Here is a 55,573-nt window from a genome sequence, read left to right on the forward strand (position 1 = left end):
CAGACCCGACCCGAGGTGACCGCCCGTCACCGACACCGCGTCGATCATCTCCTGACGCACAGCGTCCGCCACCGCCTGAAGCTGGCTCTCGGGAAGCGCGCGAAGAGCAGACGTCTCGTCAAGCCCGTCGAGGATCGAGGTTTCTATCCGTGACACAGAATCAACCTCACGTCCGGAGGGAAGATAAGCGCGCAACTTGTTGCGGCAGATGAATAATTTTCATGAAACCATGGATCATCGCGACCCCGTGGCTTCAGCCGACATCGAGGGGAGCGACACCCGCCGCGCCCCCGTCGGGCCCGAGCGTGATCGTCTGGATCCGCGCCTCGGCCTTGCGCAACAGACCTTCGCAATGCCGCTTCAAGATCTCGCCGCGCTCGTAGATCGCTACCGATTCGTCGAGGGGCACATCCCCCTTCTCCAGGCGTCGCACGATCTCCTCGAGCTGTTCGAGCGCCTTCTCGAACGGCAGGTCGAGTCCCTCGTCGGACACCTTCGAATCGGTTGTCGCCGCCACGGCGGATCGCGCTGCGGTCATCCCAGGGTACCCCTCATTGTGCCGGTCTAAGCCTGCGGCTGCCTGCCCGACAAGCCCAGGGGGGCGTTGGCTGCTCCATCGGCAAGCACTTCGTCAAGGGTGGCGTCGTTTCGGCCACACTCGATTCATCACAATTATAAGCTGATCGCGGCCTTGGCCCTTACCCCAGCGCGAGCGCGAAGGGATTTCCCTCGAACGCGTCGGCGCCCCGCCCGATCCCCGCAATGGCGGCGGACATCCGTCCTCCGCGCCCAAGCAGACGGTCGGCGATCTCCACGAACAGGGCATTGGGCGTCGCCGAAGGCGATGCGGCGCGCAGGGCGCGGGCGATCTCGGCCTCGTCCCGTTCCGGCGCAAGGGCGCAGGCGGCGATGTAGGCCGCCGCCGTGGAGCGGCTGATCCCGGCATAGCAGTGGATCAGCAGCGGCCGGTCCCGGTCCCAGAAGGCAGCGAAATCGAGGATGCGGCGCACATGAACCTCGCCCGGCAGGACATGCCCGTCGAGGGGGGCGACGATGTCGCTGACCTCGACCACGCAATGGCGCCCGTCGGCGATGCCCTCCGGGCGTGCGATGGCGGTGCCGATCTTCATCAGCGTCATCAAGTGGCTCGCCCCGGTGCGCTCCAGAATCCGGGGCAATTGCGACAGGGGGCAGACGTGGATATCCGACATCAGGAAACGCTCTTAAGAACCTGAAAACGTGAGAGGAACCTCGATTGAGCCTCGGCGGTCGGCCAGGGCTCGATCAGCGCCTGCGCCTCCGGGGCCGCCGGGTGCAGATGCCCGAAGACCGCGCTGGCCTCGTCGGCCGAAAAGCCGGCGAGGCGGGTGGCTTCGAGATGGGCCGCCATCGCATCGGCGCGCTTGACCAGGCGAACCTCGTCCTCGTCGGGCTCCGGCAGGCCGAAGCGTTGGCGGATCGCCGCCATCAGGCGCAGTTCCACACCCTTGTAGGACGGTCCGATCGCCGCCTTGAACGGCGAGATGATGTCGCCGATCACGTATTCCGGGGCATCGTGCAGCAGGAGTTCGAGGCGCTGCATCCGGGTCCGGCCGGGGGCCAGATCCGCGCCGATGGCCTCCACCAGAAGTGCGTGCTGGGCCACGGAAAAGACGTGCGGCCCGGCGGTCTGGCCGTTCCAGCGAGCGACGCGGGCGAGACCGTGGGCGATGTCGGCGATCTCGATGTCCTGCGGCGAGGGATCGAGGAGGTCGAGACGCCGGCCCGACAGCATCCGCTGCCAGGCGCGGGGGGCGGTGGCGCTCATCGGCCCGCCCCCATGGCGGCGCAGGGGGCGTGTCGATGGCACCCGACGAGGTGGTCGTTCACCATGCCCACCGCCTGCATGAAGGCATGGACGATGGTGGGGCCGCAGAAGCTGAACCCTTCGCTCTTGAGGGCGCGCGAGATGGCCCGCGAGATCTCCGTCTCGGTGGCGATGCCGGCCCGGTCCGTCGCCCGGCCCTGGATCGGCTGGCCCTCGACGAAGTCCCACAGGAAGCGCGAGAAGCCGGGGCCGCGCTCCTCGATGGCGAGGAAGGCGCGGGCGCCCGCGATGGTCCCGACGATCTTGGCGCGGTTCCGGATGATGCCGGTATCCTGCATCAGCCGCTCGACATCGGCCTGCGTGAACCGCGCGATGGCCTCCGGGTCGAACCCGGCGAACGCCCGGCGGAATCCCTCGCGCCGCCGCAGGATGGTGATCCAGGACAGGCCGGCCTGGAACCCGTCGAGGATCAGTTTTTCGTACAACGCCCGGCCGTCATGCTCGGGCACGCCCCATTCGGTGTCGTGATAGGCGACGTAGACCGGATCGAGCCCGGCCCACCAGCAGCGCGGGCAGCCGTCGGGATGTTGGATCAGGCCTGTGGAATCGTGCGGCATGGGATCGAGAATAATCGGAACGGATCAAGAACGCCAGATGGGCCGAGAAAGCCGGGAGGCCGGGTCGTCGCCAGGAGCGATCAGGTGCGCATCCCCTCTCCCCGCACGCGGGGAGAGGGCCGCGACGACCCCGTCGTCGGCGCGGCGAGGCGGCAGCCGAAGGTGAGGGGGCTCGGCCCAAGGAGCCTCGTCCGGAATCGCCCCCTCACCGTCGCTCCGGCTTCGCCTCCACTCACCGAGTGTCATTGTCGCCCCCGATCACCCGGCCGGCGTCACCTCCGGAAAGGCGAAGGTGGCGAAGGAGGGTTTCTCGACACCGAGGATCGTCGCGCCGGCGCGCACAGGCTCGCCGGCGGCGACCGCATCGGCGAGGCGGTCGAGGCGGAGCATGGCGAGGCCGCGCGCGCCCGACACGCTACCGATCGTGCCGAGCCCGCGCGGTCCGGCGGTCACCTCGGCGCCGGAGGTCACGGCCTCCCCGTCGCGGGAGATCACCGGAACGATGCGGGTGCGCGCGGTGCCGCGATGCTGCATGCGCGACACGACCTCCTGGCCGACATAGCAGCCCTTCCTGAAATCGACGCCGGCGAGCTGATCCATCAGCGCCTCGTGCGGGAAGGCATCGCCATAGGCGAAGTCGCGTCCGCCCTCGGGGATGCCGAGGGCGATGCGGTGGGCGTGGTAATCCGCCTCGGTGGCATCGGCCGAGAACGCGCCCTCGGCGAAGACGAGGCGCTCGCCCAACGCCGGGAGGCGCCCGTCGCGGAGGCGCTCGGTGGCGGCGGCGGTTTCGGCCCCGCCCCAGGCGGCGGCGAGCCCCAGGGTCTGGTCGACGGCGATCGTCACCTTGGCGCGCAGGCGGTAGAGCGTGAGGCGCTTGGCGAGCGCCGGGGCCTGATCGGCCGGGCAATCCAGGCGGAAGCCGTCGCCGGAGCGCCAGATCAGGAAATCGAACAGGATCTTGCCCTGCGGGGTCAGCAGCCCGCCGAGCCGCGCCTCACCCGGTTCGAGGGTCTCGATATTGCAGGTCACCACGCCCTGGAGAAAACTCGCGGCCTCCTCGCCCGCGATGACGATGACGGCGCGGTCCGGCAGCAGGGCGATCGGCATGGCAACTCCTCGAAGGTCATCCTGCAAAGGCCCCTCCGGCGCGCATCGTGGCGATGCGCCGGCGGGCCTGTCGGCAGGGCACGGCGTTGCACGCCGCGCGAGGCTGACATAAGCCGCCGCCACCCGCGTCTCAACGCCGTTCAGGAGCGACCCCGATGGACCAGCCCTTCGATCTCCTCCTCACCGGCGGCAGGATCGTCAATCACGACGGCGAGCGCACCGCCGATCTCGGCATTCGAAACGGCCGTATCGCCGCCATCGGCGACCTGTCCCGGGCCGAGGGCGAGCGCCAGGATTGCACCGGCCTGCACCTGCTGCCGGGTGTCATCGACACCCAGGTCCATTTCCGCGAGCCGGGTCTCGACCACAAGGAAGACCTCGAATCGGGCTCCCGCGCGGCGGTGATGGGCGGCGTGACCGCCGTGTTCGAGATGCCCAACACCAACCCGCTGACCACCAGCGCCGAGACCCTGGCCGACAAGGTGGCGCGTGGGCACCACCGCATGCATTGCGACTTCGCCTTCTGGGTCGGCGGCACCCACGAGAACGCCCAAGAGGTCGCCACCCTCGAGCGCCTGCCGGGTGCTGCGGGGATCAAGGTGTTCGTCGGATCCTCCACCGGCGCGCTCCTGGTCGAGGACGATGCCGGCGTGACGGAGATCCTGAAGCGCACCCGGCGCCGGGCCGCCTTCCATGCCGAGGACGAGCCCATGCTGCGCGAGCGCAAGGGCCTGCGGGTGCCGGGCGATCCGTCCTCGCACCCGGTCTGGCGCTCTCCCGAGGCCGCGCTGAAGGCGACGCAGCGCCTCGTGCGGATCGCGCAGGAGACGGGTGCCCGCATCCACATCCTGCACATCTCCACGGCGGAGGAGATGGTGTATCTCGCCGACCATAAGGACGTGGCCAGCGTCGAGGTGACGCCGCACCATCTCACCCTCGACGGGACAGAGGCCTATGCCCGCCTCGGCACCCTGGTGCAGATGAACCCGCCGGTGCGCGACGCGGCGCACCGCGACGGGATCTGGCACGGGCTGACGCAGGGCGTCGCCGACATCCTCGGCTCGGACCACGCGCCGCACCTGCTGGAGGAGAAGGCCAAGCCCTATCCGGATTCCCCCTCCGGCATGACCGGCGTCCAGACGCTGGTGCCGATCATGCTCGATCACGTCGCCAACGGACGGCTGTCTCTCGCCCGCTTCGTCGACATGACCAGCGCCGGGCCGAAGCGCCTGTTCGGCATCAGCCGCAAGGGCCGGCTCTCGGTGGGCTACGACGCCGATGTGACGGTGGTGGACCTGACGCGCCGCGAGACCATCCGCAACGAGTGGATCGCGTCGAAATGCGGCTGGACCCCGTATGACGGCGTCACCGTCACCGGCTGGCCGGTGGGCACCATCGTGCGCGGCAGGCGCGTGATGTGGCAGGGCGACCTCGTCGGCCCGTCCAGCGGCGAGGCGGTGGTGTTCGACGAGGCGCTGTCGCCGGGTTAACGGATTTACCGGCAGAGCTCGATCCCGGCCCCGAAACGCATCGAGCCGCCCGGTCCTGTCCGGGCGGCTCGATCGATCACACGCAAAACGTCAACGGGTCGGGTGCGGCCCGGTCCCGCGCCTCAATGCTGGGGGGCGGTGGTGAAGGCGCCCCCGCGGATGCGGTCGGGAAAACCCTCGGCGTAACGCGCGGTGGCGTCCTCGCCATAGGTCATCACCAGTTCCTGGAAGGCGGCGAACAGGGCGGCCTGCGCCATGCAATCGCCGTCGAGCCCGTCGAGACAGCCTTCCGCGAACGCTTCCGAGACGTAGCCGAGGGCTACGCGCTTGTCGTCGAGATCGGCCTCGAAGGGCGCGGGGGCGGTGTCGATCTGCATGGCGATAACATCGGTTGCGCCGAAGAATGGCTCGGCGGATGGCCGAAACATAGGCTGAGCTTCGCGCATCGGGAAGCCAAGAATTGCGAAGCGGTTAACGCCGGGGGTCGAATGCGACGAATTTCCTTCAGCCTTATGCCCTGTCTCCCGAAAGACACATCGCCGCCTCAGCCCCCGAAACGGCTGGCCAGGGCGTGGGACAGCCGTTCTCCCTCCGCGACATAGCGGGACGCCGCCTCCGTCGCCGATGGCGTGCAGGCCCGGTAGGTGAGGGAATATCCGCGATAGCCGCGGTTATACGCCCCGGCGAGGCGGTCCCGCCGCCCCGGCGTCACCCCTTCGGCCTCCATCAACGCCTTCATCCGGGTCGGCCATTCGGCGGCGTCCGGCGCCGCGCAGAGGCTGCGCAGGAAGGAGAGGGAGCCGATGATCTCGGAGAGCCGCATCAGGTCCCGGTCGTAGGGAGCGGGCGGCGGCTCGGCGGGGGCAGGGGGCTCCTTGTCCTTCTCCGGGGCCTTCTGCGCGGGCCGCGCCGGGTTGGCGCGCTGCTGAGCCGAAGCGAGATCGGGCATGCCCACCGCGAGGGTGGCGAACATCAGCACGGGCGACAGGCATCGCCTCACCCACGTCACAGACACGCCCCGTCCTCCGCCGCGAACCTCATCGGGCAGGTTTACACCGTTTCCCGGTCGAGACGAGGAGCCCGTCGGTCTCATCGGGATTGCGTATCGCCATCCAGGCCAGCGACCTGCGCGAAGGCCTCGTCCACCGTCTCCCGCAATCCGGGCGTCGTGGCGAGATCGGCGAGCTCGTCGGGAAGAGCCCAGCGCACGTCCAGGGCCTCGGGGCCGGGGGCCGGCTCGCCGGCGGTCCAGAGGGCGGCGTGGGGATGGACGACGTAATGGTGGCGCACCCGGCCATCCTCGGCCCGCAGGATGATCTCCGTCGGGGTCAGGGAGCGGACGACCACGGCCGAGACGCCGACCTCCTCGCCGAGCTCCCGCAGCGCCGCCTGCGCCAGGGTCTCGCCGGGCTCCACCAGCCCGCCGGGAAGCGTCCAGACCCCGCGCAGGGGCTCGTTGGCCCTGGCGGCCAGCAGCACCCGCCCGTCGCGGATGACGGCGATGGACGCGCCTAAGAAGGGGCGCGCCGGGAAGAGCCGGACGTCGGAACCGTCCTCGCTCGCTGCTTCGCTCATGGGGCTCGACGTTTCTCGGTTACGGAGAGATGAGCGCCACCCGCCCGTCGGCGAGGCCGACGAGAAGGCGCGTGCGAGGGCCGTGGCCGATTGCCGCGACGCCGAAGGCGGCAAGGCCGGGCAAGGGGATGCGCTTCACCTCGCGGATGCCGTCCTTCAGGGACAGGATGGCCAGGGCGCTCCGATCCGCCACCGGCAAGGCGAGTTCGGCCACACCGTCCCCATCGGCATCGAGAACGGCCGACAGGTCGGCCCCGCCCTCGCCCGGAGACAGGGTGGTGTAGCCGGTGGCCTCGCCGACCAGTCGCAGGGCTCCGGCCTCGTAGGCCCAGAGCTGGAGGATGCCGGCCCCGTCGGGCGCCGCCACCGCGGCGATCCGGGGTTGACCGGCTTTCGAGACATCGCCGATCGCCGCGAGTGTCAGCGACTGTCCACCCGGCCCCACCGCCTGAACCGGGCTCCGGGCGAGAATGGCCCATGCCTTGTCCGGCTCCGCCGGGGATTTGGTGGACTCCGCCGAGGGCTTGCCGGGCTCCGCCGAAGGCTTGCCCAACCCTGCCGAAGGCTTGCCGACCACGACCAGAGCCGATCCGCCCTCTTGCGCCGTCACCGCCACGATGACCGGCCGGCCGTCGATGAGGATCGCTATGGGGCGGCGCAGGGCGAAGGCAGCGCCGTGACCGGCGGTGACCGCGGTGGTCACGATGGGGACGGGCTTCGGATCGGCGCTCATCCCCACCGGCTGGCGCTCGCGGATGGTGAGCGTCCCGGCACGCTCGAACTCGCTGGCATTGGGGCGGACGGGGTCGGACAGGTGGGCACTGAGCGGACCGAGAGTCGCGCGCCGGGTGCCGGCAACGGCACCGCGCGGGGTCTCGGAGACCGCGAACCCGTCGATGGCCTCCACACCGAGAAGGGTGGTGGCGACCTTGCCGTCGGCGAGGGTCAGGGCGGCACCGCCCTCGTCGCCCCACAGGACGGCCAGGGACACATCCTCCACCACCTCGCCCTTCAACCCTTTGGGACGGGCGAGCGGAAGGAGGCCCGAGGTCGCCACAGCCAGGGAGACCTCGCTGCCGGGGCCGCGCATGGCGCGCGCCCTGAACGGCAGGTCGAGGATCGTCACGACCGGATCGGCCCGGACGGGCTGCGCGCCCAGGAGCGAGGCGACGAGAATGGAGACCGCGAGGAACGCCGAGAGCGCACCTCGTTCAGACATGCTGGCCGCCGTTGATGTGCAACTCGGCGCCGTTCACGTAGGAGGAGGCCTCGGTGCAGAGGAAGTAGATCGCCTTGGCCACCTCGTCGGGCGTGCCGAGGCGCCGCTGCGGGATGCCGGCCACGATCTTGTCGGTGCCGGGCGAGAGGATCGCCGTATCGATCTCGCCCGGCGAGATCGCGTTCACCCGCACCCCGAGGGGGCCGAAATCGCTGGCCATCTCGCGGGTGAGGCCGGCGAGCGCCGCCTTCGACGTGCCGTAGGCGGCCCCCGCGAAGGGATGCACGCGGGACCCCGCGATCGAGGTGACGTTGACGATGGAGCCCTTGGCGCGGGTCAGTTCCTCGCACAGGCCGCGTGCCAGGAGCAGGGGCGCGAAGACGTTGACCTGGAACACCTTGCGCCAGTCGCCGAATTCCGTGGCGATGGCGCCGAGGCGCTCGCCGTTCGAGCCCTTGGGCGAAATGCCGGCATTGTTGACCAGCGCATGGAGCAGGCCGCCCTCGTCGGCGAGACGGCCGGCGACTTCAGCCACACCGCGCATCGTATCCTCGGGGTCCGAGAGATCGACCTGGAGGTGATCCTCCGGCCCCATCTCCCAGGGGCAATTCTCGGGGAAGGCATGGCGGGAACAGGTGATGACCCGCCACCCGGCCGCGGAGAAGCGCTTGACCGTGGCGTGACCGATTCCGCGGCTTGCGCCCGTCAGCAGCATGACGCGGCGGCGTTCATTGCTCGATATGGCCAAGGCCGTTCCTTCAGGGTCCGGGGGCGGTGGACAGCCCAGGTCTAAGCTGCGCCAGCCGGGAAATCCAGGGTCGATCCCGCGGCGCAGCAAGGCTGGAAGCGGTCGAGACAACGCCCATTCCCGGCCGATGGCGGTTCACGGATAGAGTCTCGCCCCCTGCCAGCCGCCGCCGTCCCTCGTGAAGCGGACGCGGTCGTGGAGCCGGAACGGCCCATCCTGCCAGAACTCGATGGAGACCGGGGCGATGCGGAACCCCGTCCAGTTCTCCGGGCGCGGCACCGGCTGGTCCTCGTAGCGGGCCGACAGGGCGGCGACCTCCGCTTCCAGGGTGGCGCGGTCGGCCAGCGGCCGGGACTGGCGGCTGGCATGGGCACCGATCCGGCTCTCGCGGCGGCGGCTCGCGAAATAGGCATCCGCCTCCTCGAGCGACACGTGGCTCACGGGTCCGCGCGCGCGGACCTGCCGGCGCAGGCTCTTCCAATGCAGGACCAGGGCGGCCTGCGGGTTCTGCGCCAGTTCCTCGCCCTTGGCGGAATCGACATTGGTATAGAACACGAAGCCCCGCTCATCGGCTCCCTTGAGCAGCACCATGCGCACGTCCGGCAGGCCGTCGGAGCCGGCCGTGGCGAGCGCCATGGCGTTGGGATCCTCGGGCTCCGCACGCTCGGCCTCGCCCATCCAGGCGGAAAACAGTCCCCAGGGGTCTGTGGACAGCGTGAAGTCTCCACCGGCCCCGAGGGGGGAGGCGGCGGGTGAGACACTGCCGGGCGTGGCCGGCTCATCGATCCTTAACCGATCCAAGGCGTAATCCTGTGAGTGAGATCCGGGTCGGGGGCACCGACGTGGGACACGATTTGTCGTCGTTCGGGTCACGTCGTGAGAACAGGTGTAATGCGTCGGAGCGAGAGTAAAGCCCAACCCGTCTCCATCCGTGCCGTCGTCGCACCCCGTCTGGCCCGCGCCCGGTGCGCGGCGGTGCTGACGTCGGGCAGCGTGGCCCTGGCCTTGTCGCTCGCCGGCTGCGGCATTCCGATCCTCACCTTCCAGAGCGAGAGCAAGTCGGAACCGGACGTGACGGTCCCCGAGCCCCTGGTCACGGGGAGCATCGACAAGCGCCCCAAGAGCTTCGGCAGCGAGATGTCCGACGAGGATTGGCGCCGGGCGCACGCGGCCCTGGCGGTGGCCCTCGATCCTCAGGGCAACGGCCGTCCGGTCAAATGGGACAACCCGGATTCGTCCCTGCGCGGCTCCGTCAACCCGACGGGCCTTCCCTACGTCGCCAACGACCTGATCTGCCGGGATTTCCTTGCCTCGGTCATCGCGCCATCGCGCAGTCGTTTCGTGCGCGGTACCGGCTGCAAGCCCTCGGGGGGCGAATGGGAATTGACCCGTATCCGCACGGCCAAAGCCAAGGCCTGACGCCGACAACGGCTCGGCTGTTGGCAAGATCGTGCCGCCTTTGGGATCGTCCGGCGTGGCGGCGGGTTGACGCGTGGATCGAACCGTCGAATCCTGCCGGATGACCGTTGCATAGAAGCAACATCCATTCCACATAGCGGAAGACTTCGACAGGGGCGGGCATGAGCCCGGCCCCGTGCGGCACCGAGACCGATAACAGACGATGCGCAATCCCTACGACGTGCTGGGTGTGGCCAAGGGCGCCAGCGAGGCCGACATCAAGAAGGCCTATCGCAAGCTCGCCAAGGCCTACCACCCCGACACCAACAAGAACGACGCCAAGGCCAAGGACCGTTTCTCGGAGGCCAACAGCGCCTACGAGATCCTCGGCGATGCCACCAAGCGCGGCCAGTTCGACCGTGGCGAGATCGATGCCGACGGCAAGCCCCGCGCGCCGGCCGGCTTCGACGGGTTCGGTGGCTTCGGCGGCGGTCCGGGTGGCGCCCGCTCGGCGGGCTTCGACTTCGAGAGCGCGGCACGCAACCGGGCGGGCGGCGGCGGGATCGGCGAGGACATCTTCTCGCACCTGTTCGGCGACACGTTCCGGGGCGGTGCCGGTGGCGGTCCCGGCGCCAGGGGACCGATGAAGGGCGAGGATCTCGCGGCCGAACTCTCCGTGAGCCTGGAGCAGGTGGCGAGCGAGGAGAAGCTGCGGATCTCGCTGGGCTCACGCGACGTGGACGTGGTGATCCCCAAGGGCGTCGTGGACGGGCAGACCATCCGCCTGCGCGGCCTCGGAAACCCGGGCGGTCCCCGCTCCTCGCCGGGCGACGCCCTGCTGACCATCCGCATCCTGCCGCATCCGCGCTTCACCGTGGAGGGGGCGGATCTGCGCACCTCCGTGGATTTGGCCCTCGAAGATGCGATCCTCGGCGGCCCGATCCGCGTGCCCACCCTCACCGGCGCGGTAGAGATGCGCGTTCCGGCCATGACGAGTTCGGGCCGGACTTTCCGCCTCAAGGGCAAGGGCCTGCCGAAGAAGGACGGCACCCGCGGCGACCTGTTCGCTACCACGGCGATCTCGCTGCCGGCGAGCGAGGACGAGACCCTCCTCGCCTATGCCAACGGGCGCCGGGCGGCGCGCACCGCCTCTGGACAGGCATAGGCGCGGACTTCCGTCCCCGGCGCACCTCCGCTAAGGATGCCTCGGCGCGAGCGCTTCCCCCCAGGTCCGGACGGGTGCGCTCCGGCGCGCGACGGCCTCTGGCTCAGGTGACTCATGGCGGACACGAACCCGGTACACGATCACGTCGGCGGCTTGCTCGCCGGGAAATGCGGTCTGGTGCTCGGTGTCGCCAACAACCGGTCCATCGCCTGGGGCATTGCCAAGAGCGCCCATGCCCACGGCGCCAAGCTCGCCTTCAGCTACCAGGGCGATGCCCTGAAGAAGCGGGTCGAGCCCCTGGCGCGCGAGCTCGATGCCCATGTGGTTGGCCATTGCGACGTCACCGACGGCGCCTCCATCGACGCCGTCTTCGCGGAAGCCGGCCGCGTCTTTCCGCAGGGGATCGACTTCGTCGTCCATTGCATCGCCTTCTCCGACAAGGACGAGCTGACGGGACGCTACGTCGAGACCTCGGAGGCGAACTTCACCAAGTCGCTGATGATCTCGTGCTACTCGTTCACGGCGGTGGCCCAGCGCGCCGAGAAGCTGATGCCCAATGGCGGCTCGCTCCTCACCCTGACCTATTACGGCGCCGAGAAATGGATGCCGCATTACAACGTCATGGGCGTCGCCAAGGCGGCGCTCGAAGCCTCTGTGCGCTATCTAGCCGCCGATCTCGGCCCCTCGAAGATCCGCGTCAACGCGATCTCGGCCGGCCCGATCAAGACCCTGGCCGCCTCCGGCATCGGCGACTTCCGCTACATCCTCAAGTGGAACGAGTACAACGCGCCCCTGCGGCGGACGGTGACCATCGAGGAGGTCGGCGAGACCGCCTCCTACCTGATATCGGACATGTCGCGCGGCATGACCGGCGAGATCCTCCATGTGGATGCCGGTTACCACGTGGTCGGCATGAAGAACCCGGACGCGCCGGATCTGAGGCTCGACAGCAAGGAGTGAGGCGGGCCGCGTGCGGGAGCGCGCCGCGCCGGCCTGCCCCGGCGGATAAGGCGAGGGACCGACCCGCTCCGGGGCCGCGTCCCGCCGAGGCTCTCTCGCCATGAAGACCCGTCCCGCTTTCGATGATGCGGCGTCCGCCGGGATCATCACCGCCGAACAGGCACGCGCGCTTTCCGCCTTCTATGCCACACGGCCGGGAGGGGCCGTCTCCTTCGATCTCGCCCACGTGCTCTGGTATGCCGGCGCCCTGGTGGTCATCGGCGCCATGGGCCTGTTCTCGACCCTCGCCTTCGGGATGATGGGCGGACCGGCTCTCACCGCCACCGCCCTGATCTACGCGGCGGCCTTCGTCGCCGCCGGGCGGCACCTCCGCATCGCGCACGACCTGCCGGTCCCCGGCGGTCTCCTCATCGCCTGCGCCGTGGCCATGACGCCGCTCGCCGTCTACGGCCTGCAGGAGAGCTGGGGCTGGGGCGAGCAGGGCCGGCCGGGCGCCTATCGCGACGTCTTCACCTGGATCAAGGGCGGCTGGGTGCCCATGGAAGCGGCGACCCTCGTGGCCTCGGCCATCGCCCTGCGCGCCACACGCTTCGGCTTCATCACCCTGATCGCGGCGGTGGCCCTGTGGTTCCTGTCCATGGATATCGGCCTCAGGGCCACGGGGCCGGATCTCGACTGGGAAACCCGCCGGACGATCTCGCTCTGGTTCGGACTCGGCCTCATCGCCTTCGCCTGGGCGGTGGACCTGCGCCAGAAGCGGACGGATTACGCGTTCTGGCTCCATCTTTCCGGCATCCTCACCTTCTGGGGCGCCCTGACGTGGCAATCCTCCGACAGCGAGGTGGCGAAGGCGCTCTATGCCCTGTTGAACGTCGCGCTCATCGGCCTCGCCATCTTCCTGTCTCGGCGGATCTACGCGGTGTTCGGCGCCATTGGCGTGGCACTCTATCTCGGCGACCTGGCGAACCGCGTCTTCAAGGACTCGCTGCTCTTCCCCTTCGCCCTGTCGCTCATCGGTCTCGGCCTGATCGGCCTCGGCATCCTCTACCAGCGCCATGCCGACAGGATCGGCGGGACAATGATGCGGTCGCTGCCGGGATCTCTCCGGCGCTGGCGGCCCGACCACGGCGACAGGGCATGACCGGCTGAGCATGAGAGCCCCCGTCAAGCGTCGTCGGCTTCCGCGAACTCTCCCGACAGCTTGAGCCCGTCGATCCAGGTCGCCCCGTCCCGCTTGAACACCCGGCGGGGCGACACGCCGCCCTGCTCCTCGATCGCGTCGGCCAGCCGCTCCGAATGGGTCACCAGCCAGACCTGTGTGCGACGCGACGCGGTCACGATCATCCGTGCCAGGGGATCGAGCAGATCCGGGTGGAGGCTCGTCTCCGGCTCGTTGAGGGCGATGAAGGGCGGGAGCCGGTAGGCGAGGAGGGCCCCGGCGAGGGCGAGATAGCGAAGCGTCCCGTCCGACAGTTCGGCGGCCTCGAACACGCGCTTGGGGTAATCGGGGAAGACCATTCCGAAGCTCGCCTCACGGCCGGGCGACGGGATAACGAGGCGCGCCCCGGGGAAGGCATCGCCCACGGCCCCGTCGAGATCGACGGTGTCCTCGCGGATGTGCCGGAGGGTGGCGAACACGGCGGCGAGGTCGGATCCGTCCGACGAAAGGGTCGGCGTGGTGACGGCGAGGCAGGGCCGGCGCAGGGCCGAGGCCGCGTCGGTGCGGAAATCGTGGTGGAAGCGCCAATCCAGCAGCGCATGCCGGACGAGATGCAGTTCGGGAAACGCGACCGCGTCCTGAAGTGCCGCGAGCGCGGTTTCCGTGGCGAGGAGACTCGTGCCGAGAGAGCGCTTGCGGCCGTCATCGCCGCGCACGAAGCCGGAAGGCCCGTCACGCTCGAGCATGACCGCCGGCCGCCGGCCCGACAGGACGGTGAGCCGCTCCCGCTTGATCTGCGGTTCGAGCCGGAAGGCGGCCCCCCTGGGGCCGTCCTCCGACTGGGGCACCAGACCGACCTCGATCTCGTATCGGTGGGCGACGGACGCAGCCTCGTCGCCGAGCTCGACGGACCACCCCACCCGCACCGGCCCCTTGCCGCTGCGTGGTCCGGCCCAGACGACCGAGTCCATCCCGCCCTCCGCCGCGAGATCACGCACCAGCGTGCCGGCGGCGGCGGCCTGCAGGCGTTCGAGCGCCCGGTAGAGGTTGGTCTTGCCGACGGCATTGGCCCCGATGAAGACCGAGAGGGCCTCCACCGGAAACCGGATGGACCGCAGGGAGCGGTATCCCGAGGCCGCCACGTCGCGGACGGTCAGCATGCGCGCATTCTCAAGCACCGGCTCCCGACGCACGAACCATCGTCGCGCGGTCAGATCAGGTCAATCCGGCACCGTCAGCTCGGCGATGCCCGGCTGAGCGTCCGGATAGCGCGGGTCCATCGCTTCCAGGGTGTTGGCGATGGTGCGGGCGACGAGGAGGTTGCGGTACCATTTGCGGTTGGCCGGCACCACGTGCCAGGGCGCGTGCGGGGTGGAGCAACGGCTCAGGGCATCGGTGAAGGCGCCTTGATAGGCGTCCCAGGATTGCCGCTCGACGAGGTCGGCCGCATCGAACTTCCAATGCTTCTCGGGATCGGCGATCCGCGCCTCCAGGCGCTCCTTCTGCTCGTCCTTCGAGATGTGCAGGAAAAACTTCAGCACGGTGACGCCCGACAGGGTCAGCATCCGCTCGAAATCGTTGATGAGGTCGTAGCGCGGTCGCCATACCCCCTCCGGCTCCAGGGACTTCACCCGCACCACGAGCACATCCTCGTAATGGCTGCGGTTGAACACGCCGATCATGCCGCGCCCCGGCACCTTGGCGTGGTAGCGCCAGAGGAAGTCGTGATCGCGCTCCTCCGCGCTCGGGACCTTGAACGACCACACCCGACACCCTTGCGGGTTCACCCCCTCGAAGACCGACCGGATGGTGCCGTCCTTGCCGCCGGTATCGATGGCCTGGAGCACCACGAGAAGGCTGCGCCGATGCTCGGCATAGAGCCGCTCCTGCAACGCCTGGATGCGGCCATGCTCCACGAGGAGCGCCTGTTTGGACGCCTCCTTGTCGAGCCCGCCATCGGCATTGGCGTCGATCGCTGCGAGATCCAACGCCTCGCCCGGCTGCACGGTGACGATGCCGGCTGCCGCGCAGGAGGCGAGGGCGGCCGTGTCGACCGGGCTTTCGCGCTTGGCATGGCGCATCGCCGAACGGGCCCAGGCGGCGGAGGAGGGCGGCTGGTCCGATTCCGGACGTGGGCTAAGCGGTTTGGGCTTGCGCGCCCTCGTGGTGTCCGATTGGCCCGAATGCCGCTTGCCGCGCTTCTTCGCCATGATCACATTTCGCCTTATACGATATTCAATCGATGCCGCGGGCACCGCACCAGCGCACCGCCGCTCCGGGAAAGCAGTGTGCCGATGCCTGTAACGCCTGGAGCAACCTTGAGCGCGACAACGATCCGCGGCCGTGCCCGTTCCGGACAAGCGCGGCGCCCCGCCACGAACGGCCGGCGCGCATGACGGTGTATTTCATCCGCCACGGCCAGACCGACTGGAACGCGGAGGGCCGCCTCCAGGGCCAGCGCGACGTGCCTCTCAATGCCACGGGCCTGGGCCAGGCCGAAAGCGTGGCCGAGCGACTGAAGGCCGTGGCGGGGGCCAGCCTTGCCGAGGCCGCGTTCGTCGCGAGCCCGCTCACGCGCACGCGACAGACGATGGAGGTGCTCCGGGCCAGCCTCGATCTCGCGCCGAAGGCCTACGCCGTCGACACTCGCCTGATGGAGATCAACTTCGGCACCTGGGAGGGTTCGACCTGGGCCGAGATCCGCCGGCGCGACAGCCGGGGCGCCCTGGCGCGCGACCGGGACCGCTGGGGCTATCGTCCGCCGGGCGAGCATGGCGAGAGCTATGCCATGCTGGTGGACCGGGTCAGGCCGGCGATCGCGGACCTGCAGCGGCCGGCGGTCATCGTCGCCCATGGCGGGGTCGCCCGCGCCATCCTGGTGATCCTCGGCTATACCAGCATCCGCGAGGCCCCCCGGATGGGCATCCGCCAGGGCAGCGTCCTCGTCCTCGACCAGTCCCGCTGGCGCTGGGCCTGATCCGCTTTCTCCGCGAAGACCGGTTCTAGGCGGCTCGGCAAACGTGCTAAGCGGGCGCGACCACAGTGGGGCGCCGCGATTTCGGCACGATCCGGGCGCCTAACCCGGCCAAAAGGACGGTCTCGCAGCGGCGGGGCCGGCAGCGGAGCATCGGATGAGCAGTCTCGCCGAGACGACCCGGCCTCGGGCGGAGTCGCTTGTGGACAAGGCCGAACGGGGCGAGATCGGGTCGCATAGCGGCGCCGGAGCGCCGGAGCGGAAGGCCGTGCTGCGCGGAGAGAGCCGCCCGGACCTCATCCGGGACGAGGTTCTGGGAGAGATCTTTTCCGACAGCGCCCGCCTGCGCCCCGACCATCCGGCCATCGTGGACGGCGCGAGCCGGGACGCGGCCGGCCGTCATCCAAAGTTCACCTATGCGGAGGTCGAGGCCCGCGCGCTCGCCATCGCCCGTGGCCTGAATCATCGCGGCATCGGCCCCGGCGACGTCGTCGGCCTCTGGATGGCGCGCGGCCCCGACCTGCTGATCGCCCAGATCGGCATCACGATGTCGGGAGCCGCATGGCTCCCCTTCGATGCGGAGGCTCCCGCCGACCGCGTGGCGGTCTGCCTCGACGACGCGCAAGCCAAGCTGCTCCTGGTCTCGCCCGCCCTCGCGCCCCAGGCGCCCACGGGAACCCCGTCCCTCACGACGGAGGCGCTTCTCGCCGAGGTGCCGGCGGATGCGCCGCGCCCCGATCCGCGCGGCGCCGGCCTCACCCCCGCGCATCCGGCCTATCTGATCTACACCTCGGGCTCGACGGGATTGCCCAAGGGCATCGTCATCAGCCACGCCAATATCTGCCACTTCCTGCGCTCGGGGAACGCCCTCTACGGCATGCGGCCCGACGACGTGGTGTTCCAGGGCGCCTCGGTGGCGTTCGATCTCTCGATGGAGGAGATCTGGGTTCCCTACCTCGTCGGCGCGACGCTGTTCGTGGCGAGCCCGGCCATGATGGGCGATGTCGAGGCGCTGCCCGACATCCTCACGCAGAACCGCGTCACCGTTCTCGACACGGTGCCGACGCTGCTCGCCATGCTGTCTCAGACGCTGCCGAGCGTCCGCCTCGTGCTCCTGGGCGGCGAGGCCCTGCCCGAGCCCCTGGTGGCCCGCTGGGCTACGGCCTCCCGGCAATTGTTCAACACCTACGGACCGACCGAGGCCACGGTGGTGGCCACCGCCGCCGAGATGCGGCCGGGCGAGCCCGTCACCATCGGCGGCCCGATCCCGAACTACTCCGTCTATGTCGCGAGCGAGGGACTGGAACTGCTCGGGCCCGGCCAGCAGGGCGAACTTCTCATCGGCGGCCCGGGCGTCGCCAAGGGCTATCTCCAGCGTCCGGAACTGAGCGCGGAGAAATTCGTCGCCAACCCGTTCGCCTCCGATGGGACCGATCCGGTTCTCTACCGCTCGGGCGACGCGGTCTCCCTCGATGCGCAGGGGCGGATCGTCTTCCACGGCCGCATCGACGACCAGGTCAAGATCCGCGGCTTCCGAGTGGAGCTCGGCGAAATCGAATCCCGCATCCAGGCGCAGGCCGGCATCAATCAGGCGGCGGTGGTCCTGCGCCAGGACGACGGTGTCGACCGGCTCGTCGCCTTCCTGATTCCGGAACGGGGAACGGAGTTCGACAAGGCCGCCCTGCGCCACACCCTCGCCGAGCAGATGCCGCCCTACATGGTGCCGGGGCATTTCGAGGTGGTGGAGGTGCTGCCCCGCCTCACCTCAGGCAAGGTCGACCGCAAGGCCCTGCGCATCGCGACCCTCACGGTCGCCGACCTGTCGGGCGAGCAGGAACTGCCCGACAACGAGACCGAGGCGGCGATGCTGGCCGCGGCCAAGCAGGTGTTCGGCAATCAGCCGATCCCGTTCGAAGCCGACTTCTTCACCGATCTCGGCGGGCACTCGCTTCTGGCCGCCCGCTTCGTCGGCGCGGTGCGCGAGGCGCCCGCGCTGGCCGCCATCACCCTGCAGGACGTCTATACGAGGCGCACGCTGCGGGCGATGTCGGAGGCGCTGATCGAGCGCACCGGCGGCGTCGGTACGCAGATGGCAGTGCGCGACCTCGGATTCGTAGCGCCGCCGCTCCTGCGCCGCGTCCTCTGCGGAACCGCGCAGGCCCTCGCCCTGCCTTTCGTCATCGCGCTCGCCACCTCGCAATGGCTCGGCATCTTTGTCACCTACCTGCTGCTCACCGGCGGCTCGCTCGGCTTCTTCGGCGAGATGGCGGTGCTGCTCCTCGTCTATATCGGCATCAACGCCGTCACCGCCTCCATCGCGGTGGCTGCCAAATGGCTGATCCTAGGGCGCACCAAGCCCGGCCGTTACCCGCTCTGGGGCGTCTACTATTACCGCTGGTGGCTGACGCAGCGGTTGACCCCGCTCGTCCACGTGAAATGGCTCCAGGGCTCGCCCGCCATCGCCATCTACCTGCGCCTGCTGGGCGCGAAGATCGGCGCGGACGCCCTCATCTCGGACATCGAGGTCGGCGCGCCCGACCTCCTCACCGTCGGGGAAGGAGCCTCGCTCGGCGGCCGCCTCGTCATCGCCAATGCCGAGGTGGTGGGCAACGAACTCGTCATCGGCCCCGTCACCATCGGCGCGGACGTGGCCATCGGCACCTCCTGTGTCATCGGCCCCGAAACGACGATCGGCGATTTCGCGGAGATCGCCGATCTGACGACGATTCCCACCGGCACGGTGGTGGGACGCGCCGAGCAATGGGACGGCTCGCCCGGCCGCAAGGTCGGCATGGCCGACCCCGCGGACCTACCCGAGGCCGCCCAGGCCTCGCCCCGTAGGCGCGCCGGGTTCCTGGCCGTCTACGCCTTCCTGCTCGCGGCGATCCCTGCCGTCGGCCTGCTGCCGATCTTCCCGGCCTTCTACATCTTCGACCAGCTCAGCGATTCGCTCAGCGACATCACCGACATCGACTACCACTGGTACCTGCCGCTACTGACCTGGCCCACCGCCATGCTGATGACGGCGGGCACGGTGCTCCTCATCGCGGGCATCCGCTGGCTCGTCCTGCCGCGGGTCTCGTCGGGCACCTACTCGATCCATAGCGGCTTCTACCTGCGCAAATGGGCGGTGGCGCTCGCCGCCGAGGTGACGCTGGAGACGCTCTCCTCGCTCTTCGCCACGGTCTATATGCGGGCCTGGTACCGGCTGATGGGCGCGCGGATGGGGCAGGGGGCGGAGATCTCCACCAACCTCGCCGGGCGCTACGATCTGGCGGATGTCGGCGCGCGCAACTTCATCGCAGACGAGGTGGTGTTCGGGGAGGAGGAGATCCGCCGGGGCTGGATGCACATGCATCCCGTGAGCACCGGCGCACGCGTCTTCGTCGGCAACGACGCCGTGGTGCCGCCGGGCGCGGTGATTCCCGACGACATGCTGGTGGGCATCAAGTCGAAGCCGCCCGCCAACGAGTTGATGGCGCCAGGGGATACGTGGTTCGGCTCGCCGCCGATCAAGCTGCCCTCGCGCCAGAAGGTCGATCTCGGTTCCAGCGCTCAGACCTACGAGCCGGGTCTGGGACCGAAGCTGCGGCGTGGCATCTTCGAGGCGTTCTCGACCTCGTTCTCGCCGATGCTGTTCATCACGCTGGCGATCTCGGCCATCGATTTCTACTTCTACCCCGCGATCCTCGCCCAGGACTGGACCGGTCTCGCCATCAGCTTCGTCGTCGTCAGCGTCGCCATCGCCTTCATCCAGTCCTTCACCGTGATCGGGGTGAAATGGCTGCTGATGGGAGTCTACCAGCCCGGCATGCGGCCGATGTGGTCGTGGTGGGCCATGCGCACCGAGGCCGTGGCCGTGCTGTACTGGGGCCTGGCCGGCAAGGTGCTGCTGGAGCATCTGGTCGGGACGCCGTTCCTGCCCTGGATGCTGCGCCTCCTCGGGGTCAAGGTCGGCCGGGGCGTCTGCATGCTCACCACGGACATCACCGAATTCGACTGCGTCACCATCGGCGACTATTCGGTGATCAACCGGACTTCGGCGCTCCAGACCCATCTCTACGAGGACCGGATCATGAAGGTCGGCCGGGTGGTGGTGGGCGAGGGCGTGTCCGTGGGTGCCTTCTCCACCGTCCTCTACGACACCAAGGTCGGCGACTACGCGCGGCTTCGCCCGCTCACCATCGTGATGAAGGGCGAATCGATCCCGAGCCATTCGGAATGGGAGGGGGCGCCGGCGGTGCCGGTGATTCACAAGGCGGCGGGTGCCTGACGCGGGGCCTGCTCTTCCCGTTGGACGGTCCGCAAAAAGCTGTAGGATGGCGCCATGAACGATATGGCACCCGTTTCACTTCCAAACCCGCAGGGCCTCGTCGGGACGTGGCGGCGGTTCGGCCAGGTCGGTCCCGTCTATGAGATCGTCAGCGTGGGCAATGCGCTTGCGGATGGCGAGTGGCTGATGCGGGTTCGCGTGCTGGAGACCGGTGAGGAGATCGATTATCGACTCGCCGACGTGCTGGACGATCCCAGAGAGCGGTGATGTTCGCTATCGCGTTCGATCTGGCGGTCGCGGAGGCACAGACCCAGCATCCCAAAGGAGTGTCGCAAGCCTATAGCGACATCCGCACCACCCTCTCCGGGCATGGTTTCGACTGGGTGCAGGGCAGCCTCTACACCAGCAAGGACGAGGATCTGGCCAAGCTGTTCTCGGCCATCACGGCTCTGAAGGGGCTGAGCTGGTTCCAGCAATCGGTACGCGACATCAGAGCCTTCCGTGTCGAGCAATGGTCGGATTTCACCGCCTTGATCAAGAGCTAGGCAGCGCTCGCGCTATCTCAGCCGATCGCCGGGCATACTTCTTCCCAATCGATGAAAGCCGGCGGAGCTTGGCGCTACGCCGGCCTTCGAGGGAGGATCGCGGACGGCAGATCAATTCCGCTCGCCGGTCTCAACCCACCTGATCTTTCGGGCCGAGCCGCTTGTCGAGATAGGTGTCGACCGTCTGGGTCAGCTCGTCGACCTTGCCGTCGAAGAAGTGGTTGGCGCCCTCGACCACCTGATGCTCGATGATGACGCCCTTCTGCACCTTCACCTTCTCGATGACCGGCATCACCTCGCGGGCGGGAGCCACGCGGTCCTCGGAGCCGTGCACGAACAGGCCGGAGGACGGGCAGGGGGCCAGGAAGGTGAAATCGTAGCGGTTGGCCATGGCCGCGATCGAGATGAAACCCTCGATCTCGGGGCGGCGCATGAGCAGCTGCATGCCGATCCACGAACCGAACGAGACGCCGGCGATCCAGCAGGCCCGCGCCTCGGGATTGACCGACTGCACCCAGTCGAGCGCCGAGGCCGCATCGGACAACTCACCCGTGCCATGGTCGAAATTGCCCTGGCTGCGGCCGACGCCGCGGAAATTGAAACGCAGGGCCGCGAAGCCGCGATTGGCGAAGGTGTAGAAAAGATTGTACACGATCTGATTGTTCATCGTCCCCCCGAACTGGGGGTGCGGATGCAGCACGATCGCGATCGGCGCGCCCTTCTTCTTGGGCGCCTGGTAGCGCCCCTCGAGACGGCCGGCGGGTCCGGTGAAGATGACTTCGGGCATGGTCTTTCCAAAACTCCTGGCGCCGCAGTGCGAGGGCAACCCATCCTTGTCGGCCAACGCGCCTTGACTCGCTGCGCCGCACTCTTAAAAACGCTCTTAGAATAATTCTAGGTTATTAGAATCATTCTAAACTAGATCGTTTCGAGAGATCTCGGATCGGTCGTCTCCCGAAGCTCGGCGCTTGGCGAAGACGTGTCGTTCCGGCGCCTTAGCATGATGACGGGGGGCAAAAGCAAGGAAATGTCGGTTCGGACCTTGACCAACGCATGAGTGTTTCGCGCGCCTATCTCGACCACAACGCGACATCGCCGGTTCGTCCGGAGGTGGCGGGGGCGGTCGCGCGGGCGCTGGAATTGCCGGGCAACCCCTCGTCGATCCATCGCGAGGGCCGGACGGCGAAGGCCGCCCTGGAAGCGGCACGCGAGCATGTCGCCGCCCTGGTCGGGGCCGGCCGGGGCCGCGTCGTCTTCACCAGCGGCGGCACCGAAGCGGCCAATGCGGTCCTGTCCGGCGCACTGACCAAGGCCGGACGTCCCGCGCCCACACGCCTCCTGGTGGGCGCCACCGAGCATCCTTGCGTTCTGGCGGGACACCGCTTCGCGCCGGAATCGGTGGAGGTCGTGCCGGTGCTGCCGTCCGGGCTGATCGACCTCACCGCCTTGGAGCGAGGCTTGGAGCGCGCGCGCGACGAGGCCGTGCTGGTCTCCATCCATGCGGCCAACAACGAGACCGGCGTGATCCAGCCCCTCGCCGAGATCGTCGCCTTGGCCAAAGCGCATGGCCGCGCCCTCGTCCATAGCGACGCGGTGCAGGCGGTGGGGAAAATCCCTCTCGATTGTGCCGGGCTCGGCCTCGATGCCCTCACCCTGTCCGGCCACAAATTCGCCGCGCCGAAGGGCACGGGCGCCATCGTGCTGGCCGAAGGCGTCACCCTGGAGCAGGCTTTCCTGCGCGGCGGCGGCCAGGAATCTCGCCTGCGCTGCGGTACGGAGAACCTGCCCGGCCTCGTCGGGCTGGGCGAGGCGGCACGGATCGCCCAGGCGGGCCTCTCGGGGGTCGATGCCGGTCTTCGTGACTCCATGGAAAGCGCTCTTCTTCGGATCGCACCGGATGCCGTCATCTTCGGGAGCGGCGCGCCGCGCCTTCCCAACACCCTGTGCTTTTCCGTGCCGGACCTCGATGCGGCAACCGCGCTGATGGCGCTGGATCTCGCCGGCATCGCGATCTCGTCCGGATCGGCCTGCTCGTCGGGCAAGGTCGCCCGCTCGACCGTTCTGGCCGCCATGGGCGTGAGCCCCGCGCTGGCTGCGGGGGCGCTGCGCGTCAGTTTCGGCTGGAACAGCACGGAAAGCGACCGCTCACGCTTCCTCACGGCCTTCGAACGGCACGTGGGGACCCTATATCAACGGCGAGGGCAGGCGGCCTGAAGCGCCGCCCACCCAAGCCATCCTCTCGCGAAAACCCCCGGCCCTTGACGCCGGTGTAGGTCAGGAGACGTGCAATGCCTGCAGTGCAGGAAACCATCGACCGGGTCCGCTCGATCGACCTCGACCAGTACAAGTACGGGTTCGAGACCACGATCGAGATGGAGAAGTCCGCCAAGGGCATCTCCGAGGACGTGATCCGCTTCATCTCGGCCAAGAAGGACGAGCCCGAATGGATGTTGGCCTGGCGCCTCGACGCCTACAAGCGCTGGCAGACCATGAAGGAGCCCGAATGGGCGCGGGTCTCCTATGACAAGGTCGATTACAAGGACATCTACTACTACGCCGCCCCCAAGCGCCCGGCGGCGATGTCCCTCGACGAGATCGACCCCGAGATCCTGAAGACCTACGAGAAGCTCGGCATTCCCCTGCGCGAGGTCGAAGTGCTGGAGGGCATCGCCCCCGAGCGCCGGGTCGCCGTCGACGCGGTGTTCGACTCGGTCTCGGTGGCCACCACGTTCAAGGCCGAGCTGTCGAAGGCCGGCGTGATCTTCATGCCGATCTCCGAGGCCATCCGCGAATACCCGGACCTCGTGCGGAAGTACCTCGGCTCGGTCGTGCCCGTGACCGACAATTTCTTCGCGACCCTGAACTCGGCGGTCTTCTCCGACGGCTCGTTCGTCTACATCCCGCCGGGCGTGCGCTGCCCGATGGAACTGTCGACCTATTTCCGCATCAACGAGCGCGATACCGGCCAGTTCGAGCGGACCCTGATCATCGCCGACAAGGGCTCTTACGTCTCGTATCTCGAGGGCTGCACCGCCCCCAAGCGCGACGACAATCAGCTCCATGCCGCCGTGGTCGAGCTCGTCGCGCTCGACGACGCCGAGATCAAGTACTCGACGGTCCAGAACTGGTATCCGGGCGACAACGAGGGCAAGGGCGGCATCTACAACTTCGTCACCAAGCGTGGCGACTGCCGCGGCGCCAACTCGAAGATCTCGTGGACCCAGGTCGAGACCGGCTCGGCCATCACCTGGAAGTACCCGTCCTGTATCCTGCGCGGCGACAATTCCCGTGGCGAGTTCTACTCGATCGCGGTGTCGAACGGCATGCAGCAGGTCGATTCCGGCACCAAGATGATCCATCTCGGCAAGAACACGACGAGCCGGATCATCTCGAAGGGTATTTCCGCCGGGCGTTCGCAGAACACCTACCGGGGCCTCGTCTCGGCGCACCGGAAGGCGACGGGCGCACGCAACTTCACCAACTGCGATTCGCTCCTCATCGGCGACCAGTGCGGCGCGCACACCGTGCCGTATATCGAATCGAAGAACTCTTCCGCGCAGTTCGAGCACGAGGCCACCACCTCGAAGATCTCGGAAGACCAGATGTTCTACTGCCAGCAGCGCGGCCTCTCCAACGAGGAGGCGACCGCGCTCATCGTCAACGGCTTCGTCCGCGACGTGCTGCAGCAGCTGCCGATGGAGTTCGCCGTCGAGGCCCAGAAGCTGATCTCGATCAGCCTCGAAGGCTCGGTGGGCTGAGCCGGGTTTTTCCCTTCTCCCCTCTGCGGGAGAAGGTGGCCCGCGAAGCGGGCCGGATGAGGGGAGCGCGCGAACCTGAGAGGTCGCCCCCTCCTGCGGGACTTCGTACCAACCCGCCCGCTCCGTAGGCACGCTCCTCTCCGTGGACGGGGAAGGGTCGCTCCGCGTTTCAAGTTTTAGAACGGACTTTGCTGCAATGATCGAAATCAAGAACCTGACCGTCGCCATCGAGGACAAGCAGATCCTCAACGGTCTCAACCTCACCGTGAAGGACGGCGAAGTTGCCGCCATCATGGGCCCTAACGGCTCCGGCAAGTCGACCTTGTCCTACGTCATCGCCGGCAAGGAGGACTACGAGGTCACCGACGGCGAGATCCTGCTCGACGGCGTGAACATCCTCGAAATGTCGCCCGACGAGCGCGCGGCCTCCGGCGTGTTCCTGGCATTCCAATACCCGTTGGAAATCCCGGGCGTCGGCACCATGACCTTCCTCAAGGCGACACTGAACGCTCAGCGCCGGGCGCGCGGCGAAGGCGAGCTCTCCACCCCCGACTTCATCCGCAAGGTGAATGCCGCTGCCGAGAAGCTCGAGATCAACAAGGAGATGCTCAAGCGCGCCCTCAATGTCGGGTTCTCCGGCGGCGAGAAGAAGCGCATGGAGATCCTGCAGATGGCCCTGCTGGAGCCGAAATTCTGCGTGCTCGACGAGACCGATTCCGGCCTCGACATCGATGCCCTGCGCATCGTCTCCGGCGGCGTGAACGCACTCCGCGCACAAGGCCGCTCGTTCCTCGTCATCACCCACTACCAGCGCCTGCTCGACTACATCGTGCCGGACGTGGTCCACGTGATGTCGCAGGGCCAGATCGTGAAGTCGGGCGACAAGGACCTCGCCAAGGCGCTCGAGGCTTCCGGCTACGCCGAGTACCGCACGAATGAGGCCGCCTGATATGGCCGACATCACCCCCTTGCGCACGGCGGCCGAGACCGGCCTGTCGAAGCTCTTCGAAGCCACGAAGATGAAGTACCCAACGGGCGTGTCCATCGCCCGTGAGGAGGCCTTCCGCTATTTCGAGGCGGTGGGCCTGCCGACCCGCCGCGTCGAGGCGTTCAAATACACCGACCTGCGCTCCGCGTTCCGCGATGCCGCCCACCCGGCCGAGATGCCCTCCGCCGACACCGCCAAGGCGGCGGTGGCCGAAGCGAAGGGCTTTGCCGGGATCGACGCCGTGCGCCTCACCTTCGTCAACGGTCACCTGATCGCCGACCAGTCGGATCTCGGCCGCATCCCGGCCGGCATCACCGTGACGCCGCTCAACGAGGCGCTGACCACCGGGAACGCGCTTCTGGAGAAACTGACGCCCGTTCGTCAGGCCTCCGAGAACCCGATCTACCAGCTCAACACCGCCTTCCTGGCGGACGGCGCGCTGATCAGCGTGGAGGCCGGGGCCAAGGTCGAGACGCCCTTGCACTTGCGCTTCATCGGCACCGGCACGGAAGCCTACTCGACCGCCACCCGCGTGCTGGTGACGCTGGGGGAGGGCGCGGAAGCGCTGATCCTGGAGAGTCACGAAGGGCCGGACGGCATCGCCTACCAGCCCAACGATGCCATGGACGTGGTGGTGGCCGATAACGCCACCTTCCGGCACGCCCGCCTGAACGCGGAAGGCCGCGAGGCGGTGGCCTTGTCGACCCTGTCCGTGAAGCTCGGCGCCGAGGCCGCGGTGGAAACCGTGAACGTGGTGGTGGGCGCGGTGCTCTCCCGGCATCAGGTCTACCTGAACTTCGCCGGGGCCGATGCCCGCGCGGTGGTGAACGGCGCGGCCATGCTGAACGGCAAGCAACTCTCCGACACCACCTTCCTGGCCGACCATGCCGCCACGGGCGGCGTCAGCCGCGAGCTGTTCAAGACCGTGGTGGATGGCGAAGCCACGGGCGTGTTCCAGGGCAAGATCATCGTCCAGCAGGCGGCCCAGCAGACCGACGGCAAGATGATGTCGGCCTGTCTCATCCTGTCCGACGAGGGCCAGATGATGAACAAGCCCGAACTGGAGATCTTCGCCGACGACGTCGCCTGTGGCCACGGCGCCACCTGCGGCGCACTCGACGACGACCTGCTGTTCTACCTGATGCAGCGCGGGCTGCCGAAGGCCCAGGCCGAGAGCCTGCTGGTCCAGGCCTTCCTCGGGGCGGCCATCGAGTCGGTCAGCCACGAGGGCGCGCGCGAGGCACTGATCGGCACGATCGAGGCGTGGCTCGCGGCGCGAGGGTGATGCAGCAAGGTTATTCCCCGGGCTTGGCCGCGCGGCACCTGCTGCGCGGCCCCCTGAACGCGCGGGACGCCATGCGGGAGACACTCGCGCAGGGCGGTCTCTCGGAGCCCTGGCGGCTTGCCCTGTTCGTCCTCGGCACCAGTCTCGTGGTTTTGGTGGATCTCAGCGAGACTTCCCCCATCGTCCTTCTGTCAGACCATGTGGGAACCCTCGATTCGGGCACGGCCGTCGCCCTACGATTGGCATCCTACACTACGCTGTTCCTGGGAGCGGTGGCTGCACTGTACCTCGTCATCAGCGTCGGCACCTGGGCATTTGCGCGGGCGACCTCCGAGAGGCCGAGTTTGGCGACGGTGCGCACCAGCGTCGCTCTCGCGACGTGGGTCGCGGTGCTTCCCTCGCTCGGGCTGACCCTGATTTTCGAGGCCCTGAACCAGGGTTCGGCAGGCAATGTTCTGATCTTCTTCCTAGGGCTCGCCTATATCGGGTTGTGCCTCTCGGAGGCGACGGGCCTCGCCTCCGCCAAAGCCATGGCGTTCGCGATGGCCGGGTCGATCCTCATGCTCACCCTGGTTCTCATCCTGGCCGTCGGCCTTTTCGGCGATGTCCTCAGTGACTTCTTTGCAGGAGACGCGCCATGAACGCACCCGTCCCGAACACCCCCTACGACGTCCAGGCGATCAGGGCCGAGTTCCCGATCCTGGCCCAGAAGGTCTATGGCCGGCCGCTGGTCTATCTCGACAACGCGGCCTCGTCGCAGAAGCCGCGCGCGGTCATCGACGCCATGGTGAACTGCATGGAGACCGGCTACGCCAACGTCCATCGCGGGCTGCATTTCATGGCGAATGCCGCGACCGAGGGGTTCGAGGGCGCGCGCGAGACCACGCGGCAGTTCCTCAACGCCGAGTCCACCGACGAGATCATCTTCACCCGCAACGCCACCGAGGCCTACAACCTCGTGGCCTCGTCCATGGGGTTGCTCGGCCAGATCGGGGAGGGGGACGAGATCATCCTCTCGATCATGGAGCACCATTCCAACATCGTGCCCTGGCACTTTCTGCGCGAGCGCAGAGGAGCCGTCATCAAGTGGGCGCCGGTGGACGACGCGGGCAATTTCCTCGTCGACGAGTACGAAAAACTGTTCACGCCGCGCACCAGGATGGTGGCGATCACCCACATGTCCAACGTGCTCGGCACGGTGACGCCGGCGGCCGAGATCGTCCGCATCGCCCACGCTCACGGCGTGCCGGTGCTTCTGGATGGCGCCCAGAGCGCGGTCCACCAGGAGATCGACGTGAAGGCGCTCGATTGCGACTTCTTCGTCTTCACCGGCCACAAGGTCTACGGCCCCACCGGGATCGGCGTGCTCTACGGCAAGAAGGAATGGCTGGAGCGCCTGCCTCCCTACCAGGGCGGCGGCGAAATGATCCGGACCGTCTCGCAGGACACGATCACCTATAACGACCCGCCGCACCGGTTCGAGGCCGGAACGCCGGCGATCATCGAGGCGGTGGGCCTCGGCGCGGCGCTGGAATTCATGATGACCCTCGGGCGCGAGAGAATCGCGGCGCACGAGGCCTCGCTGCTCGCCTACGCGCAGGAGCGCCTCGGAGCCATGAATTCCGTGCGGATGATCGGCACCGCGAAGGGCAAGGGCGGGGTCATCGCTTTCGAGATGAAAGGCGCGCATGCCCACGACATCGCCACCGTGATCGACCGGTACGGCGTCGCGATCCGAGCCGGCACCCATTGCGCCATGCCGCTCCTCACACGATTTGGTGCGACCTCCACCTGTCGCGCCTCGTTCGGCCTGTATAATACCCATGCAGAAGTGGACGCCCTCGCCGAGGCACTGGCCAAGGCCGAGATGATGTTCGCCTGAGGATCCACACCATGAGCGACTCGACCATCACCGGCGGAGCCAACACCCCCGCCATCGCCAGCGATTCGGCGATCCCGCCCGAAGAGCTCGACCGGCTGACCGACGCCATCGTCGCCGCTTTGAAGAGCGTCTACGATCCCGAGATCCCGGCCGACATCTACGAGCTCGGCCTGATCTACAAGGTCGACATCGCCGACGACCGCACGGTCGCCATCGACATGACGCTGACGGCGCCCGGCTGTCCCGTGGCCGGCGAGATGCCGGGCTGGGTCGAGACGGCGGTCGCCGCCGTGCCGGGCATCCAATCCTGCAGCGTCACGATGGTATTCGATCCGCCGTGGGACCAGAGCCGGATGTCGGACGAAGCCCGCGTCGCCCTCGACATGTGGTAGCACGCCTCAGTTGATCGGTGCCTCGCGGTGCGGGGCAAACGTCATGCTGTCGTAGACATCCGTCATCCGCAGCCTTGCCCCGATGATCGGCAGATCGATGGTGTCGTCGATCGCCTCGAAGGCTTGTGTCATCCATGCCTCGCCGTCGCGCCGATACAAGGTCGCGCTGGGCCACCGGGTCTCCACGAGCAGGATGTAAGCGATCGTCGGATGACGCTTGTACTCCTCCAGCTTCCGGAAGCGATCGATGGTGCTCGTCGAGGGTGACAATACCTCGACGACAAGTCTGGGTGTCCGGCTCTCGTAGCTGTCCAAGATGAGATCGCCGCATTCCACGGTCACGGCAGGCCGGTGCAAGGTCGAGATCCCCGTGCGCAGGCCGATATCGTCCGTCGTCGGCCGACACCCCGTTCCGCGAAGCTGGCCGTGGAGAGCGGCAATGATGTTCACGGTGACGCGGTCGTGCTGCGCACTGGCACCCGTCATCATTTTCACGTGCGGGACCGGCACGCCATCGACGAGTTCGTAGAGAAAATCCTGGCGTTGCTGCCAATCAAAGAATTCTTCTACGCTCATCAGGCGTCGTGCCGTCTGTGCCATGAAATCCGTCCTCGGCCGCCCGGGATGATAGCATAATCCGAAGACCGCCGGCTGGTGCCTCATGACGACAGTGGACCGCGGCCTCCGCCATCCTTATCTTAACGACGTACCATCATCCTCAACCGCCCGGGCCTTGAACCCGGCTGCCGGAGAGACCCATGCTCAAGAGTTTCAAGGTCCTGTCCCTCACCGACGCAGCGGCGGACCGGATCAAGGCCATCATCGCCGATGCCGAGAAGCCCATCGCCGGCCTGAGGGTCGGTGTGAAGAACGGCGGCTGCGCCGGCATGTCCTACACGATGGAATATGCCGAAGGGCGCAACCCCGGCGAGGATATGGTGGAGGATCGCGGGGTGACGGTGTTCGTCGACCCGAAGGCGCTCCTGTTCCTCCTCGGCACGGAAATGGACTTCAAGACGACTAAGCTGTCGTCCCAGTTCGTGTTCAACAACCCGAACCAGACCTCGTCCTGCGGCTGTGGCGAGTCCGTCGCGATCACGCCTGCCAATCCCGAAGCGCTCCGCGCATCGGCCTGAAGCGAGAGCGGCCTCAGTTCGCGGAGGCGCTCAAGCGACGGCCGTGAGCGTCTCCAACGCGACGCGGGAATCGTCCACGGTCCGGTTGCGGCCGTCGCGCTTGGCCATGAACATGCACTGGTCGGCGCGTTCGAGGAGGGACACGGCAGTGTCGCCCGGGCGCGACGTGGCGACCCCGAGGGAAATCGTCACTTTCCCGAGGGACTCTCCCGTGGTCCGCTTCACCAGTTCACGGCCCATCACGCTGGCACGGACCTTCTCGCCGATGGCGACGGCCGCGGCACGGTTGGTCTCGGGCAGGAGAATCCCGAATTCCTCACCGCCGAAACGGGCGAGGGTGACACGAGCCTTGAGATGCTCGCGCATGACGATGGCCACGAGCCGGAGCACCTGATCGCCCGTGAGGTGGCCGTAGACGTCGTTGAAGCGCTTGAAGAAATCGACGTCGATGACGATCAGGCTGGAGGGGATCGCCTGGCTGGCGGCGCCGTCGACCATCTTGCGCAGGCTTTCCTCGAAGTGCTTGCGGTTGGACAGTCCGGTGAGGGGATCGGTGAGGCTCTCCAGCCGCGTCGCTTCCAGGGTCTCGCGCAGGGTCTCGATCTCGTTGCGGCTTTCCCGCATGCGCGCTTCGAGGGTCCGGTTGCTGGCGGTGATTTCCCGGGTGGTCGAGACCAGGGTCGTGATGATCTCGCGGACGCGGGCGCGGTTCTGGTCGGATACGTCGAGGTCGTGCGACAGGGCCTGAAGCGATTCGCCGTATTGGGCCGTCGAACCCAGAGAGAGGTCCATCACTTCCATGATGCCCTCGATCTCGGCCAGCATGTTCGCGTTCATCCGCTCGGTGGCGGCGACGAGGCGGCGGCTGTCGATATAGGTCTCGTAGAGGGAATCGATATCGGCATCCGAAAGGCTACCGTTCTCGGTGGTCAGCCCCTTGATCGCGTCGTTCATCAACGGCTGCGTGCCCGACACGTAGGTGTACCAGACGGCATAGGCCTGGGGCGTCGCCGAGGAACCGTAGTCACGCATCAGGACGTTGGCGCGGTCGGCCAGAGCGAAGGTTCTCTCCCTGTCACCGTAGCTTCCGTGACTCATCGACCCCGTTCGCCCCCTGATCCGGCATCGATGGCCGGGGAGCGCATGTTAGCGGATGGATGGTGGAGAGCCCGTTAAAGTATCGGGAACAGTTTGCGGACCCGCGCGTTACTTTGCCTTTTTGATAACGACCGGACGCAGAAGGAAGGCGGGCACATGCTCACCCAGACCGAGCGGCGTGTCACCCTCTTCGTCGTCCCGGCGGCGGGGTGAGGGACGGCGTTCGTCGCGGCTACGGTCGGGGGCTGCCTTGCGCGGATCCGGGGTGCGCTGCTCCTGCGGAGGACGCGACGGCTCGCGCCGGCGCGGGGCCTCACGCGGCGTATCGGCGACTTCCTCGTGAGCGGGGGGGGCAGCGACGGCGGCCTCGGCCCGTGCGGGCTCGGAACGCCGGGCGGGCGGACGCTCACGGGACGACGAGCGCCGTCCCTCGGGCTTGGCCGCCTCGGAGCGACCGCCTTCGCCGCCGCGCGAGCGCCGCGCGGCATCGCCACTGCGTCCGCGGTGGCGGGTCCGGGTCTCCCCCTCTTCGACGACATCCACCGACGGCTCGGCCAGGGTGCCGAGATCGCCCTCCGCCCAGGGAATCGGCTGGCCGATCAGGCTCTCGATGGCGGTCACCGAGCGCTCGTCGGAGCGGGTCACCAGGGTGAAGGCATGGCCGGCACGACCCGCGCGGCCGGTGCGGCCGATGCGGTGGACGTAGTCCTCTGGATGATGCGGCACGTCGAAATTGAAGACGTGGCTGACCGCCGGGATGTCGAGGCCGCGGGCCGCGACGTCGCTCGCCACCAGCAACGGAACCTCGCCGGAGCGGAAGCCGTCGAGGGCGATGGTGCGGGCGCGCTGATCCATGTCCCCGTGCAGGGCCGCCACGTTGAAGCCGTGGCTCGCCAGCGACTTCTGCAGCAGCGCGACGTCGCGCTTGCGGTTGCAGAAGATGATGCCGTTGTTGAGATCGGCCTCTCCGCGGATGAGCCGGCGCAGGAGGTCGCGCTTCTCGTGGCCCTCCGAGCCCGCGGCCACCAGCTTCTGTACGATCGTGGTTGCGGTGGAGGCCGGACGTGCCACCTCGATCCGCTGCGGGTTGTGCAGGAAAACGTCCGCCAGCCGCTCGATCTCCGGCGGCATGGTGGCGGAGAAGAACAGGGTCTGGCGCGTGAACGGCACCATCTTCACGATGCGCTCGATGTCGGGGATGAAGCCCATGTCGAGCATCCGGTCGGCCTCGTCGATGACGAGGAGCTCGACGCCGGTGAGCAGGAGCTTGCCGCGCTCGAAATGGTCGAGCAGGCGACCGGGCGTCGCGATCAGCACGTCGGCGCCGCGCATCAGCTTGGCATCCTGCTCGGCGAAGGAGACGCCGCCGATGATCAGGGCCACGTTGAGCTTGTGGTTCAGGCCGTAGCGATCGAAATTCTCGACCACCTGGGCCGCGAGTTCGCGGGTCGGCTCTAGGATCAGCGTACGCGGCATGCGCGCGCGCGCCCGGCCGTTCTCCAGCAGGGTGAGCATCGGAAGGGTGAAGGCGGCGGTCTTGCCGGTCCCGGTCTGGGCGATGCCGAGCACGTCGCGACGCGCCAGAACATGCGGGATGGCTTGAGCCTGGATCGGCGTCGGGTCCGTGTAGCCCGCGGCCGTGACGGCCTGGAGGACCTTGTCGCTCAATCCGAGGTCGGCAAAAGACATATGCTGATGTGAACCGTTGCGCGCGGGAACTCGTACGGGTCCGCGCGGAGAAGATCGTCATGAGCCAGGCTTCGAGGTCCGTTCGAAAAAGATCGTTCGAACACTAGACCAGCCGCGCACACGCGTTGCGGGACACTTAGAGCCTTGAGGTGTCTTGTCAATCGACCACTCGCCGAGCACCCTCGCTTATCCGGTGCATACCGCACCCTACGGGATATCGGCCGAGTGAGCGGGAGTACTGCCAAGCTGGCACACGCCCTGCTTGGGCCGACGCCCATCGGACATGGGCTTCGGCCCTCTCGACGAAGGAGGACCGGGCTCATGTCACACAGCGCATCGATCACCGAACCGGCCGCGTCTGGAGGCGCCGTCCCCACATCCCATGCCGACGTGGTGATCAAGCCCGGCTACGACGACCGCCTCACCAACGAGGATCTGGCCCCCCTCAGGAAGCAGACCTGGGGCACCTACAATTTCTTCGCTTTCTGGATGTCGGACGTCCACAGCGTCGGCGGCTACATCACGGCGGGCAGCCTGTTCTCCCTCGGCCTCGTGAGCTGGCAGGTGCTGGTCTCGCTGCTCGTCGGCATCCTCATCGTGCAATTCTTCTGCAACCTCGTGGCCAAGCCGAGCCAAGTCACGGGCACGCCTTATCCGGTGATCTGCCGGGCCTCCTTCGGCGTGAAGGGCGCCAACATCCCCGCCATCATCCGGGGCCTCATCGCGGTGGCCTGGTACGGCATCCAGACCTACCTCGCCTCCAGCGCCTTCATGATCGTGGCCTTGCGCTTCTATCCGGAGCTGAAACCCTATGCCGACGTGACCCAGTTCGGTTTCGCCGGCCTGTCCAGCCTCGGCTGGGCGGCCTTCATGGCCCTTTGGGTGATCCAGGCCCTCGTGTTCTGGCGCGGCATGGAGGCGATCCGCAAGTTCATCGATTGGGCCGGCCCCGCCGTCTACGTGGTGATGATCGCCCTGGCGGTCTACCTCGTGGCCAAGGCCGGCGTGTCGAATGTCGGTCTCACGCTGGGCGAGGTGAAGTACCAGGGCTGGGACGCCCTGCCGGTGATGATCAACGCGGTCGCCCTGGTCGTCTCGTACTTCTCCGGGCCGATGCTGAATTTCGGCGACTTCTCACGCTACGGAAAGTCGTTCCCGGCGGTGAAGGCCGGCAATTTCTGGGGCCTGCCGGTGAACTTCATCGGCTTCTCGCTGCTCACCGTCATCACCACCTCGTCGACACTCCCGGTCTTCGGCCATCTCATCATCGATCCGGTGGAGACGGTGAGCAAGATCGACAACACCTACGCGGTGGTGCTCGGCGCCTTCACCTTCATGACGGCGACGATCGGCATCAACATCGTGGCCAACTTCGTCTCGCCGGCCTTCGACTTCTCGAACGTGGCGCCGCAGCACATCAGCTGGCGCATGGGCGGCATGATCGCGGCCGTGGCCTCGATCTTCATCACCCCGTGGAACCTCTACAACAACCCGGCCGTGATCCATTACACGCTCGACATCCTCGGCGCGTTCATCGGCCCGCTCTTCGGCATCCTGATCGCCGACTTCTTCGTGGTGCGGAAGCAGCACGTGGTGGTGGACGACCTCTACACGATGAGCCCGACGGGCACGTATTGGTACGATGGCGGCTACAACCGCGCCGCCATCTACAGCGTCATTCCCTCCGCCCTGGTGCCGGTGCTCTGCGCCGTCATCCCGGCCCTGGGGAGTCTGGCGAACTTCAGCTGGTTCATCGGCGTGGCCCTGGGCTTCTCGATCTATCTCGTCCTGATGCGTAAGACGGCGGTCACGGCCAAGGCCTGACCGGAGACCGATTCCCTTTGCGCATCCTGCTGATCAACCCCAACACGACCGACTCCGTCACCGACCTCGTCACCCGGCATGCACGGCGGGTGGCGGGCGACGCCGCCGAGTTCGTGCCGGTCACCGGGCGCTTCGGCGCCCGCTACATCACCAGCCGGGCCGCGTCGGCGATTGCGGCCCATGCCGCCCTCGACGCGCTGGCCGAGCACGCGGAGGGCTGCGACGCGGTCTATCTCGCTTGTTTCGGTGATCCGGGGCTCGGGGCGCTCCGCGAGATCTCCCCCCTTCCGGTGGTGGGAATGGCGGAAGCCTCGTGCCTTGCCGCCACCGCGCGGGGAGGGCGCTTCGCCATCGTCACCGGGGGCGCCCTGTGGGGGCCGATGCTGGAGGAGTTCGTGGCGGGGATCGGCCTGTCCGACAAACTCGCCGGCATCCGCACCATCGCTCCCACGGGAGACCGCATCGCACGGGACCCCGAAGCGGCCCTGGCGGATCTGGCCGCCGCCTGTACCACCTGCGCCCTCCGCGACGGGGCGGACGTGGTGATCCTCGGCGGAGCGGCGCTCGCCGGCCTCGCCGAGCGCATCCAGCCGCAGGTTCCGGTGCCCGTCCTGTGCTCGGTGGAAGTGGGCACCCGCGCGGTCCTCGCCGCCGCGATCTGCGGCTTGCCGCCGGGGCAGCCGGCACCGTCCATCGAGAGCATCGGCCTGTCGCCCACCCTGGCCGAGCGGCTGGCGCAGGATTGAAGGAGGCCCGCAGCCGATGACCCCGCGTGCCGGAAGGCACTTGCGGGCGGCCGCCGGATCGGCTTACTTTGCGATACAAAGTTGATCCGGGAGCATCGGATGTCCGATCTCGACAAGGCCCTGGCCGATATCGTAGCGATCCGCGCGCAGCTCGCCCGCGGCGACGCCTTCTGCGGGTTCGGCCCTTCCGCCATCGCCGCCACGGGCGTCCTCGCCCTCGGCACCGCCCTGGCCCAGCATGCCTGGCTCGACGACCCGACCGGGGAGCCGCTGCTGTTCCTCGGCGGCTGGATCGCCACCGCCCTGGCCTCCGCCGGCCTCATCGGCGCCGAGATGCGAGCCCGTTCGCGGCGCGACCATGTGGGGCTCACCGACACGGCGATCGTGAACGCGGTGGAGCAATTCCTGCCGGCGGGCGCGGCGGGCGCCCTGCTCGCCTTGGTCCTGGTGCGCGTATCGCCGGAAAGCCTCTGGATGCTGCCCGGCCTGTGGCAGGTGCTCGTCAGCCTCGGGCTCTTCGCCTCGGTGCGGTCCCTGCCGAAGGGCGTCGCGCTGCCCGGCGCCTGGTACATGGTGGCAGGTCTCGCCGTGCTGATGCTGGCCAGTACCGACCATGCCCTCTCGCCCTGGACCATGGGCCTGCCCTTCGCCATCGGCCAGTTCCTCATGGCGGCGATCCTCTACCGCGCCCGGGAGGAGACCGATGCCTGAGGCACCTTTCGCTTATGACGGCCTCGACCGGGTCATCCACGAGAAGGCCCGGCTCGGCCTCCTCACCTCGCTGATGGCGGCCCCGAAGGGCCTCGCCTTCGGCGACCTGAAACAGCTCTGCGGCCTCACCGACGGCAATCTCAGCCGCCACCTCCAGGTGTTGCAGGAGGCCGGCCTCGTGGAGATCCGCAAAGGTCATGGCACGGGCCGGGGCGGTACGCGGCCGCTCACCACCTGCCACCTGACGCAGGCCGGGCGCATGCGTTTCCTCGACTACCTCGCCGTCCTCGAACAGGTCGTCCGGGACGCTGCCAAGGCCGCCGAAACCGCGAACCTCCCCCTCGTCGCCCGACCGGCCTGACGCCCGAAATCCGTCTTTTTTTACCAAGGAACTTTGTAATGCAAAGTGAACAGACACCCGGCCTGCATGTCGGGATCATCATGGACGGCAACGGGCGCTGGGCCTCGGCGCGCGGCCTGCCCCGCGCACTCGGCCACAGGGAAGGTGTCGAGGCGATCCGCCGGGTCGTCGAGGCGGCGCCGAAGCAGGGAATCGGCACCCTCACCCTCTACGCCTTCTCCTGCGACAACTGGCGTCGGCCGGAAGCGGAGGTCTCCGCCCTGATGGGGCTCCTCCGGCTCTATCTCCGCAACGAGGTCTCCCGATTGGTGGAGAACGGCGTGCGGCTCAGCGTGATCGGCCGGCGCGACCGTCTGCCCGAGGGTCTCGCCGCCGCCATAGGCCGCGCGGAAGCCGCGACCTTCGCCGGGAAGGCGCTGCATCTCCGGATCGCCGTCGATTATTCCGCCCGCGACGCCATCCTCGCCGCCGCCCTCGCTGGCGCCGGCGATCCCGGCATCACCCGCACCGCCTTCTCGGCCCTGGTGACGGGCGATGCCTGCGTGCCCGAGGTGGATCTCGTGATCCGCACCAGCGGCGAGCAGCGGCTCTCCGATTTCCTGCTCTGGGAGAGCGCCTACGCCGAACTCCACTTCACGCGCCGCCACTGGCCGGATTTCAGCGCCGCCGACCTCGAAGAGGCGCTTGCCGCCTACCGGTGCCGCGACCGGCGATTCGGCGGATTGGATGCCACGTCCGCCGCCGCCTGAGGGGATCGAGACAGGAGAAAGGGAAAGCCATGCGCATCGTCCTCGTCAACGTACCCCACCCGGCCATCGGCAGCCGCATTCCCGACGACCATCTCCCGCCCCTGGGGCTTCTCGCCATCGGCGGCCCCCTCATCGACGACGGGCACGACCTGCGCCTGATCGACGGGGAGTTCGGCCCGATGGACCCGGACGCCATCGTCGCGGAGGCTCTGGCCTTCCGTCCCGATGCCGTCCTGTTCGGGCATTCCGGCTCGACCTCGGGCCATCCGGTCATCGCCGACATCGCATCTCGACTGGCGAGCGCCCGGCCAGGTCTCCCCATCGTCTATGGCGGTGTGTTTCCGACCTACCACTGGCGCGAAATCCTGAGGGACGAGCCCTACGTCGCCGCCATCGTGCGCGGGGAGGGCGAGGAGACGGCGCGCCGCCTGATGGCTGCGCTCTCAGCGGGATCGCCCCTCGCCTCCGTACCGGGCATCGCCTTTCGCAGCGGCGACGGTCCCCATGCCACGCAGGCCGCGCCGGTGATCCGCGACCTCGACGCCTACCGCGTCGGCTGGGAACTCATCGACCATGCCCGCTACAGCTATTGGGGCGGCCTGCGAGCCGTCGTCGTGCAGTTCTCACGCGGCTGTCCGCATCTCTGCAATTACTGCGGCCAGCGTGGCTTCTGGACCCGCTGGCGTCATCGCGACCCGGTGAGGTTCGCCAGGGAACTGGCCCGGCTCCATCGCGACCACGGGGTGCGGGTCATCAACTTCGCCGACGAGAACCCCACCGTCTCGAAGAAGGCGTGGCGGGTCTTCCTCGAAACGCTGATCGCGGAGAATGTGGACCTCATCCTCGTGGGCTCGACCCGCGCCGACGACATCGTGCGCGATGCCGACATCCTGCAGCTCTACAAGCGCGCCGGCTGGACGCGCTTCCTCCTCGGGCTGGAAAGCACCGACGAGGCGACCCTCGCGCGCATCAGGAAGGGCGGCGCCACCACCACGGACCGCGAGGCGATCCGCCTTCTTCGCGCCCATGGCATCCTCTCCATGGCGACCTGGGTCGTCGGGTTCGAGGAAGAGACGGATCGGGATTACTGGCGCGGCCTGCGCCAACTCCTGTCCTACGACCCCGACCAGATCCAGATGCTCTACGTGAAGCCCCATCGCTGGACGCCGTATTTCAGCATCGCCGCGAATCGGCGGGTGATCCAGACCGATCGACGCCGTTGGGACTACAAGCATCAGGTGCTGGCGACCCGGCACATGGCACCGTGGCGGGTGCTGCTGTGGTTCAAGTTCATCGAGGTGGCGGTCCAGGCTCGCCCGCGTGCACTCGCACGTGTCGTGTTCCATCGCGACGCGGGACTACGCCACGCCATGCGCTGGTACACGCGGATGGGGCGTCGGGTATGGTCTTATGAGATCGTGAACTTCCTGCGCGACCCGTTGGTGAAGAACGGGCCGAGCGTCGCAGAATTCTGGGGGGAGCCACAGGACAGCGAGGAAGAATCCATGGTCGTCGTCAACGCGGAACGGCGTCCCGAAGCCGCGAGGCCCCGCGCCGATGCGGCGTGACGGTCGACCTCAGATGAAGACGAAGAAGATACCGAAGCTAGCGATGAACCCCGCCAGCGATACGGCCGAGAGGGCCAAGAACCTGGACGATGCGACCGCGCCCTCATCCTGCCCATCCTCGATGGGCGAGAAGGCGCGGCCTGCCGCCTGCGATGCGCGAATGAGATCGTCGTGGCGCACCATGCTCAAGGCTGCGGACGGCGCCATGTCCCTCTCCCATAGATTCGTTCGATGTGTGCTAACGCACCAACTCAGGGTTGGTTCCGGAACGCCGGCGTCATCCGCCCGCCATGTGGCGCGCCTAACTCGAACTCGATCCATTCCAAGGGACGAGTTCACCATGACCGAGCCGCTGCGCACCCGCTCGCAGGCCGCAGAAGACGGCGAGGATGCCGGTTCGAATCCGAGCCGGAACGCCACCTTCGGCGACGTGGTCGCCGCCCGGTTCGACCGGCGCGACCTGCTGCGCGGCCTTCTTGGGGTCGGCGCCATCGCGGCGGTGGTGACGCCCCGCGCGCTCGCCGCCGGCCCGGTCGCGGCGGCGCAGGGACAGGCGACGCCGTTCCCCTTCACGGAGATCGAGGCGGGATCGGACGCTCACCATCACGTGGCCGAGGGGCACGATGCCGACATCCTGATCCGCTGGGGCGATCCGGTCCTGCCCGGTGCGCCCGCCTTCGACCCGCTCAACCAGAGTGCCGCGGCCCAGGCCCGGCAATTCGGCTACAACAACGACTTCGTCGGCTATTTCCCGATGCCCGGCGCCGCCGATCCGGCCGCGCATGGCCTTCTCGTGGTCAACCACGAATACACCAACGAGGAACTGATGTTTCCCGGCCTCGGCCGCCAGGACATCAAGACCGTGGCCTTCAAGGGCATGAATCGCGACCTCGTCGACATCGAGATGGCCGCCCATGGCGGCTCGGTGATCGAGGTGAAGCGTAACGACGGCAAATGGGCCGTGGTGCCGGGGTCGCGATACGCCCGCCGCATCACCGTCGAGACGCCGATGGCCCTCTCCGGCCCGGCGGCCGGCTCCGATCGGCTGAAGACCACCGACGACCCGTCCGGCCGCGCGGTGAAGGGCATGATCAACAATTGCGCCGGCGGCACCACACCCTGGGGGACGTGGCTCACCTGCGAGGAGAACATCAACTATTACTTCTCCGGCACCCTCGCAGAGGGGTCGGCCGAGGCGACCAACCACAAGCGTCTCGGCCTGCCCGGCAACGCCTATGCCTGGGGCCGCTTCCACGAGCGGTTCGACCTGTCCAAGGAACCGAACGAACCCAATCGCTTCGGCTGGGTGGTGGAGATCGCCCCGTTCGATCCCGCCTCCGTCCCGACGAAGCGCACCGCCATGGGCCGGTTCAAGCACGAGGGCGCCGCCGGCATCGTCTCGAAGAGTGGTCGGTACGTCGTCTACCAGGGCGACGACGAGCGTTTCGACTACGTCTACAAGTTCGTGACCGACGCGGCCGTAGACCTCGCCGACCGGGCGGCCAACCGCGACATCCTCGATTCCGGCACGCTGCACGTCGCCCGGTTCGATGCCGACGGGCGCGGGGCCTGGATGCCCCTGGTGTTCGGACAGGGTCCGCTGACACCCGAGAACGGGTTCACCGCCCAGGCCGACGTGCTCATCGAGGCCCGGCGCGCCAGCGACCTCCTCGGAGCCACCAAGATGGACCGTCCGGAGGATGTCGAGGCCAACCCGAAGACCAGCAAGGTCTACGTGATGCTGACCAACAACGGGAAGCGCAAGGCGGCCGACGTGAACGCCGCCAACCCGCGGCCCGACAACCGCTTCGGCCATATCGTCGAACTGACCCCGGACGACGGCGACCACGCGGCCTCGGGCTTCGCCTGGGAAATCCTCGTCAAATGCGGCGATCCCTCCATCGCGGCGGTCGGCGCCACCTTCTCCTCGGCGACAACGAAGGACGGCTGGTTCGGCATGCCGGACAATTGCTCGGTGGACGGGCAGGGACGGCTTTGGGTCGCCACAGACGGGAACTCGCCGTCGAAGACGGGGCGAAACGACGGCATCTGGGCGATGGAGACGGAAGGGCAGGGACGGGGCACGGGCAAGCATTTCTTCAGGGTGCCGAACGGCGCCGAGATGTGCGGCCCCTACTTCACACCCGACGACACCACGTTCTTCGTCGCCGTGCAGCATCCCGGCGAGGCCGACGAGGAAGATCCGAAGGCCATGCCCGCCACCTTCGAGGCGCCCTCCACCCGCTGGCCGGATTTCATCGACGGAATGCCGCCCCGCCCCGCCATCGTCGCGATCACCAGGCGTGGCGGTGGCCGGGTCGGAAGCTGACGGGGCGACGCGATCGCCCCCTCCGGCCAAGGGGGGCAGGCGTGGCCGAGCCCCCGCTTCCGGTACCCCGGCGACACAGCATTAACGGAATCGGCGCAAGCTGCGCAGGAACACCGGGAGAGCGGCTGCCGAAGAGGGCGGCATCGCTTCACGTTTCCGTTTCGTTCCTGTATGGTTGGCCCATGACTCAGCGCGAGACCTCACGTCAGGCCGTTCCGGCCCCCGCCGGCGGCCGGCCGAGCGACCTGTTCGCGGGTGGTCAAGCGCCCGTGCGCGGCGCGAAGGCCGCTTCGGCGGCGCGCGCTCCCCTCGACAGAGCACCGGTCGATGCGGCGGAAGCCGGCTACGACGCCTCGTCGATCGAGGTGCTGGAAGGCCTGGAGCCGGTCCGGCGCCGGCCGGGCATGTATATCGGCGGTACCGACGAGCGCGCCCTGCATCACCTCTTCGCCGAGGTGATCGACAATTCCATGGACGAGGCGGTGGCGGGCCATGCCAGCTACATCGAGGTGGAGTTGGAGGAGACCGGCCACCTCGTCATCACCGACAATGGCCGCGGCATCCCGGTGGACCCGCACCCGAAATTTCCGGGCAAATCCGCCCTCGAAGTGATCATGACCACGCTGCATGCGGGCGGCAAGTTCGACTCGAAGGTCTACGAGACCTCCGGCGGCCTGCACGGTGTCGGCATCTCCGTGGTCAACGCCCTCTCCGACATCCTCGAAGTCGAGGTGGCCCGAAGCCAGGTTCTCTATCGCCAGACCTTTTCGCGGGGCCATGTCCAGGGTCCGCTGGAAACCGTCGGCCGGGTGCAGAACCGGCGCGGCACGCGGGTGCGCTTCCACCCCGATGCGCAGATCTTCGGGGCGCTGAAGTTCGATCCGCGCCGGCTGTTCAAGATGGCGCGCTCCAAGGCCTACCTGTTCGGCGGCGTCGAGATCCGCTGGCGCTGTGCCCCCGCCCTGCTGGAGGGCATCGCCGACGTGCCGGCCGAGACGGTGCACCGCTTCCCCGGCGGCCTGCGCGACTATCTCGCCCGCGACCTCGACGGCAAGGAGCTCGTCACCGACGCGGTCTTCGCCGGCAAGGTGACGAAGCCCGGCGGCCACGGCTCCCTCGAATGGGCCGTCGCCTGGATGGTGGTGGAAGACGGGGTCTCGCACTCCTACTGCAACACGATTCCCACCGCCGAGGGCGGCACCCACGAGAGCGGCCTGCGCGTGGCTCTGCTGCGCGCTCTGCGCGAGCATGCCGAGCGCGTCGGCCAGGCCAAGCGGATGACCTCGGTCACCACCGACGACGTGATGGCGACCTGCGCCTCGATGCTCTCGGTCTTCATCCGCGAGCCGGAATTCCAAGGCCAGACCAAGGACAAGCTCGCCACGGTGGAAGCCTCGCGCATCGTCGAGACGGCGATCCGTGACGCGTTCGACCACTGGCTGGCCGCCTCCCCGGCCCAGGCCAACAAGCTCCTCGACTGGGTGATCGACCGGGCCGAGGAGCGCCTGCGCCGACGCCAGGAGAAGGAGGTCGCGCGCAAATCCGCGACTCGCAAGCTGCGCCTTCCCGGCAAGCTCGCCGACTGCTCGAAGGCGGGTACGGCCGGCTCGGAGATCTTCATCGTCGAGGGTGATTCCGCCGGCGGCTCGGCCAAGCAGGCGCGCGACCGCGCCAGCCAGGCCATCCTGCCACTACGCGGCAAGATCCTCAACGTGGCCTCGGCCAGTCGGGACAAGATGGGCGCCAACCAGCTCATCTCCGACCTGACCCAGGCGCTCGGTTGCGGCACGGGCAACGGCTACAAGGGCGAGGACCTTCGTTACGAGAAGGTCATCATCATGACTGACGCCGATGTCGACGGCGCGCATATCGCATCCCTGCTGATCACTTTCTTCTACCGGCAGATGCCCAAGCTCATCGACAAGGGCCATCTCTACCTGGCGATCCCGCCGCTCTACCGGCTCCAGCACGGCGCCAAGACGGTCTATGCCCGTGACGACGCCGACAAGGAGCGCGTGATCAAGACCGTCTTCAAGGGCGGCAAAGTGGAGATCAGCCGCTTCAAGGGCCTGGGCGAGATGATGCCGGCGCAGTTGAAGGAGACCACGATGGACCCCAAGAAGCGCACGCTCCTGCGCGTGGCTGTCCTCGACGAGGCGCGGGATTCCACCGGCGATGCCGTGGAGCGGCTGATGGGCAACAAGCCGGAAGCCCGCTTTGCCTTCATCTCCGAGCGTGCCGCCTTCGCCGACGAGGCGACACTCGACATCTGAGGACAGGCGGGGCGCGAGTTCGGCCTATCCGAGCCGCCTCTCTTCCCGGGGGTGGAGCGCCAACGGAGTCGGTGGCGAAGAGCCGCGCGGCGCCTCCCCCAAGTCGCAGACGCGGCACATCCCGCGATGAACTCCAAATCACCCTTCGCTTGCGCTCCGGACGTCCGGACCAGGGTGAATTGCGAGAGAGGTCCGTCAACGCAAAAACCCGGCCGCAAGGCCGGGTTTTTCACGTAGACGATCCTGATGCCGCGCGATCCTCGATGAGGACCGCGCGACGATCATGGACGATCCTAGTAGGTGCCGAACTTGTAGTTCAGGCCGGCGCGGACGACGGCGAACTCGTCGTCGCGACGACCGGTGCTGATCGACTGCACAACCGCGTTGTTGGCGGTGTTGATGATGAAGGCGCCCTGATTGCGGTTGCCGCGATCGAGGTTCACGTACAGGCCTTCGACCTTCAGCGTCACAGCGGAAGCGCGGAAGAAGTTGAAGAACGACTCGGTGGGGAGCGCGTATTCGATGCCACCGCCGACGGCGTAGCCGGTGCGGAAGTCGTCGTTGCCGCGGAAGCCGCCGAAGTCACGCTCGCTGCTGCCGGCGCCGTAAGCGAAACCGCCGGTGCCGTACACGAGGGTGCGGTCGAAGGCGTAGCCGAGACGACCGCGGACGGTGCCGAAGTAGTCGAGGCTGGAGAGGCCACGCGGGTCGTTGATGGCGAAGCCGGGAGCGGCAACGACACCGGAGTCACGACGCTTGGCGCCGAAATCGAGGTACTGAGCATCGGCTTCGATACCGACGACAACGCCCGAACCCGGGGTGAACTGATAGTTGTAGCCGATCTGCGCACCGCCGGAGAAGCCGTCCTGGCCATCCTTCTTGAAGGTGGCGACCTGCGGGACGCCGGCGTTGGTGAAGCGGCTCGCGACCGGGAAGGAGTTCGGGCCTTCCTTGCCGGCGTCGAAAGCGTAACCGGCGTTGATACCGGCGTAGAAGCCCGTCCACGTGAAGACCGGGACCGGAACGAAGACCGGCGGGGCGGCGCGACGGGGAAGGTCGGCGGCCGAAGCGACAGCAGTCAGGCCGGCGAGAACGGTCGTAGCGAGAAGCAGTCTTTTCATTGTGTGTCTGGTCCTGATGGGCATTAAGCCTAGGTGCTTGTAGGCTCGGACGGGCGTGAGGTCTGTCGCATTCCTGCAACAACATCCATCGAATACAGCGGCACCCGTCAACGAAGGGTAAAGGTTAGGCGCAAGTGAGGAATGAGAGGCCAGTGACGTGCTCTGGCGCACTTCCGGTGCCTTTCCTGCTCACCTCGCGGCTGATCCAGATCACACTGCCGTGACGACCGGCTTTCACTTCCCGCAAGCATTTATTAAGCGGAACAATTCTGCATCATGCGAATTAGGAACAGCTTTTTGTCCCCGCTTGCGATGCGTAGATTACCCGTCTGGTGAGCGATGCGAAGGCGTCTCTCCATCGGCAAGGCTCGGCAAGCAAATGCAGGCGACAGAAGGTTAAGCGCGCCCGACGATTCCGTGGTCGCGCGCCCGAAGCCGGCATTCAGCCCGCTGCGGCATTCGCAGCCCCGTCGCGGCAGAATCCATCCTGGTGATCCGGCCGCTGGCTCGAGGCGAAACCGAGACATTCGGGTAGCAAGGCAACACCGCAATACGGCCGCTCCACCAAGGTCCGACTTGTCCTGACAGTGATCGGTCTTGGCCTTGGGTGCTTGGCCGTCGCGGGCCTTGCCCGGACCGACTGTGCTCGGAGTTTGGCGGGAGTGCCCGGTGAACCGACGGCGACGCCCATCCCTCGCGGGAGGCTGCAGGTCTTCGGGCAATGCCCGGCGGGCAACCTCGATCGAAGCCATGCCCCTGAAGGCTTCGCGGATCGTCTCCCCGACGGGGGCCGTGCCGCCGCCGGGGAGGAATCGAAGGGCCTATCGCCCGGCCGTGACCCAGAGCTCACCCTTGCCGAGGGTGGCGAGATCGCCGGAATAGCGCTTGAGCGCACCCGCGGCGAGGTCGGCATGGGCGGGGCTGAGGGCACGCAGGGACCGGGCGAGCAGCCGCAGGAACACGAGATCGTGCGTTCCCGTCTCGACGAAGCTCGGGCTCAGGGCACCGTGTCCGCCGGCGAGGATCGTCCCGCGCCGCATGCCGTAGCCGGGATGGTCGCCCACCGAGAGGGCCGCGATCGTACCTGCGATCATCCGCGATCCGGCATTGGCGCCCGCGGCACCGACAAGGATCAGACCGCGCCGCATGCGGTCGCCGAGGTAATCGCCGGCCGATCCGCGGATCACCAGCGTGGCGCCGTCGAGCCCCGCCTTGGCGGCATAGACCGCTCCGCCGGCATGATCGCCGGCATTGCCCTCGATGGTGATCGTGCCGCCCTTGGCGCCCGAGCCGGCATAGGGCCCGGCCGATCCCGTAACCGTCACCGATCCCGACGCCATACCGGCGCCGAGGCGTTGGCCGACATCGCCGACGACGCGGATCGAACCGCCGCTGAGCGAGGCGCCGACGCTGTCGAAGCGGGACGAGCCGCCCTCGATGGTCAGGCTGTCGGAGCCGTCGAGGCTGATGGCGAAGACGTCGCCCAGCGTCAGGCCGCGTCGGCTGGTGCCGATGGGGAGCCTGGCCGCCTCGGTCTCGGAGAGGCCGCTCAGCGAGAGCGGAGTCACGTGGAGAAAATCGAGCCGCTCCGGCGGCTCCTGGCGCAGGGTGAGGGTGCTCATGCCGCTCCAGCCTCGCTCGCCGGCTCCTTCGAGAGCAGGTCCTTCAGGTGATAATGGTGGCGGCCGAGATTGCCGCCGTAATTGCCGGCCGTCACCGCGACGAGCCCGTGCGCCGCACCGGCTTCGGTGGAGGCGTGGAGCGCCGCGCGCATGGATTCAGCCACCGAGCGCGAGGTGAGCCCGTCGATGACGATCTCGAGCACCACGCCGACCTCGGCCGCGAGTTCCGAGCCGGCCCGGCCCTTGAGGGTGGGGCAATAGGCGTCGTTGGTGGAGGCCATCATGCCCTTGGTGCGCGCGCCGACCTTCGAGCCGGAGCGGACGATGCCGCCGGGGAAGGGCAGGATCACGTCGGCCACCGAACGAGCGGCATCCACGGCGATCTCCGCGACCTTGAGGGTCTCGGCATGGTTGCGCCCGAGGAACAGCAGGTTGCCGCCGCCCACCGCGCCATCCACCGCGCGGACGAAATCCTCGCACAGGAACTCGCCGTCCATCACGGGGACGCGCCAATAGCGCCGCGCCTTGCCGGTGACGGGATCGGTCAGGCGCTTGGCCACGGCGAAGCCGTCACCGAAATACCGGATCGCGCCACCGAGCTTGATCTTGTGCGGCCCGTCGACACCCGCATAGCAGGCCGTGCCGGGGCAGGTGAGGATGCACTGGCCGACGCGCTTCAGGAGCTGGTCCTTGAGGCCGTTCGGCTCGAAGCCGAACAGCAGCACCCGCACACCGGGGCGGCCGTCGGGCGTCTCCTCCGGCGAGAGTTCGCAATCGATCCCGGCCTCGGCGCCGCAGCCGATCACCGAGGTCGCGAACCCGGTCATCGTGACGGCGGCGATCATCGCCCATTTGGCGGTGTCGTTGGTAATGATCAGGGCCGTGCCGGCGACGTCGAACGCCTCGGCGAAGGTGTCGATCACCGGGATGCCGTTGAGGGTCAGGTCAGTCATGCTCGGTCACCGTACCCACGCGAGGCGTCGTCATCAGGCCCGGCATCATTCTCAAGCTCGACATGCCACGTCCTCGAACACATCGCTCACGGGGAAGGCCTCGTCCGGCACGGTGAAGCTGTCGAGACCGGCACCGAAACGGGCATCGAGATAAGCGTCGGTGCGCGTCTCCATCGCCTTGTCGGATTCCACCGTCAGTTCCAGCGTATGGCCCGCGCGCCAATCGACGATCTCGCCATCCTCGACGATGACGTGGCCGTCCTTGAGCACCAGTTTGGCGCGGGCGAACATCGCGGTCCGGTTCTTGTCGTCGCGGTAGATCGCGACGTCGGCGCGCGCGCCCTCGCGCAGGTGGCCGCGATCGGCGAGGCCGAGGAGCTTGGCCGGGCCGGAGCGCGTCAGCTGGGCGATTTCGGAGAAGGTGTATTCCCGCTCGATGCCGCAGAGGCCAGAGCGCTCGGCGATGACCTTGTGCAGGGAGGATATCTCGCGGTCACGCTCCTCCTTGTCCATCAGCAGATGGATGATCCGCGGATATTCGGTGAAGGGGCCGCCATTGGGGTGGTCGGTGGTGAGGATAGTGCGCTCGGGATCGCCCGAGAGCAGCATCAGTTCGAGGCCGATCGCCCATTGCAGGGAGCTCACGGGGCCGCGCGGCTTGTAGAGGAACGGCACGATGCCGCCGCCTTCCGCGTCGCCCGCCGTGATGATCCACTTCTTCGGGTTCGCGCCCTTGCGGCCGGCGAACTGGCGGATGACGTCGAGCGAGATCGTCACCGTCTGGCCGAAGGCGACCTGACCCACGTCGAAGGTGGCGTTGGGGTGTTTCTCCATCGCCTCCGTGATGCGCTCGGCCGCCGAACGGAAGCCGCCGGTGCCGGGATTGGCCGGATCGACCGCGCCGTAGGCGTAGAACTGCGCATGGGCGAAGTGGATGCGCCGGCCTTCCGCCGCCTCCATCGTCGCCACGAAGGAATCGTCGGCGCCGGGAATACCCAGGTTGTTGGCATGGACATGCAGCGGATGCGGCACGCCGATCTCCTCCACCGCATCGAGGAGGGCGTTCATGATCTTGCGGGTGGAGAGGCCGTAGACCGGGATCTCCTCGTCGAGGCTGAGATTGAGCATCCCGTCCTTGAAGGCCGAGGCGCCGCCAGCGTTGATGCACTTGACGCCGAGACCGCGCGAGGTCGCCACCGACAGGGCGACGAGGTCGCGCACCGCCGCCTTGCCCTCGCGCTGGCGCAGCAAGTCGAGGAGCTGGTCGTCGTTGCCCATCACGGTGAGTGCACCGCGGTCGAGCAGGGGGATGTCGGCGAGTTCGAGCTGGGTCGCCAACGCGTTCGTGGGCGGCATCGCCGGCTCGACGGCGATGGTGTAGCCCATCCGCGCGTAGTTCGCGCCGATCCAGGCGGCCGAGCCGCCGGCATGGGCGAAGGGATGGCCCTCGGGCGCAGCTTCGCTGACATAGAGGTCGGGCAGGAGCAGGCGGCTCATCACCACGTTGCCGCCGGCGATGTGCGAATGCACCTCGACGCCGCCCGCCATCACGACGCAGCCAGAGGCGTCGATGGTCTTGTCGGGGTTGCGCTCGGACGGGGCCACGACGCGGCCGTCCTCGATCCAGACGTCGCCGACGCCGTCGCGGCCGGCGGTGGGATCGACGACCCGGCCGGCCTGGATCAGGATCAGCATGAGGCGCCCTTCTTTTGCGTGAGGCGATTCTGGATGGCGGCGAGCACACCGGCCGCAGTCAGGTCGGCCGGCTGGCCAACCGGAGGTGAATAGGTGATCGCCGCACGGCGCTCGTTCCACAGGGCGCCACCTGCGGTCTCGCCGGGCACGCCCACCGAAATGACGATCTCGGCGACGTCGCCCGTGGCATCGGGGCTTCCTTCACCGACGATGGCGATGGAGGGTAGAGTGGCGAGCCAGTCAGGGCGCGGGGCGGGGAGGGAGGCGAGCCAGAGCGCGGCATCGGCCTCGCCGGCGGCCACTTGGCGCGCACTGTCGAACCGCCAGGGATCGTGCTCGGGCAGGTCACGGCCAAAGCCGACCCGCGGCGGCTGGCCGGTGGTCCATGAGGCGAGCTGGGTCACGGCGCGGCCCTGGAACCCATCCGAGACGGAGAGCGCGAAGAAGCGCGTCAGATCGTTGAGATCGCGCACCAGCCCCTGCAGCATCTCGACGCCGAGATCGCCGAGTTCGGCGGCATCGTAGAGGACGACACCGTACTGGGCCGTCGTCAGGCGCCGGCCGAGATCGGCATAGGCCGCCTCGCCGGCGAGGTTGCCCTTCACGTAGGCGCGCAGATGCGCCACCGAGACGGCGAGACCGCCGGCCGCGGCCGGATAGGAGACGTGCCGTGTGGCGCCGTCGCCGGGGCCACCGAGGGAGAGCAGCGTGCGCTCGGAACCGGCGGCGCGACCGCGCACCGGCGCGGAAGCGGCGATCTCCTGCACGATCGGCCTGTCCCACGGGCGCAGACCGACGATCAGCACCGCATCGGCCCGGCCGATCGCCTCGGCCGGCGTGGTGTTGAGATTGCCGAACTGGCTGAGGGGGCCGAGCTCCGCATAGAGGCCGTCGCCGCCGACGGGATCGACGGAGGCACCGATGAGTCCGGCCAAATGATAGGCCGCCCGCACCGCGCTCGTATCCGCACTCAATCCCGTGACGATCGGAGTCTTCGCTGCGGCGAGGAGCGTGGCGGCGGCCTCCACCGCTGCGCTCACGTCCGCCGCACCACCCTTTACCCAGGCAGCCATGCCTACACCTTGGAGAACGAGGGCCCGGCACGCGCTGTGTTAAGCGTCGCACACGGCGGGACTGCGCCAGTCCATTCCTAGTGGGCCGGCACGTTTGCATCGCGGAGGCGCCGCAAGCAACCCCCCAACGACCGCCGTCGACTCCCTTCTGCCGTCCCGCCACGCCGCACCTTCCCGGCATCCCGTGGAGCCCCGGCCTGCGGAAGCCCGACGATTGATGGTATGGCGACGCTTGCGACAGATCCGCCCTCCGTGGGAGAAGCCCGCGCCGGCAAGCGCCATGCGGTCGCAATTCCGGTCAGGCCCCGCCGGGGCGGATCGGCTCGTGGCCCGCGCGGCGCAGGGATGAAGGCTTATCGCATGAAGGGGGTCGACGTGGACCAGATCCCGGATCAACGGCCGGCCGAGACGGCGGGACGGACCCGTGCGGTGAGGGTGCGCGCACCGGCGCGGCTTCACTTCGGCTTCCTCGATCTGCACGGGGGCCTCGGCCGGCGCTTCGGCAGCATCGGGCTCGCCGTCGACGCCCCCTCCATCGATCTCATCGCGCGTGCGGCCCCCGTCCTCGACGTGATCGGGCCGGAGGCGGCCCGCGCCCGCACCTATGCCGAGGTCGCGGCGCGCCATCTCGGCCTTCGGGGAGCGGCCTCCATCCGGGTGGACGAGGCGATCCCGGCCCATGCCGGCTTCGGCTCGGGCACGCAGCTCGCCCTCAGCGTGGCGGCGGCGCTCGCCGCCCTCGACGGTCGCCCCTTCTCGCCCGACGCCTTCGCCGACGCCCTCGATCGCGGAAACCGCTCGGGCGTGGGTCTGGCCGCCTTCACCCAGGGCGGCCTCATCGTGGATGGCGGCCGTGACGCCAGCAACGGCCCGCCGCCGCTGATCGCGCGCCTCGCCTATCCAGAGGCGTGGCGGATCGTGCTGATCCTCGACGAGAGCATGACCGGCGTGCATGGCACCCGCGAGGTCGAGGCGTTTCGCGATCTCCCGCGCTTTCCCGAGGAGCAGGCCGCCGCGATCTGCCGGATCGTGCTGATGCAGGTCCTGCCGGCGGCAGCCACCGCCGAACCGGATGGTTTCGGCGCCGGCATCACCACGATCCAGCGCCTCATCGGCGATCACTTCGCGCCTCACCAGGGCGGGCGCTACGCCAGCCCCGCCGTGGCCGAGGCGCTCGCCGCCATCGCCGCCCAGGGAATCGCCGGCTACGGCCAGAGCTCGTGGGGGCCGACGGGTTTCGCCCTGGTGCCGTCCGAAGCGGAGGCACGCGCCCTCGTGGCGTCCCTCGACCGGCCCGGCCCTTTGCGTTTCGTGATCGCGCGCGGTCGCAATACCGGCGCCTCGGTCACGCCACTTTAAGACAACAAGCGCATCAGCGACGCTTGACGCAGCCGGCCCGGCCGGTTCCGACAGTACACATGCGAGAGGTGGCGCCGCGATGGCGCCGGACACTTGCGGAGGGAGAGACACGATGGCCCGCTCGATTCTGCATATGCTGACGCCCCTCAAGCACATGAGCCCGTTCGACGTGAACATGGCAGTGGATGCCGGCTTCGAGACGATCGCGACCTATACCGACGTGACCCTGCCGGACGTGACCTCCCTGGTGCAGGATTCGATCTTCTCCCGTTCGCCCCAGGATGGCACCCGCACGACCATCTTCATCGGCGGCAAGAACGCCGAGGACGCCCTCGACATGATGGACCGGGCCAAGAAAGCCCTGGTGCCGCCCTTCGCCAACCACATCGTCGCCGATCCGGCCGGGTCCTTCACCACCGGTGCCGCCATGGTCGCCGAGGTGACCCGCGCCCTCAAGGCGAAGTTCGGCACCGACCTGAAGGGCAAGCGCATCGTCATCTTCGGCGGGGCCGGCGTCGTGGCTTATGTGGCGGCGGTGATCGGTGCGCTCGAAGGCGCCAAGACCGTCCTCGTCGGGCATGACGGCGAGGAGCGAGTCAGCAAGATCGCCTTCACGATGAAATGGCGCTTCGGCATCGAGGTCGGCGCCGTCGACGGCTCCACCGCCGAGGCGCGCCGCGTCGCCATCGCCGAGGCCGACGTGATCCTCTCGGCCGGCCCGGCCGGCGTCCCGATCCTGTCGGCGACGGATCTCGAATCCGCGCCGAAGCTGCTGGTCGCCTCCGACGTGAACGCGGTGCCGCCCGCCGGCATCGCCGGGATCGACGTCAACGCCAAGGACGTGGCCCTGCCCACCGGCAAGGGCATCGGCATCGGCGCGCTGGCGGTCGGCAACGTCAAGTACCAGACCCAGTCGCGCCTGTTCCGCCAGATCCTCGCCGCCAGCGAGCCCCTCTGCCTCGACTTCCGAGACGCCTACAAGGTCGCCGTCGAGGTGGCCGGCTGACGGGCACTCACCCGCCAGCTCGATCCCGCCCATGACCTCATCCTGAGGTATCCGCGAAAGCAGGCCTCGAGCTTTCGCCGAGCTAACTGGAAGCCTCCTTCGAGGCCTTCGCTTCGCTCGTCGCCTCAGGACGAGGCAAGGTGGCGACAGCAGCGTAGGAGTGATCCCGAGCGATCGCCGCGATGGCAGCATCATCCGAACGGCCGCCGCCCCGGGGCGACGCGATCCTCATCGCCGCCCAGTCCGGGCGCGCCCTGGCGCAGGCCGCGCGCCGGTCGGGCCTGCGCCCCTATGTCCTCGACCTCTTCGGCGATGCCGACACGCTCGCCCTCGCCGAAGGCTATCGCCCTGCCGACGGTCGTTTCGGCGACGGGCTGGCGGGGGAGGGCGTGCTCGCCGGGCTCGATGCCCTGGCCGCCATGGCGGACAAGCCACCGATCGGGATCGTGCTCGGCAGCGGCTTCGAGAATGCGCCCGACCTGATGGCGAGGATCGGCCGGTGCCACAGGCTTCTGGGCGCCAGCCCCGATACGGTCCGGGTGCTGAAGGATCCGCTCGCCTTCGCGGCCCTCTGCGAACGCCTCGCGATCCCGCATCCGGCGGTAACGTCGGAGGCCGTGACGGATCGGGCGGGCTGGCTCATCAAGCGCTCGGGCGGGTCCGGCGGCAGCCATATCCGCCTCGCCGGCGCGGGGAGGGCACCGCCGGGCGCCTATTTTCAGCGGCGGGTCGCCGGCACGGCGCACGCCGTCGCCTTCCTCGCCGACGGGCGCGCGGCGGCGATCGTGGCGGTCACCGAGCAATGGAGCGCGCCGTCTCCCTTACGCCCCTTCCGCTATGCCGGGGCGCTGGAACGCGCCGCCCACGAGGCGCCGGCTCTGCCGGCGGCGACCCTCTCCCAGGTGACGGCGGCCATCGCCGGACTCGTCGCGGAGACCGGGCTCGTCGGGCTCGCCAGCGCCGACCTCCTCGTCTCGGAGAAGGGGTGGTGGCTCACCGAGATCAACCCGCGCCCGGGAGCCACCCTCGACGTCCTCGACCGCCGCGACACGCCGCTCCTGGCCGCGCATATCGACGCGAGCCTCGGCGTTTTGCCGCGAATCGAACCCGCACCGGTGGATGCGGCGGCCACGGAAATCTGTTACGCGGCAGCCGGCTACGCGCCGATGCCGCCCCTCGACTGGCCGGATTTCGTTCGCGACCGCCCACAATCCGGCACCTGCGTGCCACGCGATGCTCCCCTCTGCACCGTGTTCGCCGCAGGCCCGGACTCGGCCGCCACCCGAGACCTATTGCGCGTCCGGGCCGCCACTCTGCGGACCCTGCTCGCCCCGACGGAGGAAGCCCGATGACCACCCATCCCCCCGCCACGCTCCGGACCACGCCGAGCCTGAACGCCCTCGCCAATCCCCTCGTGGAGAAGCTGGTGGCCGATGCCGAGGCCCTGCGCCTTTCCGTCGCCACGGAGAACGGCGCACGCATGGTCGATGCCGGCGCCACCGTGCGCGGCTCCATCGAGGCCGGCCGGCGCATCGCCGAGATCTGCCTCGGCGGCCTCGGCACCGTGTCGATCGTCCCCACCGGGCCGATCGCGGCCTGGCCCTATTCCGTGGTGGTGCATTCCGCCGACCCGGTGCTCGCCTGCCTCGGCAGCCAGTATGCCGGCTGGTCGCTGGCCGACGAGACCGGCGATTCCGGCTTCTTCGCCCTGGGCTCCGGCCCCGGCCGCGCGGTCTCGGTGGTGGAAGATCTCTACACCGAACTCGGCTACCGCGATTCCGCCAGCCGGACCGCCCTGGTGCTCGAAGCCGCCGGCGGACCGCCCGCCTCCGTCATCGCCAAGGTCGCCGAGGCCTGCGGCCTGTCGGCGGACGCGCTGACCTTCATCTACGCCCCGACCCAGTCGCTGGCCGGCGCGACACAGGTCGTCGCCCGCGTCCTCGAAGTCGCCCTGCACAAGGCCCACACCGTGGGCTTCGACCTGCACAAGATCGTGGACGGAATCGGCTCGGCCCCGCTCTCGCCGCAGCATCCCGATTTCATCCAGGCCATGGGCCGCACCAACGACGCCATCATCTATGGCGGCCGGGTGCAGCTCTTCGTCGAGGCCGACGAGGCGGATGCCAAGCAACTCGCCGAGCAGCTGCCCTCCACCACCTCGGCCGACCACGGCGCCCCCTTCGCCGAGATCTTCGGCCGGGTGAACGGCGATTTCTACAAGATCGACGGCGCGCTCTTCAGCCCGGCCGAGGTCATCGTCACCTCCGTCACCACCGGCAAGAGTTTCCGCGGTGGCCGGCTGATGCCGGAACTGGTGGACGCCTCCTTCAGCTGATCTGAACGGAAAAGCCGCAGCGCCAGCCCCTCTCCCCGCCGGGCGGGGAGAGGATCGCGGGCACCTTGTCGTACCTGCGATGAGTGGAGGCGAAGCCGGAGCGAGGGTGAGGGGGTCTCTGCGAACGAGGCTCTTCCGGGAACGCCCCCTCACCCTCGGCTGCCGCCTCGCCGTGCCGACGACGAGGTCGTCACGGCCCTCTCCCCGCAAGCGGGGCGAGGGGAACGCCTGTCATCCCGGCCGGGCCGGGACCGGATCACCGTGTGAGACCACATCCATGCGCATCGGGCTCGCGGCCGACAACGGCAACTGGCACAAGGCCCGATTGAGGGCCGCCCTGGAACATCTCGGCGCCGAGCCGGTGCTGTTTTCGCTCGCCGACGTGGCGGTGGTCACCGGTGCGGGCGAGCCGCTTCGTGTGCCGGGCTTCGCGGACGGCCTGCCCGACGGCGTCCTCCTGCGCACCATCGCGGGCGGCACCTTCGAGGCCACCACCATGCGGCTCGGCGTGCTCCACGCCCTCGTGGCCTCCGGGGTCACGGTGTGGAACTCCCCCGGCGCCATCGAGCGCTCGGTGGAC

The 55,573-nt window shown here is 68.3% G+C and carries 54 protein-coding genes (1 of these 54 cut by a window edge); 30 read left to right on the forward strand and 24 right to left on the reverse strand.

The genetic code is table 11. The features are described from left to right. The 6 genes from ASF08_RS24390 to ygfZ all read right to left on the reverse strand — a co-directional run. Window positions 1-156, reverse strand: a 156-nt coding sequence (locus ASF08_RS24390) for a 1-deoxy-D-xylulose-5-phosphate synthase N-terminal domain-containing protein (RefSeq protein ID WP_156629544.1), incomplete at its 3' end; no start/stop codon positions are given. 97 nt (window positions 157-253) lie between these two features. After that, window positions 254-538 carry an exodeoxyribonuclease VII small subunit gene (locus ASF08_RS21145; RefSeq protein WP_056149260.1) on the reverse strand — a complete coding sequence of 95 codons (285 nt, stop codon included), beginning with the start codon at window positions 536-538 and terminating at the stop codon, window positions 254-256. 160 nt (window positions 539-698) lie between these two features. Further along, window positions 699-1,211, reverse strand: a complete 513-nt coding sequence (locus tag ASF08_RS21150) for a tyrosine phosphatase family protein (protein WP_056149262.1) — start codon at window positions 1,209-1,211, stop codon at window positions 699-701. Continuing rightward, entirely contained in the window at window positions 1,211-1,807 is a 597-nt protein-coding gene (locus ASF08_RS21155) for an HD family hydrolase (RefSeq protein WP_056149265.1), read from the reverse strand. The genes ASF08_RS21150 and ASF08_RS21155 overlap by 1 nt, the downstream gene beginning before the upstream one ends. Then, window positions 1,804-2,424 carry a DNA-3-methyladenine glycosylase I gene (locus tag ASF08_RS21160; protein WP_056149267.1) on the reverse strand — a complete coding sequence of 207 codons (621 nt, stop codon included), beginning with the start codon at window positions 2,422-2,424 and terminating at the stop codon, window positions 1,804-1,806. The genes ASF08_RS21155 and ASF08_RS21160 overlap by 4 nt, the downstream gene beginning before the upstream one ends. Window positions 2,425-2,682: 258 nt before the next feature. After that, entirely contained in the window at window positions 2,683-3,534 is an 852-nt protein-coding gene (gene ygfZ / locus ASF08_RS21165; protein WP_056149269.1) for a CAF17-like 4Fe-4S cluster assembly/insertion protein YgfZ, read from the reverse strand. Window positions 3,535-3,689: 155 nt separating this feature from the next. On the opposite strand from ygfZ, the gene ASF08_RS21170 reads away from it, so the two are divergent. After that, window positions 3,690-5,024: a dihydroorotase gene (locus ASF08_RS21170; protein WP_056149271.1), complete on the forward strand. Its 1,335-nt coding sequence runs from the start codon at window positions 3,690-3,692 to the stop codon at window positions 5,022-5,024. Between the two features lie 122 nt (window positions 5,025-5,146). Here the strand turns inward: ASF08_RS21170 and ASF08_RS21175 are convergent, their stop codons facing one another. The 6 genes from ASF08_RS21175 to pdxH form a co-directional block, all read right to left on the reverse strand. Then, the gene (locus ASF08_RS21175; RefSeq protein ID WP_026175868.1) at window positions 5,147-5,401 is read right to left on the reverse strand and encodes a hypothetical protein; all 255 of its coding nucleotides are present in this window, start codon (window positions 5,399-5,401) and stop codon (window positions 5,147-5,149) included. 167 nt (window positions 5,402-5,568) lie between these two features. Next, entirely contained in the window at window positions 5,569-5,997 is a 429-nt protein-coding gene (locus tag ASF08_RS21180; RefSeq protein ID WP_244474611.1) for a TIGR02301 family protein, read from the reverse strand. A gap of 116 nt (window positions 5,998-6,113) precedes the next feature. Then, window positions 6,114-6,599 (reverse strand): NUDIX hydrolase, encoded by a 486-nt coding sequence (locus ASF08_RS21185; protein ID WP_056149273.1) that lies wholly within the window; start codon window positions 6,597-6,599, stop codon window positions 6,114-6,116. A gap of 19 nt (window positions 6,600-6,618) precedes the next feature. Next, the gene (locus ASF08_RS21190) at window positions 6,619-7,818 is read right to left on the reverse strand and encodes a hypothetical protein (RefSeq protein ID WP_056149275.1); all 1,200 of its coding nucleotides are present in this window, start codon (window positions 7,816-7,818) and stop codon (window positions 6,619-6,621) included. Continuing rightward, window positions 7,811-8,533, reverse strand: a complete 723-nt coding sequence (locus tag ASF08_RS21195) for an SDR family NAD(P)-dependent oxidoreductase (protein ID WP_056149277.1) — start codon at window positions 8,531-8,533, stop codon at window positions 7,811-7,813. The genes ASF08_RS21190 and ASF08_RS21195 overlap by 8 nt, the downstream gene beginning before the upstream one ends. A gap of 168 nt (window positions 8,534-8,701) precedes the next feature. After that, a complete protein-coding gene (gene pdxH / locus ASF08_RS21200) occupies window positions 8,702-9,367 on the reverse strand; it encodes a pyridoxamine 5'-phosphate oxidase (RefSeq protein ID WP_373321276.1) in 666 nt (221 codons plus the stop codon). Window positions 9,368-9,457: 90 nt separating this feature from the next. Here pdxH and ASF08_RS21205 point away from each other — a divergent pair, with 90 nt between their 5' ends. The 4 genes from ASF08_RS21205 (at window position 9,458) to ASF08_RS21220 (ending at window position 13,230) form a co-directional block, all read left to right on the forward strand. Beyond that, complete coding sequence (locus ASF08_RS21205; RefSeq protein WP_082473321.1) at window positions 9,458-9,985, forward strand: RT0821/Lpp0805 family surface protein; 528 nt, start codon at window positions 9,458-9,460, stop codon at window positions 9,983-9,985. Between the two features lie 202 nt (window positions 9,986-10,187). After that, window positions 10,188-11,129 (forward strand): DnaJ C-terminal domain-containing protein, encoded by a 942-nt coding sequence (locus ASF08_RS21210; protein ID WP_056149281.1) that lies wholly within the window; start codon window positions 10,188-10,190, stop codon window positions 11,127-11,129. 114 nt (window positions 11,130-11,243) lie between these two features. Beyond that, on the forward strand, window positions 11,244-12,089 hold the full coding sequence (fabI, locus tag ASF08_RS21215; RefSeq protein ID WP_018043432.1) for an enoyl-ACP reductase FabI: 846 nt from the start codon (window positions 11,244-11,246) through the stop codon (window positions 12,087-12,089). Window positions 12,090-12,189: 100 nt separating this feature from the next. Then, the gene (locus ASF08_RS21220; protein WP_056149284.1) at window positions 12,190-13,230 is read left to right on the forward strand and encodes a hypothetical protein; all 1,041 of its coding nucleotides are present in this window, start codon (window positions 12,190-12,192) and stop codon (window positions 13,228-13,230) included. 23 nt (window positions 13,231-13,253) lie between these two features. Here ASF08_RS21220 and ASF08_RS21225 read toward each other — a convergent pair whose 3' ends face one another. Continuing rightward, window positions 13,254-14,408, reverse strand: coding sequence for an AAA family ATPase (locus ASF08_RS21225; protein WP_056149286.1), 1,155 nt, complete (start codon window positions 14,406-14,408; stop codon window positions 13,254-13,256). Between the two features lie 60 nt (window positions 14,409-14,468). Then, a complete protein-coding gene (locus ASF08_RS21230; RefSeq protein WP_056149288.1) occupies window positions 14,469-15,458 on the reverse strand; it encodes a polyphosphate kinase 2 family protein in 990 nt (329 codons plus the stop codon). Between the two features lie 182 nt (window positions 15,459-15,640). Between ASF08_RS21230 and ASF08_RS21235 the strand changes: the two genes are divergently transcribed. The 4 genes from ASF08_RS21235 to ASF08_RS21250 all read left to right on the forward strand — a co-directional run bounded on the left by ASF08_RS21235 (window position 15,641) and on the right by ASF08_RS21250 (window position 21,040). Continuing rightward, the gene (locus tag ASF08_RS21235) at window positions 15,641-16,225 is read left to right on the forward strand and encodes a histidine phosphatase family protein (RefSeq protein ID WP_056149290.1); all 585 of its coding nucleotides are present in this window, start codon (window positions 15,641-15,643) and stop codon (window positions 16,223-16,225) included. 154 nt (window positions 16,226-16,379) lie between these two features. Beyond that, on the forward strand, window positions 16,380-20,495 hold the full coding sequence (locus ASF08_RS21240) for a Pls/PosA family non-ribosomal peptide synthetase (protein WP_244474602.1): 4,116 nt from the start codon (window positions 16,380-16,382) through the stop codon (window positions 20,493-20,495). A 54-nt stretch (window positions 20,496-20,549) separates the two neighbouring features. Continuing rightward, entirely contained in the window at window positions 20,550-20,762 is a 213-nt protein-coding gene (locus tag ASF08_RS21245) for a DUF5397 family protein (RefSeq protein ID WP_056149292.1), read from the forward strand. Then, window positions 20,762-21,040, forward strand: a complete 279-nt coding sequence (locus ASF08_RS21250) for a virulence factor (RefSeq protein ID WP_056149294.1) — start codon at window positions 20,762-20,764, stop codon at window positions 21,038-21,040. The genes ASF08_RS21245 and ASF08_RS21250 overlap by 1 nt, the downstream gene beginning before the upstream one ends. 130 nt (window positions 21,041-21,170) lie before the next feature. Here the strand turns inward: ASF08_RS21250 and ASF08_RS21255 are convergent, their stop codons facing one another. Further along, window positions 21,171-21,827: an alpha/beta hydrolase gene (locus ASF08_RS21255; RefSeq protein WP_018043440.1), complete on the reverse strand. Its 657-nt coding sequence runs from the start codon at window positions 21,825-21,827 to the stop codon at window positions 21,171-21,173. A 266-nt stretch (window positions 21,828-22,093) separates the two neighbouring features. On the opposite strand from ASF08_RS21255, the gene ASF08_RS21260 reads away from it, so the two are divergent. From ASF08_RS21260 to ASF08_RS21290, 7 genes are all read left to right on the forward strand, one after another. Further along, the gene (locus ASF08_RS21260) at window positions 22,094-23,254 is read left to right on the forward strand and encodes a cysteine desulfurase family protein (protein WP_056149296.1); all 1,161 of its coding nucleotides are present in this window, start codon (window positions 22,094-22,096) and stop codon (window positions 23,252-23,254) included. Between the two features lie 74 nt (window positions 23,255-23,328). After that, entirely contained in the window at window positions 23,329-24,798 is a 1,470-nt protein-coding gene (gene sufB / locus ASF08_RS21265) for a Fe-S cluster assembly protein SufB (protein WP_026175872.1), read from the forward strand. Between the two features lie 196 nt (window positions 24,799-24,994). Then, a complete protein-coding gene (sufC, locus tag ASF08_RS21270) occupies window positions 24,995-25,747 on the forward strand; it encodes a Fe-S cluster assembly ATPase SufC (RefSeq protein WP_056149298.1) in 753 nt (250 codons plus the stop codon). Between the two features lies 1 nt (window position 25,748). After that, a complete protein-coding gene (gene sufD / locus ASF08_RS21275) occupies window positions 25,749-27,071 on the forward strand; it encodes a Fe-S cluster assembly protein SufD (protein WP_056149301.1) in 1,323 nt (440 codons plus the stop codon). Window positions 27,072-27,094: 23 nt separating this feature from the next. Then, window positions 27,095-27,712 carry a hypothetical protein gene (locus ASF08_RS21280; protein ID WP_162238985.1) on the forward strand — a complete coding sequence of 206 codons (618 nt, stop codon included), beginning with the start codon at window positions 27,095-27,097 and terminating at the stop codon, window positions 27,710-27,712. Then, the gene (locus ASF08_RS21285; protein WP_018043447.1) at window positions 27,709-28,953 is read left to right on the forward strand and encodes a cysteine desulfurase; all 1,245 of its coding nucleotides are present in this window, start codon (window positions 27,709-27,711) and stop codon (window positions 28,951-28,953) included. Before ASF08_RS21280 ends, ASF08_RS21285 begins: the two co-directional genes overlap by 4 nt. Window positions 28,954-28,964: 11 nt before the next feature. Next, entirely contained in the window at window positions 28,965-29,345 is a 381-nt protein-coding gene (locus tag ASF08_RS21290; protein ID WP_018043448.1) for an SUF system Fe-S cluster assembly protein, read from the forward strand. Between the two features lie 6 nt (window positions 29,346-29,351). On the opposite strand, the gene ASF08_RS21295 is transcribed toward ASF08_RS21290, so the two are convergent. Continuing rightward, window positions 29,352-29,945 (reverse strand): Uma2 family endonuclease, encoded by a 594-nt coding sequence (locus ASF08_RS21295; RefSeq protein WP_244474603.1) that lies wholly within the window; start codon window positions 29,943-29,945, stop codon window positions 29,352-29,354. Window positions 29,946-30,103: 158 nt separating this feature from the next. On the opposite strand from ASF08_RS21295, the gene ASF08_RS21300 reads away from it, so the two are divergent. Beyond that, entirely contained in the window at window positions 30,104-30,481 is a 378-nt protein-coding gene (locus tag ASF08_RS21300) for a HesB/IscA family protein (RefSeq protein ID WP_018043450.1), read from the forward strand. Between the two features lie 30 nt (window positions 30,482-30,511). Here the strand turns inward: ASF08_RS21300 and ASF08_RS21305 are convergent, their stop codons facing one another. Both ASF08_RS21305 and ASF08_RS21310 read right to left on the reverse strand, forming a co-directional pair. Continuing rightward, a complete protein-coding gene (locus tag ASF08_RS21305) occupies window positions 30,512-31,579 on the reverse strand; it encodes a GGDEF domain-containing protein (RefSeq protein ID WP_018043451.1) in 1,068 nt (355 codons plus the stop codon). Between the two features lie 108 nt (window positions 31,580-31,687). Continuing rightward, window positions 31,688-33,268 carry a DEAD/DEAH box helicase gene (locus tag ASF08_RS21310; RefSeq protein WP_056149308.1) on the reverse strand — a complete coding sequence of 527 codons (1,581 nt, stop codon included), beginning with the start codon at window positions 33,266-33,268 and terminating at the stop codon, window positions 31,688-31,690. A gap of 321 nt (window positions 33,269-33,589) precedes the next feature. On the opposite strand from ASF08_RS21310, the gene ASF08_RS21315 reads away from it, so the two are divergent. From ASF08_RS21315 to bchE, 6 genes are all read left to right on the forward strand, one after another. Continuing rightward, a complete protein-coding gene (locus ASF08_RS21315; protein ID WP_056149309.1) occupies window positions 33,590-35,092 on the forward strand; it encodes an NCS1 family nucleobase:cation symporter-1 in 1,503 nt (500 codons plus the stop codon). Window positions 35,093-35,109: 17 nt separating this feature from the next. After that, the gene (locus ASF08_RS21320) at window positions 35,110-35,838 is read left to right on the forward strand and encodes an aspartate/glutamate racemase family protein (protein WP_018043454.1); all 729 of its coding nucleotides are present in this window, start codon (window positions 35,110-35,112) and stop codon (window positions 35,836-35,838) included. 99 nt (window positions 35,839-35,937) lie between these two features. Beyond that, window positions 35,938-36,549, forward strand: coding sequence for a hypothetical protein (locus tag ASF08_RS21325; RefSeq protein ID WP_056149311.1), 612 nt, complete (start codon window positions 35,938-35,940; stop codon window positions 36,547-36,549). After that, a complete protein-coding gene (locus ASF08_RS21330) occupies window positions 36,542-36,910 on the forward strand; it encodes a transcriptional regulator (RefSeq protein WP_056149313.1) in 369 nt (122 codons plus the stop codon). Before ASF08_RS21325 ends, ASF08_RS21330 begins: the two co-directional genes overlap by 8 nt. A gap of 38 nt (window positions 36,911-36,948) precedes the next feature. Next, the gene (locus ASF08_RS21335) at window positions 36,949-37,659 is read left to right on the forward strand and encodes a di-trans,poly-cis-decaprenylcistransferase (RefSeq protein ID WP_056149315.1); all 711 of its coding nucleotides are present in this window, start codon (window positions 36,949-36,951) and stop codon (window positions 37,657-37,659) included. 29 nt (window positions 37,660-37,688) lie between these two features. Further along, window positions 37,689-39,227: a magnesium-protoporphyrin IX monomethyl ester anaerobic oxidative cyclase gene (bchE, locus tag ASF08_RS21340; RefSeq protein WP_056149317.1), complete on the forward strand. Its 1,539-nt coding sequence runs from the start codon at window positions 37,689-37,691 to the stop codon at window positions 39,225-39,227. Between the two features lie 9 nt (window positions 39,228-39,236). Here bchE and ASF08_RS21345 read toward each other — a convergent pair whose 3' ends face one another. Continuing rightward, window positions 39,237-39,434 carry a hypothetical protein gene (locus tag ASF08_RS21345; protein ID WP_043764315.1) on the reverse strand — a complete coding sequence of 66 codons (198 nt, stop codon included), beginning with the start codon at window positions 39,432-39,434 and terminating at the stop codon, window positions 39,237-39,239. Window positions 39,435-39,567: 133 nt separating this feature from the next. Between ASF08_RS21345 and ASF08_RS21350 the strand changes: the two genes are divergently transcribed. Beyond that, complete coding sequence (locus ASF08_RS21350; RefSeq protein WP_056149319.1) at window positions 39,568-41,556, forward strand: PhoX family protein; 1,989 nt, start codon at window positions 39,568-39,570, stop codon at window positions 41,554-41,556. Between the two features lie 182 nt (window positions 41,557-41,738). Beyond that, window positions 41,739-43,829 (forward strand): DNA topoisomerase IV subunit B, encoded by a 2,091-nt coding sequence (parE, locus tag ASF08_RS21355; RefSeq protein ID WP_244474604.1) that lies wholly within the window; start codon window positions 41,739-41,741, stop codon window positions 43,827-43,829. A 293-nt stretch (window positions 43,830-44,122) separates the two neighbouring features. Here the strand turns inward: parE and ASF08_RS21360 are convergent, their stop codons facing one another. From ASF08_RS21360 to ASF08_RS21380, 5 genes are all read right to left on the reverse strand, one after another. Continuing rightward, complete coding sequence (locus ASF08_RS21360; protein WP_056149323.1) at window positions 44,123-44,950, reverse strand: outer membrane protein; 828 nt, start codon at window positions 44,948-44,950, stop codon at window positions 44,123-44,125. Between the two features lie 821 nt (window positions 44,951-45,771). Continuing rightward, on the reverse strand, window positions 45,772-46,572 hold the full coding sequence (locus ASF08_RS21365) for a formylmethanofuran dehydrogenase subunit C (protein ID WP_056149325.1): 801 nt from the start codon (window positions 46,570-46,572) through the stop codon (window positions 45,772-45,774). Continuing rightward, entirely contained in the window at window positions 46,569-47,525 is a 957-nt protein-coding gene (gene fhcD / locus ASF08_RS21370) for a formylmethanofuran--tetrahydromethanopterin N-formyltransferase (protein WP_056149327.1), read from the reverse strand. The genes ASF08_RS21365 and fhcD overlap by 4 nt, the downstream gene beginning before the upstream one ends. 51 nt (window positions 47,526-47,576) lie before the next feature. Next, window positions 47,577-49,220 carry a formylmethanofuran dehydrogenase subunit A gene (locus ASF08_RS21375; RefSeq protein WP_056149330.1) on the reverse strand — a complete coding sequence of 548 codons (1,644 nt, stop codon included), beginning with the start codon at window positions 49,218-49,220 and terminating at the stop codon, window positions 47,577-47,579. Beyond that, window positions 49,214-50,293, reverse strand: a complete 1,080-nt coding sequence (locus ASF08_RS21380; protein ID WP_056149332.1) for a hypothetical protein — start codon at window positions 50,291-50,293, stop codon at window positions 49,214-49,216. Before ASF08_RS21380 ends, ASF08_RS21375 begins: the two co-directional genes overlap by 7 nt. 375 nt (window positions 50,294-50,668) lie before the next feature. Here ASF08_RS21380 and ASF08_RS21385 point away from each other — a divergent pair, with 375 nt between their 5' ends. The 5 genes from ASF08_RS21385 to ASF08_RS21405 form a co-directional block, all read left to right on the forward strand. Beyond that, window positions 50,669-51,652, forward strand: a complete 984-nt coding sequence (locus ASF08_RS21385; RefSeq protein WP_056149740.1) for a beta-ribofuranosylaminobenzene 5'-phosphate synthase family protein — start codon at window positions 50,669-50,671, stop codon at window positions 51,650-51,652. A gap of 112 nt (window positions 51,653-51,764) precedes the next feature. Beyond that, entirely contained in the window at window positions 51,765-52,658 is an 894-nt protein-coding gene (locus tag ASF08_RS21390) for an NAD(P)-dependent methylenetetrahydromethanopterin dehydrogenase (protein ID WP_056149334.1), read from the forward strand. Window positions 52,659-52,840: 182 nt separating this feature from the next. Then, window positions 52,841-54,010, forward strand: a complete 1,170-nt coding sequence (locus ASF08_RS21395; RefSeq protein WP_056149336.1) for an ATP-grasp domain-containing protein — start codon at window positions 52,841-52,843, stop codon at window positions 54,008-54,010. After that, window positions 54,007-54,993 carry a methenyltetrahydromethanopterin cyclohydrolase gene (mch, locus tag ASF08_RS21400; RefSeq protein ID WP_056149338.1) on the forward strand — a complete coding sequence of 329 codons (987 nt, stop codon included), beginning with the start codon at window positions 54,007-54,009 and terminating at the stop codon, window positions 54,991-54,993. Before ASF08_RS21395 ends, mch begins: the two co-directional genes overlap by 4 nt. 277 nt (window positions 54,994-55,270) lie before the next feature. After that, window positions 55,271-55,573, forward strand: the 5' end (the start) of a protein-coding gene (locus tag ASF08_RS21405) for an ATP-grasp domain-containing protein (protein ID WP_056149341.1). The gene runs 612 nt beyond the window's last position; only the first 303 of its 915 coding nucleotides appear in the window; the start codon lies at window positions 55,271-55,273; the stop codon falls past the right edge of the window.

This window comes from Methylobacterium sp. Leaf85 (assembly GCF_001422125.1).
Lineage (GTDB): Bacteria > Pseudomonadota > Alphaproteobacteria > Rhizobiales > Beijerinckiaceae > Methylobacterium > Methylobacterium bullatum.

Bases quoted from the DNA above. Each gene is read 5' to 3' on its own strand.
- ASF08_RS21230 (WP_056149288.1), bottom strand. From the start codon at position 15,458: ATGGCGAAGAAGCGCGGCAAGCGGCATTCGGGCCAATCGGACACCACG.
- ASF08_RS21310 (WP_056149308.1), bottom strand. From the start codon at position 33,268: ATGTCTTTTGCCGACCTCGGATTGAGCGACAAGGTCCTCCAGGCCGTC.
- ASF08_RS21225 (WP_056149286.1), bottom strand. From the start codon at position 14,408: ATGCTGACCGTCCGCGACGTGGCGGCCTCGGGATACCGCTCCCTGCGG.
- ASF08_RS21220 (WP_056149284.1), top strand. From the start codon at position 12,190: ATGAAGACCCGTCCCGCTTTCGATGATGCGGCGTCCGCCGGGATCATC.
- ASF08_RS21245 (WP_056149292.1), top strand. From the start codon at position 20,550: ATGAACGATATGGCACCCGTTTCACTTCCAAACCCGCAGGGCCTCGTC.
- fhcD (WP_056149327.1), bottom strand. From the start codon at position 47,525: ATGACTGACCTGACCCTCAACGGCATCCCGGTGATCGACACCTTCGCC.
- ASF08_RS21325 (WP_056149311.1), top strand. From the start codon at position 35,938: ATGTCCGATCTCGACAAGGCCCTGGCCGATATCGTAGCGATCCGCGCG.
- ASF08_RS21330 (WP_056149313.1), top strand. From the start codon at position 36,542: ATGCCTGAGGCACCTTTCGCTTATGACGGCCTCGACCGGGTCATCCAC.
- ASF08_RS21180 (WP_244474611.1), bottom strand. From the start codon at position 5,997: ATGTTCGCCACCCTCGCGGTGGGCATGCCCGATCTCGCTTCGGCTCAG.
- sufD (WP_056149301.1), top strand. From the start codon at position 25,749: ATGGCCGACATCACCCCCTTGCGCACGGCGGCCGAGACCGGCCTGTCG.
- ASF08_RS21350 (WP_056149319.1), top strand. From the start codon at position 39,568: ATGACCGAGCCGCTGCGCACCCGCTCGCAGGCCGCAGAAGACGGCGAG.
- ASF08_RS21235 (WP_056149290.1), top strand. From the start codon at position 15,641: ATGACGGTGTATTTCATCCGCCACGGCCAGACCGACTGGAACGCGGAG.
- ASF08_RS21205 (WP_082473321.1), top strand. From the start codon at position 9,458: ATGCGTCGGAGCGAGAGTAAAGCCCAACCCGTCTCCATCCGTGCCGTC.
- ASF08_RS21150 (WP_056149262.1), bottom strand. From the start codon at position 1,211: ATGTCGGATATCCACGTCTGCCCCCTGTCGCAATTGCCCCGGATTCTG.
- ASF08_RS21305 (WP_018043451.1), bottom strand. From the start codon at position 31,579: ATGAGTCACGGAAGCTACGGTGACAGGGAGAGAACCTTCGCTCTGGCC.
- ASF08_RS21195 (WP_056149277.1), bottom strand. From the start codon at position 8,533: ATGCTGCTGACGGGCGCAAGCCGCGGAATCGGTCACGCCACGGTCAAG.
- fabI (WP_018043432.1), top strand. From the start codon at position 11,244: ATGGCGGACACGAACCCGGTACACGATCACGTCGGCGGCTTGCTCGCC.
- ASF08_RS21390 (WP_056149334.1), top strand. From the start codon at position 51,765: ATGGCCCGCTCGATTCTGCATATGCTGACGCCCCTCAAGCACATGAGC.
- ASF08_RS21170 (WP_056149271.1), top strand. From the start codon at position 3,690: ATGGACCAGCCCTTCGATCTCCTCCTCACCGGCGGCAGGATCGTCAAT.
- ASF08_RS21365 (WP_056149325.1), bottom strand. From the start codon at position 46,572: ATGAGCACCCTCACCCTGCGCCAGGAGCCGCCGGAGCGGCTCGATTTT.
- parE (WP_244474604.1), top strand. From the start codon at position 41,739: ATGACTCAGCGCGAGACCTCACGTCAGGCCGTTCCGGCCCCCGCCGGC.
- ASF08_RS21375 (WP_056149330.1), bottom strand. From the start codon at position 49,220: ATGCTGATCCTGATCCAGGCCGGCCGGGTCGTCGATCCCACCGCCGGC.
- mch (WP_056149338.1), top strand. From the start codon at position 54,007: ATGACCACCCATCCCCCCGCCACGCTCCGGACCACGCCGAGCCTGAAC.
- sufC (WP_056149298.1), top strand. From the start codon at position 24,995: ATGATCGAAATCAAGAACCTGACCGTCGCCATCGAGGACAAGCAGATC.
- ASF08_RS21300 (WP_018043450.1), top strand. From the start codon at position 30,104: ATGCTCAAGAGTTTCAAGGTCCTGTCCCTCACCGACGCAGCGGCGGAC.
- ASF08_RS21335 (WP_056149315.1), top strand. From the start codon at position 36,949: ATGCAAAGTGAACAGACACCCGGCCTGCATGTCGGGATCATCATGGAC.
- ASF08_RS21345 (WP_043764315.1), bottom strand. From the start codon at position 39,434: ATGGCGCCGTCCGCAGCCTTGAGCATGGTGCGCCACGACGATCTCATT.
- ASF08_RS21210 (WP_056149281.1), top strand. From the start codon at position 10,188: ATGCGCAATCCCTACGACGTGCTGGGTGTGGCCAAGGGCGCCAGCGAG.
- sufB (WP_026175872.1), top strand. From the start codon at position 23,329: ATGCCTGCAGTGCAGGAAACCATCGACCGGGTCCGCTCGATCGACCTC.
- ASF08_RS21160 (WP_056149267.1), bottom strand. From the start codon at position 2,424: ATGCCGCACGATTCCACAGGCCTGATCCAACATCCCGACGGCTGCCCG.
- ASF08_RS21240 (WP_244474602.1), top strand. From the start codon at position 16,380: ATGAGCAGTCTCGCCGAGACGACCCGGCCTCGGGCGGAGTCGCTTGTG.
- ygfZ (WP_056149269.1), bottom strand. From the start codon at position 3,534: ATGCCGATCGCCCTGCTGCCGGACCGCGCCGTCATCGTCATCGCGGGC.
- ASF08_RS21190 (WP_056149275.1), bottom strand. From the start codon at position 7,818: ATGTCTGAACGAGGTGCGCTCTCGGCGTTCCTCGCGGTCTCCATTCTC.
- ASF08_RS21145 (WP_056149260.1), bottom strand. From the start codon at position 538: ATGACCGCAGCGCGATCCGCCGTGGCGGCGACAACCGATTCGAAGGTG.
- ASF08_RS21395 (WP_056149336.1), top strand. From the start codon at position 52,841: ATGGCAGCATCATCCGAACGGCCGCCGCCCCGGGGCGACGCGATCCTC.
- bchE (WP_056149317.1), top strand. From the start codon at position 37,689: ATGCGCATCGTCCTCGTCAACGTACCCCACCCGGCCATCGGCAGCCGC.
- ASF08_RS21290 (WP_018043448.1), top strand. From the start codon at position 28,965: ATGAGCGACTCGACCATCACCGGCGGAGCCAACACCCCCGCCATCGCC.
- ASF08_RS21175 (WP_026175868.1), bottom strand. From the start codon at position 5,401: ATGCAGATCGACACCGCCCCCGCGCCCTTCGAGGCCGATCTCGACGAC.
- ASF08_RS21315 (WP_056149309.1), top strand. From the start codon at position 33,590: ATGTCACACAGCGCATCGATCACCGAACCGGCCGCGTCTGGAGGCGCC.
- ASF08_RS21295 (WP_244474603.1), bottom strand. From the start codon at position 29,945: ATGGCACAGACGGCACGACGCCTGATGAGCGTAGAAGAATTCTTTGAT.
- ASF08_RS21185 (WP_056149273.1), bottom strand. From the start codon at position 6,599: ATGAGCGAAGCAGCGAGCGAGGACGGTTCCGACGTCCGGCTCTTCCCG.
- ASF08_RS21155 (WP_056149265.1), bottom strand. From the start codon at position 1,807: ATGAGCGCCACCGCCCCCCGCGCCTGGCAGCGGATGCTGTCGGGCCGG.
- ASF08_RS21255 (WP_018043440.1), bottom strand. From the start codon at position 21,827: ATGCCCGAAGTCATCTTCACCGGACCCGCCGGCCGTCTCGAGGGGCGC.
- ASF08_RS21380 (WP_056149332.1), bottom strand. From the start codon at position 50,293: ATGGCTGCCTGGGTAAAGGGTGGTGCGGCGGACGTGAGCGCAGCGGTG.
- ASF08_RS21260 (WP_056149296.1), top strand. From the start codon at position 22,094: ATGAGTGTTTCGCGCGCCTATCTCGACCACAACGCGACATCGCCGGTT.
- ASF08_RS21360 (WP_056149323.1), bottom strand. From the start codon at position 44,950: ATGAAAAGACTGCTTCTCGCTACGACCGTTCTCGCCGGCCTGACTGCT.
- ASF08_RS21285 (WP_018043447.1), top strand. From the start codon at position 27,709: ATGAACGCACCCGTCCCGAACACCCCCTACGACGTCCAGGCGATCAGG.
- ASF08_RS21250 (WP_056149294.1), top strand. From the start codon at position 20,762: ATGTTCGCTATCGCGTTCGATCTGGCGGTCGCGGAGGCACAGACCCAG.